Here is a 57671-nt window from a genome sequence, read left to right as displayed (position 1 = left end):
ATCTCGCGGCACTGGAAGCGGCGCTGAAAGGGTCGGGGATCGCGTCCGAGGCGTTGATCCTGCCTGCGGGCGAGGCCACCAAATCCTGGCCGCAGCTTACCCGCTGCGTCGAATGGCTGCTGGAACAGAAGATCGAGCGACGCGATGTCGTCATTGCGCTCGGCGGCGGGGTGATCGGCGATCTGGTCGGCTTTGCCGCCGCGATCCTGCGGCGCGGGGTGCGCTTTGTGCAGATGCCGACGACACTGCTGGCACAGGTGGACAGCAGTGTCGGGGGCAAGACCGGGATCAATTCCGGGCACGGCAAGAACCTGATCGGTGCTTTTCACCAGCCGGCGCTGGTTCTGGCCGATACGGCAGTGCTGGACACGCTGAGCCCGCGCGATTTCCGCGCCGGTTATGGCGAAGTGATGAAATACGGGCTGCTCGGCGATGCGGCGTTCTTTGCGTGGCTGGAGGATCACGCGACAACGTTGCAAGACGATATGGCGGCCCGCGATCATGCGGTCGCGCATTCCGTGGCCATGAAGGCCGGGATCGTCGCGCGTGACGAGACCGAACAGGGAGAGAGGGCGCTGCTGAATCTCGGCCACACATTCGGCCATGCTCTCGAGGCCGCGACCGGCTATTCGGACCGGCTGCTGCATGGCGAAGGGGTGGCGATCGGCTGCGCGCTCGCCTTCGAGCTGTCAGCGCGGCTGGGGCTGTGCAGCCAGGAGGAGCCGTCGCGCGTTGCAGCCCATCTTGCGGCAATGGGGATGCCGTCGGGCCTGGAGGATGTGCCGGGGGAGCTGCCCGATGACGACGCGCTGATCGCGCTGATGGGGCAGGACAAGAAGGTGGTGGATGGCAAGCTGCGGTTTATCCTCGCGCGCGGGATCGGCGAGGCCTTCGCGACCGACGAGGTGCAGCGCGACGATCTGCGCGAGGTTCTGGCCGCAACACGCTGAGATCCGGATATTTAGATCAGGATGAAGCCCGGTGCGGCGGGCGCGGGGCGGCCATGAAAAAGCCCGCGCGAAGCGGGCTCTTCGTGATCGTCCCGGGCAGGCTCAGAACGGGATTTCGTCGTCGAAATCGGACCGGCTGCCGCCACTGCCGCCCTGACCCCCGCCCGACGGCCCGTCATTATAGCCGCCGCCATCCCCGTATCCGCCGCCGCCATCCCCGTATCCGCCGCCGCCATAGCTGCCGCCGCCGGAACGGCCGCCAGCGCCGCCGCCTTCGCCGCGTCCGTCCAGCATGGTCAATTCGCTGCGATATGGGCGGAGCACCACCTCGGTGGTATAGCGGTCCTGACCGGACTGATCCTGCCATTTGCGGGTTTCGAGCTGGCCTTCGAGATAGACCTTGCTGCCCTTGCGCAGATATTGCTCGGCCACGCGGGCCAGCGGTTCGGCGAAGATCGCGACCGAGTGCCACTGCGTGCGCTCCTGCCGCTCGCCGGTGTTGCGGTCCTTCCACTGTTCGGACGTGGCGATGCGCAGGTTGACCACCTTGCCGCCGTTCTGGAACGTGCGGACTTCCGGGTCCTGACCCAGATTGCCGATCAGGATCACCTTGTTGACGCTGCCTGCCATCTTGCACCTTTCGCATATGTTCGAGCGACGGTCTAACGCGAGGGCGCCGGTGGCGGCAAGAGGATTACTGCCTTCGGGTGCAGGGCGGCAACGTGCTGCAGCGCGGCAAAAATGCCACAGCACGGCGTCGAAATGCGACATGAGCGAAATCACGCCGATGACCGGCCGGCGCGGAACCAGTTCACAAAGCGGCTGGTGACGCGGGCGAATTCGCGTATAGTCGAGGCATAAAAAATGGGCAACGAGTGTGGGACATGATCGGCAAAACTTTGAAAAGCCTTGGCTTCTTGATGAAGGTCGGCGTGATCGCCGCCTGTGCCATGACGATGACGGCCCCGGTGGCCTCGGCGGATGGGCTTAGCCTCAAGCGGGTGACCGAGCGTAACCGGCAGGCGCAGTTCGCACGGCAGAAGCAGCTGATGGATTCCCGGCTGGCCAGCCAGTACCAGCAGTCGAAGCGGCTGCGTCCCACCGGGCGGCAGGTGGTCAATGTGACGACGATCGAGCTGTCGCCGACTGTCTCGACCAAGGCCTATACCGGCAAGCGTTCGGCCTATATCCCTCATGCGCAGGCGCTCGCCCGGAAATATGGCATTCCCGAGGCGCTTTTCCTGCGTCTGGTGAACCAGGAGAGTCGCTGGAACCCCAACGCCCGTTCTCATAAGGGTGCGATGGGGCTGGCGCAGCTGATGCCGGGCACGGCCCGCTCGCTCGGGGTGAATCCCACCGACCCGATCCAGAATCTTGAGGGCGGGGCCCGCTATCTGCGGATGATGTATAACCAGTTCGGCGACTGGCGGCTGGCGCTTGCGGCTTATAATGCCGGGCCGGGCGCGGTGAAGAAATATGGCGGCATCCCGCCCTATCGCGAGACGCGCAATTATGTGCGGATCATCGCGGGCGGCTAGCGCACCGTAAGGATGCAGCCAATGGAAAAAGGGGCCGGGATCGGCCCCTTTTTTATGCAACACGCCCTGCGCCGGCGTTCAGCGCGTGGCGATGGCCGAGGGGATGATGCGTGTGTATTTCGTGCCTTCGATCGCGGCCCCGGCCATGACCCCGGTCTCGCCGAAGATCATCGCCACGACCGGATGGTTGCGAGTCACGGAGTCGGTGCCGAAGCTGACCCCTTCCTTGGGCAGCGCGTAATAGGCCCCGGCCCCTGCGACCCAGCCGGGCGCGTTGCGGAAATTCTCGAGCGCGCGGTCGGTCTGGAAGACGAGCACATGCGCGAATTGCCGCGCCCCCGCCTGTAGCCCCAGCGTTGCCTGCGCGGCGGAATAGTAATCCACCGTCTTGCCATCCACGCGCAAAGCGCCCTCGCCATAGGATCCGCCGACGCCAAGCGCGGCCTGGGTCATGACCGGCATGACCAGCACGCCGCGCGCATTCTCGACGATGGGGCGGGCATTCGGATAGGCGGTGAAAAGCTCGTTCAGCGTCGCGTTGACGCGGCCTTCAAGCGTCGTCGTGGCATTCGTCGCCAGCCCGTTATTGCAGGCCGCGAGCGCCAGCATGGCGCCCCCGGCAATGAAACCGCGCCGCGACCAGACCTTGTGGTGTCCCATGCTCTTACCCCCATCATTTTGAGGAATAATAGCCAGTTTCGCGCGCTCAGGCCAGAGCCTGAGCGGCTTCGGGTGCGAAATATGTGAGGATCCCGTCACAGCCGGCGCGACGGAAGGCGAGCAGGCTTTCCAGCATCACCTCGCGGCCGAGCCAGCCCTGACGGATCGCGCCCTCGATCATCGCGTATTCTCCGCTGACCTGATAGGCGAAGGTCGGTGCGCCGAAGCGGTCGCGGACCTCGCGGCAGATATCCAGATAGGCCATGCCGGGCTTGACCATGACCATATCGGCGCCTTCCGACAGGTCGCGGGCGACGCAGCGCAGCGCCTCTTCGCGATTGGCGGGGTTGACCTGATAGGTTTTCTTGTCGCCGACCAGCCGGCCCGATGCGCCGACCGCGTCGCGGAACGGGCCATAGAAGCCGCTGGCGAATTTCGCCGCGTAGGACATGATCGCGACATCGCTGTGACCATGGCGCTCGAGCGCCATGCGCAGCGCGCCGATCCGCCCGTCCATCATGTCCGAGGGGCCAAGAATATCCGCCCCTGCCTCGACCTGCGCCATGGCCATGCGAGTCAGGCAGTCGACGGTTTCGTCATTCACGATCACCCCGTCGCGGACGATGCCGTCATGCCCGTTCGCGTTATAGGGGTCGAGCGCGATATCGGTCATGACCATCAATTCGGGCACGGTTTCCTTGACGGCCCGGATGGCGCGGTTGCCGATATTCTCCGGGTCCCAGGCGCGCTCGCAGCCTTCGGTGCGCAGCTCTTCGGCCGAATGGGGGAAGATGCAGAGCGCCGGGATCCCCAGACGCGCGGCCCGTTCCGCCGCGGCCCTGACCCCGTCCAGCGTGACGCGCTGCACGCCGGGCATTGACGGGATCTCGATATCGGCGCCCTCGATCTCGGTGACGAAGACCGGCCAGATCAGATCCGCCGCGGTCAGCCGCGTTTCCGTGACCATCTCGCGCAGCGCCTCGCTGCGGCGCAGACGGCGCAGGCGGGTCAGCGGGAAGGGCGGCAGGATCGGAGAGGGGCTCATATCGGGTCCGGGCTTTCGGCTTTTCCTTGTTCGGCCCCTGTTCTAAGGTCGGCCCCGCCATACGACAAGCAGGCAAGTCTCCCGTGCAATTCTTCTCCGAGTTTCTTTCCCTTCTCGATTCGCGGTCCTTCTCGTCGCCGTGGTTCTGGCTGGTGCTGTTCGCCTGCTGGACGCTGGCCGGGCGGGGCGTGCTGGGTGTGCCCAATGATGTGCTCAGCCGGGCCGGGCGGGCGCTGCGCGAAAGCGAAGCCGGGCTGCCGGCCGAGGCGGCGCTGCTGATCGACTGGCTGGCGCTGCAACTGCCGCGCTGGCGGATCACGCGCAATGGCGGCGCGTTGCTGACCGCGCTCGTGACCTTTGGCGTGACCGCGCTTGCCGTGATGGGATTCGGCTATGATCTGGAGATGGCCCAGGCGCTGAGCTTGGTCGCGATCCCGCTGGCGCTTCTTCTGGCGCTGCGCCTGAGGCTGGCCCATCGGCTGCGCTGGGTGCTCGAGGCGGTATCGCTTGGCAAGCCGAGGCGCGAGGCGGCGTCCGAGGCGCTGCGGCTTATCAACCGCTATCGGGCGCTGCATATGATCCTGTCGGTTCTGGCGGTGATCGTGACGACGCTCTGGGCTTCGCTGTGGTTGCTGCTGCATCCGAACGGGCTGTGACCTTGACCCCGGCTGTGGGCCGGTTATCTGGACCGCATGGCAGATCAGATTACCCTCTCCGGCGCGCCTTCGGGCTATGACGCCGCGCTTCTCGCGCGTGAGGCCGAGCGCGGCCCCGTCATCCATATCGCCCGCGACGACCGCCGGGCCGAGGCGATGCGCGAGGGGCTGCGTTTCTTCGCACCCGATCTGACGGTCCTGGAGTTTCCCGCCTGGGACACCACGCCCTATGACCGCGTCTCGCCCGCCTCCGAGGTGATGGCGGCGCGGATGGCGACGCTGGCCATGCTGGCGCATCAGGCCGTGCCGGGGCGGTTCGTGGTGCTGGCCACGCTGAACGCCGCGCTGCAAAGGGTGCCGCCTCGTGACACGGTGGCAAGGGCCAGCTTCACCGCCCGTGTCGGCGACCGGATCGACGAGGGCGGCTTGCGCGGATGGCTGGCGCGGATGGGCTTTGCGCAGGCGCCGACGGTGACCGAGCCGGGGGATTACGCCATTCGCGGCGGCATCATCGACATCTACCCGCCCGGACCCTCGGGCCCGATCCGGCTGGACCTGTTCGGCGATGTGCTGGACAGCGCCCGCCGCTTCGATCCCGAAACGCAGCGCAGCGCCGGCAAGCTGGACCGGCTGGAACTGGTGCCGATGTCCGAGGTGATCCTCGACGAGGACGCCATCACCCGGTTCCGCACCACCTATCGCGCCGAATATGGCGGCGGGGCCAATGATCCGCTTTACGAAGCCGTCAGCGCGGGCCGCAAGCTGGCCGGGGTGGAACACTGGCTGCCCTGGTTCCATGAACGGTTGGACAGCATTTTCGACTATCTCCCCGAGGCGGCGGTCATGCTGGATGACCGTCTGGATCAGGTCCGCGAAGCGCGGTGGGAGATGATCCGCGAACAATATAATGCCCGGCGCGAGGCGGCGGGGCGGCGCGTGGGCGAGACCGTCTATCGCCCCGTCGCGCCCGAGGCTCTGTTTGCCGGTGACGAGGAATGGGCGGGCTGGCTGTCGGATCGCCGGGTGCTGCTTCTGTCGGTGAATGCCGCCCCGCCCGGTCCCGGCGTGCTGGATGCGGGCGGCAAGGTGGGCCGCAACTTCGCACCCGAACGGCAGGCCGAGCAGCTTGATCTGTTCGGAGCGCTTGCCGCGCATCTGCGCGACCTGCGCAAGACCCATCGCGTCGTCATCGCCAGCTTCTCGGACGGCGCGCGCGAAAGGCTGCGCGGCCTGATCGCGGATGAGGGCGTCGAAGGCGCCACGGATATCTCGCGGCTTTCGGACCTGCCCGATCGGCCCGGCGCGCTCGGGCTGACGGTCTGGCCGCTGGAGGAAGGCTTCACCGCCGATGGCAGCGCGGCAGGCAAGCTTGCCGTGATCTCGGAACAGGATGTGCTGGGCGACCGGCTGATCCGGGGCGCGCGGAAACGGCGGCGGGCCGAGAATTTCCTGAAGGACACCACCGCGCTGACGCCGGGCGATCTGGTCGTGCATGTCGAACATGGAATCGGTCGCTACAAGGGGCTGGAAACCATGACCGCCGGGGGTGTGCCGCATGATTGCGTGGCGCTTGAATATGCGGGCGGAGACCGGCTGTTCCTGCCGGTCGAGAATATCGAACTGCTCAGCCGTTACGGTCATGAGGAGGGTCTGCTGGACCGTCTGGGTGGCGGGGCGTGGCAGGCCCGCAAGGCACGGCTGAAGGAACGGATCCGCCTGATCGCCGACCGGCTGATGCGGGTCGCGGCGGAACGCCTGTTGCGCACCGCCCCGGTGCTGGAGCCGGAACATCACGACTGGGAAAGCTTCTCGGCGCGCTTCCCCTATACCGAAACCGACGACCAGATGGCCGCGATTGACGATGTGATGGCGGATCTGGCGACGGGGCGGCCGATGGACCGGCTGATCGTGGGCGATGTCGGCTTCGGCAAGACCGAGGTGGCGATGCGCGCCGCCTTCATCGCCGCAAGCCAGGGCAAGCAGGTCGCGGTGATCGCGCCGACCACATTGCTGGCCCGGCAACATGCCCGCAGCTTTGCCGACCGCTTCCGCGGCACGGCGCTGAACGTGCGCGCGCTGTCGCGGTTCGTGTCCGCCAAGGAGGCCGCGGCGACGCGGGCAGGGCTGGCCGATGGCAGCGTCGATATCGTCGTCGGCACCCATGCGGTGCTGGCCAAGGCGGTGAAATTCCGCAATCTCGGCCTGCTGGTGATCGACGAGGAACAGCATTTCGGCGTCTCGCACAAGGAGCGGCTGAAAGAGCTGCGCAGCGATGTGCATGTGCTGACCATGACCGCGACGCCGATCCCGCGCACGCTGCAATTGTCGCTGTCGGGCGTGCGCGACCTGTCGATCATCGGCACGCCTCCGGTGGACCGTCTGGCGATCCGCACCTATGTGTCCGAGTTCGACAGCGTTACGATCCGCGAGGCGCTGCTGCGCGAGAAATATCGCGGCGGGCAGAGCTTCTTTGTCGTCCCCCGCATCGCCGATCTGCCGGAAGTCGAGGACTGGCTGCGCGAGCATGTACCCGAGATCAGCTTTGTCGTCGCGCATGGCCAGATGGCTGCGGGCGATCTGGATCAGCGGATGAACGCCTTTTATGACGGGCAATATGACGTGCTGCTGGCGACGACCATCGTGGAAAGCGGGCTGGATATTCCGACCGCCAACACAATGGTGGTCTGGCGGGCGGATATTTACGGCCTCGCCCAGCTTTACCAGATCCGGGGCCGGGTCGGACGCTCGCGCACCCGCGCCTATTGCTACCTGACCACGAAACCCCGCGCGCCGCTGACCCCGCAGGCCGAGCGCCGGCTGAAATTTCTTGGCAATATCGACGGGTTGGGGGCAGGGTTTAACCTGGCCTCGCAGGATCTGGACCTTCGCGGTGCAGGGAATCTGCTGGGTGAGGAGCAATCCGGCCATATCAAGGAAGTCGGCTTCGAACTCTATCAGGCGATGCTGGAAGAGACCATCGCCAAGCTGAAATCCGGCGAGCTGGAGGGCACGCCCGAAGATGAATGGGCCCCGCAGCTGAATCTGGGCGTGCCGGTGACGATCCCGGAAAGCTACATCGCGGATCTGGATGTGCGGCTTGGCCTGTACCGGCGGCTCTCGGACATCACCACCAAGGTCGAGATGGAGGGCTTCGCGGCCGAGCTTCACGACCGTTTCGGGCCGGTCCCGCGCGAGGTGACCATGCTGATGAATGTCATCCGCATCAAGGCGATGGCCAAGCGCGCCAATATTGCGCGGCTCGATGCCGGGCCGAAAGGGGCGACGGTCCAGTTCCACAACGACAAGTTCCCGAACCCCGCCGGTCTGGTCGAGTTCCTAACCGATCAGCGCGATCTGGCCAAGGTCAGCGACAACAAGATCGTCATTCGCCGCGACTGGAAAAGCGACGGCGAGCGGATCAAGGGTGCCTATGCGATTGCGCGGGATCTCGCGGTGAAGGCCAAGGCGGCGAAGGACGCTCCGGCACGCAGCGCGTCCTGATTGTTCGCCTGCTGCCGTTGCGGCGTCATCGGTTCCCGCGTTCCCGTTCGGCTGGCCCGAACGCGGAGTTCGCCCGACCGGCTCTGGCAGAGGAACCCTGCCGGGCCCATTCTTGTTTTCAGTTAATTGAATCGACCGGGCCGCATCGGCCGGAAAGGATATAAGATGAGCAAACCCAGGATCGCCGTTATCATCAGCTCGACCCGCGAGGCGCGTTTTGCCGATAAACCGGCCGCTTGGCTGATGGATCAGGTCGGCAAGCGCGACGACATGGATTTCGAATTGCTGGATCTGCGCGATTTCGATCTGCCTTTCTTCGATGAGGCGGCTTCGAACCAGTGGGCGCCCTCGGAGGACTCCAAGGCGGTGAAATGGCAGGAAACGCTGGCCGGGTTTGACGGTTTCCTGTTTCTGGTCGCGGAATATAACCACTCGATCACCGGCGCGCTGAAGAACGCTCTGGATCAGGCCTATAAGGAATGGAACCGCAAGCCCGCCGCCGCGATGGGCTATGGCGGCGTCGGTGCCGCACGCGCCATCGAGCATCTGCGCAACATCGCCGTGGAGCTTCAGATGGTGCCGCTGCGCAACGCGGTTCATCTGGGTGGGGGTGAGTTCATGAAGGTCTCGCCGCTCGGGCAGGACGGCGAGATGTCGGAGGTCACCGAGGTCCTGAAGCCCTCGCTCGACGCCATGCTGGACGAATTGGTCTGGTGGGCCGATGCGACCATGGCCGCGCGCGCCAAATCCGCGTGAGCCTGACCGGGCGGCCCCGCGGGGCCGCCCGATTGCCTGGGGGGCATTCGGGACGCCTGACCGATCTATCATTACGGAGACCAAGATGACCGACCTGGAAATCACCCGCGAGGATGACGAGGGCAAGGGCCGCTATGTCGCCCGCCTGCCCGGTATCGCCGGGGAGGGAGAGATCACCTTCACGCGCCCCGAGGATCGCGTCATCAGCGCCAATCACACCGGCGTGCCCGAGAGCATGGAGGGCAAGGGCGTCGCCAAGGCGTTGCTGCATTTCATGCTTGAGGATGCGCGCAGCGAGGGGTTCCGCATCGTGCCGATCTGCCCCTTCATCTTCCGCCAATATGAAAAACACCCGGAATGGTCCGCGCTGTTCACCACCGAGCCCGGCGAAAAGCCGAAGATCAGGGCAAAAGGATAGCTAAGGTGTCGAGCCGAGGCAGGACACGATCCGTAGCGCCTGACGGATCATCCAAAACCGGCATCGGGCACTTCGCATCAGCTTCCCGGGATCACCCGAAAAGCCTGGGCTAGTGGCGCAGGGCAAGATCAGATGATCGCCCGCTGACATCCGCAACGGCCGTGAGGGAATGCAACTTCCCCCGGCGCAAAGGAGACATCATGGGACAACTCGTCGACGGCGTCTGGAAGGACGAATGGTATGATACGGACAGCACGGGCGGCCGCTTCAAGCGTACCACAACCGCCTGGCGCAACTGGGTGACGCCGGATGGCGCGCCGGGGCCTTCGGGCGAGGGCGGTTTTCCTGCCGAAAGCGGGCGCTATCATCTTTATGTCAGCCTCGCCTGTCCCTGGGCGCATCGGGCGCTGATCTTCCGTGCCATCAAGGGGCTGGAGGATCATATCTCGGTTTCGGTCGTTCATCCCGACATGCTGAAGGAAGGCTGGGAGTTCCGCACCGATTTCTCCGCCGCGACCGGCGATGACCTGTTCGGCGAGAAATATCTGCGTGACATCTATCTGCGCGCCGATCCGGATGCCTCGGGCCGGGTCACGGTGCCGGTGTTGTGGGACAAGAGCCGCAACACCATCGTCAGCAATGAAAGCGCCGAGATCATCCGCATGTTCAACAGCGCCTTCAACGGGCTGACCGGCAATGAGGATGATTATTACCCCAAGGAACTGCGCGACCGGATTCACGAGATCAATGACCGCGTCTATGACACGGTGAATAACGGCGTCTACAAATCCGGCTTCGCCACCTCGCAGGAGGCCTATGACGAGGCGGTGCATCCGCTTTTCGAAAGTCTCGACTGGCTGGAAGGGATCCTGGCCGGGAATCGTTATCTGACCGGCGACCGGCTGACCGAGGCGGATTGGCGGCTGTTTACCACCGCCGTGCGCTTCGATCCGGTCTATCACACGCATTTCAAATGCAACCGCGCCTGGCTGCGCGAATATCCCCATCTCTGGGGCTGGACGCGCGAGTTGTATCAGATGCCTGGCGTGGCCGGGACGGTGAATTTCGACCATATCGTGCGGCATTATCATTATAGCCACGACATGATCAATCCGAACCGGATCATCCCGATCAACCCGGAGATCGACTGGGACGAGCCTCACGGGCGGGGCTGATCCGTCACGATGAAAAGGAAAGGGCCGTCGGAAGCTCCGGCGGCCCTTTCTCGTGGACTGAAGGTAATGGCTGCGGCTCAGTCCACATTCATCGTCGGATCGCTGTCCGGCAGGGGCGGCGTTTTCAGCAGCCTGCGCAGGAAGATCGGCGCGACGAAGCCGACAATGGCGGCAATCCACAGGCCGATGGCGATGGGCGTGCTGAATAGGAAGGTCCAGTCGCCATTCGACAGCACCATCGCGCGCCGCAGATTATCCTCCATCGCGTTGCCCAGCAGGATGCCGAGGATCACCGGCACGGTCGGGATGTCGAGCTTGCGCATCACGTAGCCCAGCACGCCGAAGCCGACCATCATCAGCATGTCGAAGCTCGATCCGGTCAGGGAATAGATCCCGACAAAGGCCACCATGGTGACACCCGGCAGCAGCACCCATGCCGGCACCGAGAGGATATGCACGAAGATCTTCACCATCGGCACGTTCATCAGCAACAGCACGATATTGGCGATCAGCAGCGCCGCGATCAGCGACCAGACCACCTCGGGGCGCTCGGTAAACAGCAGCGGGCCCGGCGTGATGTTCAGCGTCAGCAGCAGCGCCAGCAGCACTGCGGTGGTCCCCGATCCCGGCACGCCAAGCGTCAGCATCGGCACGAGTGCACCGCCTGCCGCGGCGTTGTTGCCGGCCTCGGGCGCGGCCACGCCTTTCGGGTTGCCGGTGCCGAAGCTGTCCTTGTCGCGGGCCACGGATTTCTCGGCCATATAGGCCAGGAACGACCCGAGCGAGGCACCCGCGCCGGGCAGCACGCCCGAAACGAAGCCGATGCCGGTTCCGCGCGCCATCGCGCCCGAAGTCTTGCGCAGCATCTTCCACGGGATCATCAGCTTGCCCAGCTTGACACCGATGGCGCTGTCCTTGCCGTGGGTCTCGATGAAGAAGAACACCTCGGCCACGGCAAAGAGACCGACAATGGCGACGAGGAAATCCACCCCGTCCATCAGATGCAGCTCGCCATAGGTGAAGCGCGGCATGCCGGTGGTCTTGTCCAGCCCGATCATCGCGATGGCCAGACCGATCGTCGCCGACAGCGCCGCCTTGGCCTGGTTGTTCGACCCCATCCCGCCAAGCGTGCAGAAGGCCAGCATATACAGCGCGAAATACTCGGCCGGTCCGAATTTGAACGCCACCTGAGCCAGATAGGGCGCAAAGATCATCAGCCCGATCGTGGCGACGAAGGCACCGACGAAAGAGGCGACGCCGGACACCACAAGCGCCTCGCCGGCCATACCCTGCTTGGCCATCGGATATCCGTCCAGCGTGGTCATCATCGCCGGTTCGTCGCCGGGGATGTTCAGCAGGATCGAGGAAATCCGCCCGCCATACATGGCCCCGTAATAGACCGAGGTCAGCAGCACGAGCGCGGAAATCGCGTCCAGCCCCATCGAGAACGAAATCGGGATCAGCAGCGCCACGCCGTTCGACGGGCCGAGCCCCGGCAGTGCGCCGATGATGGTGCCGACGAAACAGCCGATCACCGCCAGCAGAAGCGTGTAGGGCGAAGCGGCGATCTCGAACCCCATTGCGAGGTTGCCAAGAATATCCATGTCAGATCCCCCAACCGGCGGGCAGGCCACGCAGGCCCAGGCCCAGCACGAGACGGAACAGAACCCACAGCCCGATGCCCAGCCCGATGCCGGTGATCGCGGCGCGCAGCGGGCGGCCTCCGATCTGCCAGCTCAGCACGCCAGAGGCGAATGCGGTGGGAATGATGAATCCCAGCGGGCCGATGGAATAGGCATAAGCGACCAGCACTGCGAGCGCGATGCCCAGTTGCAGAACCATCGGTCCGGCCGGCCATTCGGCGTCGGGGTCGGGGCGCAGGATCATCACCAGAGAGCAGATGATCATCACCCCCGCGATCATATAGGGGAATAGTCGCGGTCCGACCGGATCGGACATGAAGCTGGTCTGAATCGCGCGGGCGCTGAGGATATACCCCAACGCCACCACGATCATGACCGCTCCGAAGATTCGGTCGCCGCGTATCATTGCAGCAGCCCGATCTCTTTCGAGACATCCTGGATCTGCGCGATGTTCTCGGCGACGAATTCCTCGAAATCGGCTCCGAAGATGTCATAGGGAGCCAGGCCGTTTTCCGTCATCACGGTCTGCCACTGCTCGCTTTCCCCGACCTGGCGCAGCCAATCGACCCATTTGTCGTATTCCTCGTCGCTGATGCCCTTTGGGACATAGACGCCGCGCCAGTTCATCGCCACGCTGTCGATTCCCTGCTCCTTTGCGGTCGGCACATCCTCGAAGCCCGGCACACGCTCTTCCGAAAGCACCGCGATCGGGCGCACATCGCCCGAGGCGATGAAGCCGGTGATTTCCGACAGGTCGCCGGTCATCGCCTGCGCGAAGCCGCCCACGGTCTGGGTGATCGCGTCGGCGCCGCCGTCGAGGCCGATATACTTGACCGCGCGGGCATCCTCGAACCCGGCCGCGTCGAGCATCATCAGCACCTTGAGATGGTCGAACCCGCCCACGGCAGAGCCGCCGGCGAAGGCCACGGCAGAGGGATCTTCCTTCACCGCCTCGACGAGATCGTTCAGCGACTCGAACTCGCTGTCCTGCGCCACGACGATGACGCCGGGATCGCCGCCGATCGTGCCGACCCAGCGGACCTGATCGGCGGTCGCACCGGCAAAGGCGTTCTGCGCCAGCCGGGTGGTGGTGGCCGACGAGGCCGCGACGAAGACCTCCGGGTCCTCGTTCCGGTCGCCGACGACATGGGTATAGGCGACGCCGCCGCCGGCGCCCGCCATGTTGGTGACCTGCACCATGTTCGGGACCAGCTCCAGCTCGGTCATGATCCGGCCGATCTGACGGCAGGTGAAGTCCCAGCCGCCGCCGGGATTGGCCGGCGCAATGCATTCCTCGGCGAAGGCGGGCAGGGCGACGCTGCCGGTCAGCGCAACGATTGCGGCGCGGGTGATGGTTTTCATGGTATCCTCCCAATCATCATGTGCCGCGCGGAAGGGCGCGGCCTTGCGAGGGGCAAGATTTGCTGGAAAGCTGACACGAAGCTGTCATCAAACGAGAAAAAGTTAATCGAAATGAGATTTCTTCTGGTCGAGGACAGCGATGAGCTGGCTCAGGCAGTGGCGTCGGGGCTGGCGCTGGAGGGTCACGCCGTCGATCGGGCCGCCACGCTCGGCGAGGCGGATGATTATCTGGAATCTGCGCCCTATGATCTGATATTGCTTGATATTTCCCTTCCTGACGGGGACGGGCGGGACTTCCTGACCCGGCAGAGACGGGCCGGGGCCAGCACGCCGGTCATCATGATGACCGCCAGCGCCTCGGTCACCGATCGGGTGGCGACGCTGGATCAGGGTGCGGATGACTATATCACCAAACCTTTCGATTTTGCCGAGTTGCAGGCGCGCTGCCGTGCCGTGCTGCGCCGCCAGTCGGGCGTCGCCGACAGCCGCCGCCATTTCTCCGGCTTCACCTTCGATGCGCTGGGCGCGACGGTCACGGTGGGGGACGAGGTGCGCGAGCTGCGCGCCCGCGAGCTGCGTCTGCTGGAAATCCTGCTGTCCCGGCCCGGCCAGACCTATTCCAAGCCGCATCTCATCGACCGGCTGTTCTCCTTCGACGAAGAGGTCAGCGACAACGCGATCGAGGTCTATATCGGCCGTCTGCGCCGCAAGCTCGAAGGGTCCGGCGCGCGGCTCGAGACGCTGCGCGGTGTTGGCTACCGGCTGATTCCGGAATGAGCGCGCCCGAGAAGCTCGGGCGGGCGGGCGCATTTTCGCTGCGGCGCCGGCTGGCCTGGCAATTCGTGGCGCTGTCGGCTTTGCTGGTGCTGGCCCTGTTCTTCGCGGTGCGTTTCGCCGCCGAACGCGCGTCCCGCGCCAGTCAGGATGCCATGCTGGGCGCGGCGGTGATCTCGGTCGCGGACGGGGTGCGGGCCGCCGATGAAGGGCTGGTCTTCGATCTGCCCTATGCGACCTTCTCGATGCTGGGCGCGATGGGAGATGAGCGGATCTTCTACAGCCTGTCGCGAGGTGACCGGCTGGTGACGGGCTATAACGGGCTGCCTGCACCCGCCGATATGCCGGGCGATCTGTCCCCGGTCTTCTGGAGCGCGGATTACCGTGGCAACCGGCTGCGGCTGGCCTCGGTCGCGCGACGGGTTCTGCTGGAGGACCGTATCGAGGAAATCACCGTCGTGCTCGGCCAGACGCGCTATGGGCAGGCGGCGATTGCGCGCGACACCGCCCGCAGCGCGGTCTGGATCGGCATGACGCTGCTTTTGCTGGCCGGACCTGCCGCGCTGTTCGCGGCGCGCGCGGTGATCCGTCCGGTCGACCGGCTGGCCGAGGCGGTGACACGGCGCGGCCCGCATGATTTGCGCCCGGTGCGCCATCCCGCGCCGCATGAGCTCCTGCCGCTTCTGGCGGCGTTGAACGGTTTCATTGCGCGGCTGCGCGCGGCGCTTCTGATGGCCGAAACCTTCATCTTCGAGGCCGCGCATCGTATCCGCACGCCGTTGTCGCTGGTGCGCAGCGAGGCAGAGCTGGCACTAGCCGAGACCTCCGACGAAACGACGCGGCAGCGCCTGCGCCGCATGCTGCGCGCCATCGGCGAGAGCAGCCGTTCGGCGAGCCAGTTGCTGGATCACGCGATGGTGCTTTACCGCAGCGACCAGTTCGAGGCCGCGCCGATGGATTTCGCCGCGCTGATCCGCACCACTTTGCGCGGGATGCAACCCGTCGCCGAGCTGCGCGAGATCGAGATCAAGCGTGACGGGCTGGAGAACGGCTGCCAGATCGAGGGCGATGAGCGGATGATCGAGGTGGCGCTGCGCAATATCCTCGACAATGCGCTGAAATACTCTCAGCCCGAGGGGCAGGTCACAGTCCGGTTGGAACAAGAGGACGGCATGGCGGTGATCGTGATCCTCGATGAGGGGCGCGGACTGGTGGCAGGCGATGCCGATCTGAAGGGACGGTTTCAGCGCGGCTCCAATGTCGGTAATGTCGTCGGATCGGGCCTCGGCCTGACCATCGTCGCCGAGGTCGCCGCCGCGCATGGCGGCAGCTTCGAACTCACCCCCCGAGCGGAGATCGGCACATGCGCAAGGCTGTCGCTGCCCCTGTCCAGTTCCTGACTGTCTGCCTGCTGCTGATCTTCCCCCGGCCCGAACCTGTCGGAGCCTATGAGATCGAGCTGGAACAAAGCTTCGGCGCGGAAGACGCGCAGGAGGTGAGCGTCATCTCGACCACGGATCTGGCCTCGATCGGCGGGGTGATGGCGCAATTCGTCGCCGATCATCCGGGGCTGCGTGTGCGCTATGTGCAGGCATCGAGCACCGAGGTGTTCCGCGCGATCCATGAAGAAGAGGCGCCGTTCGATCTGGTCATGTCCTCGGCCATGGATCTTCAGATGAAACTGGCCAATGACGGTCGTGCCGCCTCGATCTCGCCCGCCGCCGCGGATCTGCCGGGATGGGCGCAATGGCGCGACCAGCTTTACGGCGTGGCGCTCGAGCCGGTGTTGACACTGGCTTCTCGGCAGGGGCTGGGCGATCTGCCGGTGCCGCGCAACCGTCGCGACCTGATCGCGATGCTGCGCGAAAATCCAGAACGCTTTGACGGGCGGATCGCCAGCTATGATCCGCAGATCTCCGGGGTCGGCTATTTCCTGATCTCGCAGGACAGCCAGCAATCGGACGGGTTCTGGCGGCTGGCCGAGGTGATGGGGCGGCTGAATGCGCGGCTGTTCTGCTGCTCGGGCGAGATGATCGACGAATTGCGCGAGGGGCGGGTTACCATCGCCTATAACGTGGTGGCGAGCTATGCGGCACGCTATGCGCCCGACGATCCCGATCTGGTCCGTGTGGCACTTGAGGACTACACCTTCGCGATCATCCGCTCGGCTCTGGTGCCGCGCAATGCCGCCAATCCCGAAGGGGGCACGGCGCTTCTGTCGCATCTGCTTTCGGATGCGGCACAGCGCGAGATTGCCGCCGCCTCGGGTGTCGCGCTGATCCCCGGCACCGGCGAGCCGCCATCGCTTTATCTGCGGCCGATCCGGCTGGATGCCGGTCTGCTGGTCTATGACGACCGCTTGCGCAAGGCCGGGCTGCTGACCGAATGGAACGCCGCGATGGTCCAGCCCTGAGAAGGGGCTTGAGCGTTATTCGGGAATTCGCCCGGCGGTCAAAGCGCGGCGATGGGTTTCGAGAATGCTCGCGCAACTTTATGATATAAAATTGTATTACGCAGTTCTTGCCCGTTGAAAGGCGTGCGTTTTCAATCGTTGACAGCTTTCGGACCGCTTATTAACCTACCAGTAGGTAATAGGGGAGGAACTTACCGATGTCTTTGGTCCGCATGGCGGCAGTCTCGTCCGCGCTGGTTCTGGCCGGCACCGCCGTTTCGGCGCAGGAATCCGAATATTCCTGGCAGCCGGACAAACCCATCAACATCATCGTGCCGTGGGCGGCCGGTGGCTCGACCGACCAGGTCACCCGCGTCGTTGCGCCGATCCTGGAGGAGGCTCTTGGCGTGGAAGTCGTGGTGGTCAACCAGCCCGGCGCCTCGGGCTCGATCGGCACGCAGGCGGCGCTCGACGCGCCTCGTGACGGGTATACCTGGACGGCCAACGCGATTGCGAACAACGCGACCTATGCCATCACCGGGCTTCTGGAAGACACCTCGATCGAGGATTACCACATCTATCTTCACGTCGCGAACGTGCCGGTGGTCAGCGTCAACGCCGATTCCGACATCGAAAGCTTCGATCAGATGCTGGAACAGATGCGCAGCGACGAGGTGACGGTCGGCACGGCAGGGGTGAACAGCTCGGGCGGTATGGCGCTTGCCTCGATCAAGGACGGGATGCAGGAGGAATTGCCGGGGGCGCGCATGATCACCTATGACGGCGGCAACCCGGCGGTGATCGCGGCGGCGAGCGGCGAGGTCGATGCCACGACCCAGCTCGCGGTCGAGCAGGCCGAGATGATCCGCGCCGGGCGGCTGCGCCCGCTTGTGGTGCTGTCGGACAGCGCTCTGGAACTGGGCGAAGGCGATCCGATCCCGCCGATCACCGACAGCGTGCCCGATTTCCATGTCGCGCAGGATTTCTTTGGGGTGTTCATCCCGACCGGCGCCCCGCAGGAAGTCTATGACACGGTCGACCAGGTCTGGGAGGATCACGTCATGAACAGCGAAGCGCTGAAGACCTATGCCAATGAGAACGGCGCCGTCTTTGCGCCGAGCTATGGCGAGGACGCGCTTGCCGCCGCAATGCCGGTGGTCGAAGCCGAAGCCTGCGCCCGCGTGACCCGCGGCGAGGCCGTCGTCGATCCGTCGGAATTCGGCATCGACTGCCCGGAGAGCTGATCCGGGCGGCGGCGGGGCAGGCTGCACCCGCCGCCACTTCTGACCTGACCATGATCGACGAGGGAGCTGCCATGAAAATGGCAAAGGCCGACCGGCTGACCGCATATGTGTTCTTCGCGCTCGGCATCGCCATGCTGGCGGGCGGATGGAACATGGACCGGCTGGAGATCCGGCAGATTCATCCGCTTTCCATTCCGGGACTGATGCCGATGCTGCTTGGCGCGGCGCTGTCGTTTTGCGCGGTCCTGCTGTGGATTCAGGCCGATGAGGACAGTGAGGCTGGGGCAGAGAGGCTGAACAAGGGCGGATCGATGCGCCGGCTCTGGCTGACCGTGGCGCTGTGCTGCGCTTATGCGCTCGTGCTGGTCGGCTGGCTGCCCTTCTTCTGGGCGACGGCGATCTTTATCGCCTGTTTCACCACGCTGTTTTCCTTGTCGGGTGCAGAGCGTCGCGCCGATGCGGCGAAGCTTCTGGCGATGGCCTCGGCCTATGGGCTGATCGCCGCCTTCGGGGTGACGATGCTGTTCGAGGAAGCCTTCCTCGTGAGGCTGCCATGAGCGGGCTTGCCGATCTGGGCGCCGCGCTGTGGAGCCTGATGACTCCGACCATGCTGATGCATGTCGCGTGGTCGATGCTGCTCGGCATATTGGTTGGCGCGCTGCCCGGCCTGACCGCGACGATGGGCGTGGCGCTGATGACGACGCTGACCTATTCGATGGATACCACCGCCGCGGTGCTGGTGCTGATCTGCATGTATATGGGCGCCATCTATGGCGGCTCGCGCAGCGCCATTCTGCTGAATATTCCCGGCACGCCGGCCAGTGCCGCGACCTCGCTGGACGGGTATCCGCTGGCGCGCGCGGGGAAAGCCGGGCAGGCGATGGGGATCGCCACGGCGGGCTCGGTTCTGGGCACTTTGGTGGGGATCCTCATCCTTGTGCTGATCGCACCCCCGCTGGCCGAGCTGGCGCTGAAATTCGGCAGTTACGAGATGTTCTGGCTGGCGCTGTTCGGGGTGCTGATCTCGGGGCAGCTCACCGTCGATTCGCCGCCGATCAAGGGCTATATCGCCGGGATATTGGGTCTGATGGTGGCGATGATCGGGTCAGAGGGGCTGCACGCCTTCGTGCGGTTCTCGCCGACCCAGCAGATGAATGGCGGCATCCAGCTGATCCCGGCGATGGTCGGTGTCTTCGGGCTGGCCGAGATCATGACCGCGATGTGGAACCGTCAGGGCAAGCTGGCGGCGACGCGCGACAAATCCGACCGGGTGATGCCCTCGCTGCCGGATCTCTGGCGCTATCGCGTCACGGTTCTGCGCTCGGGCGTGATCGGCACGCTGGTCGGCGTGATCCCCGGTGTGGGCGAGGATATCGGCGCCTGGTCCAGCTATGCCGCCGCCAAGCGCATCAGCAAGGAGCCGGAAAAATACGGACATGGCAGCACCGAGGGGCTGACCGCCGCCGAGACCGGCAACAGCGCTGTTGTGCCCGGCTCGCTCATTCCGGCGCTGACGCTGGCCGTGCCGGGATCGGCCAGCGCCGCCGTGCTGATCGCGGCGCTGTTCATCCACGGCATAAGGCCCGGCCCGATGATCATGATCGAACAGCCGCAATTCATCAGCCTGATGGGCGCGATGCTGATCCTCGCGACGGTGGCGATGGGGATCTACGGGCTCAGCATGACGCGGCTTTTCGTGCAGGTGCTGCGCGTGCCCTATGCCTATCTGATGCCTCTGGTCTTCACGCTTTGCGTGATCGGCCCCTATGCGCTGTCGCAGCGCATGTTCGACGTCTATGTGATGGTCGCCTTCGGGCTGCTCGGCTTCGTGCTGCGGCTCATGAAATATCCGATGGCGCCGCTGGTGCTTGGCATCATCCTGGGCACCATGCTGGACACCAATCTTCGGCGCAGCCTGACGCTGAGCGATGGCGATCTGACGCCATTCTTCACGCGCCCGATCTCGGCCTTTCTCGTGGCGGTGATCGTGATCGCCATCCTGTCGAATTTCGGCTTCCTGCGCCGCCGGGTCGCGGCACTGAAATCGCGGCTTTCGAGGAATGGCAATGCTTGAACTCTCGCTCTGCAACGAATTGCTCGCCGCCGAGGGGCTGTCGCTTGCCGCGCAATGCGGTGTTGCGCGCGATCTGGGCTATGTCGGGCTTGAGCTGGCGCCCTCGACGCTCGGTCCGGCGCCGCATCTTCTGCCGGCCAGCAAGCGTGCCGCGATCCGCGGCGTGATCGAGGGGCAGGGGCTGCGCGTGACCGGGCTGCACTGGCTGCTTAGCGGCTATCCCGATCTGTCGATCACCGATCCCGCCATGCGCGCCGAGACGACCGAGGTGCTGATCGGTCTGGTCGGGCTTTGCGCCGATCTCGGCGGGCGGGTCGCGGTGCACGGCTCGCCGCAGCAGCGCATCCGCCCCGAGGGGATGACGGATCAGGCGCTGATCGCCGATCTGGCGGAGTTTTTCACGCCCATCGCCGCCGAGGCGGAACAGCGCGGCGTGACCTATTGCATCGAGCCGCTGTCGCGTCACGAGACCGCCACCATCAACACGGTCGCGGAGGGCGCGGGGCTTGTCGCGGCGGTCGATAACGCGGCCTTCCGCACCATGATCGACATCAGTGCTGCGGGCCGGACCGAACCGCCGGTTGCCGAGCTGATCCGGCACTGGGCGCCCACGGGGCTGATCGCGCATATACACGCCAATGACAGCAATCGCGGCGCGCCGGGCGCGGGCGACGATCCGTTCGGAGAGATTGTCTCGGCGATTGTCGAGAGCGGCTGGCCGCATCCGATCGGGGTCGAGCCTTTCCGCACGATCATCGACGCGCGCGTGACCGCGGCCATCGGGGCCGCCACGATGCGCGCCTGCGAAAGGGGGATGCCATGACCGACGCTGCCCGGATGCGCATCCTCTCGGTCACGCTGGCCGAACGTCCCGTCGCCATGCGTCTGCCCTTCCAGTTCGGCAGCACCGAGGTCCGCCACACCGCCGAGATCTATTGCGAGATCCTGGTCGAGACCGGCGGCGTTCGGGTCGCGGGTTGCTCGGCGCAGCTGATGGTGCCGCGCTGGTTCGACAAGCGCCCGGAATTGTCGAATGCCGACACGGTTGACGGGCTGCGGCAGAGCAGTGCCGTCGCCGCACGGCTGGCCCCGGAACTGCGCGGCAGCGTCGCGGCTGTTTCGGCCGATCTGCGGGCGGGGGTTCTTGGCGATCTTGGCGACGGCATGCCCGCTCTCGCGGCGGGGTTCGGCCCGGCACTGATCGAGATGGCATTGATCGACGCGGTTTGCCGCGCCGAGAGGCTGCCGTTCTGGCGCGCGGCGCGAGAGGATCTTTTCGGCCTGTCCGCACATCTGCCGGCGGATCTCTCTGCTGCGGATTTCGTCGCCGCGCTGCGTGGTATCTCGGCCCCGGATCGGCTTGTGCTGCGGCATACGGTCGGCTTCGACGCGCCGCTGCGCCAGCGACCCGAAGACGCGCCGCAGGACGATCTGCCGGTGACGCTGAGCGAGGTCGCCGCGCGAACCGGGATCGAAGCGTGGAAGATCAAGCTCAAAGGCGATCCGGGCGCCGACGCCGCCAGGCTGCGCGACATACAGGGACTGTTGCGCGGTCGCATGTCGGGCGGGGTGACGCTGGATGCGAATGAACAATACGTGCCGGACGCGTTTCGCGAGCTGCTCGACCGGGTGGCCGCGCCCGATCTGGCCGAGCTGGCCGGGCATATCCGTTTCTACGAACAGCCCTTCGACCGCGACATAGCGCTGCGGACCCGGAATGATTTCGGCGCGAAGCTGGTGATCGACGAAAGCGATGACGGCGAGGACAGCTTTGCCCGCGCGCTTGATCTCGGCTGGTCGGGCACCTCGATCAAAAGCTGCAAGGGCGTGCTGCGCGCGCTGCTGAACATGGCGCGCGCCCGCACCACGGACGCTCTGCTGAGCGGTGAGGATCTGACCTGCCAGCCCGGCCTCTGCTGGACGCAGGACAGCGCCATGATGGCGGCCTGCGGGGTGCGCGATGTCGAGCGCAACGGGCATCATTTCGCGGGCGGTCTGCAAGGCGCGCCAGCAGGAGAGGCCGCGCGGCTGCGCCAGCGGCATCCGGACATATTCGACGGCTCGGGCGACGGCATCCGGCTGCGCATCCGGGACGGCGCTGTCGGCATCGCGTCGCTGGATCAGCCCGGCTTCGGCGCCTCGGAGGCGGTCGTGACAGGAACCGGGACGGACGCAGATGGCTGAGCTGCGTCTTCATCCGGCCAATCGGTAAACAACGAAATCCAAAGATGGAATCAGAGGGGAAGGACACCAAGGTGAGCATTCAGAAAATCGGCATCATCATGCATGGCGTCACCGGCCGCATGGGGATGAACCAGCATCTCATCCGCTCGGTGCTCGCGATCCGCGACGAGGGCGGGCTGCGCCTGAAGAATGGCGACCGGCTTATGCCCGACCCGATCATCGTGGGCCGGAGCGAGGCCAGGATCGAGGCTTTGGCCAAGGCGCATGGCGTCGAGCGCTGGACCACTGATCTGGACGCGGCCCTCGCGAATGAAGACGATACGATCTTCTTCGACGCCGCCTCTACCCAGATGAGGCCGGGCCTGCTGCGCAAGGCAATCGATGCGGGCAAGCATGTCTATTCAGAGAAGCCCGTCTCTGAAAGCCTCTCCGAAGCGGTCGAGATTGCCAGGCACGCCAGGGCGAAAGGCGTCAAGAACGGCATTGTACATGACAAGCTGGACCTGCCGGGTCTCATCAAGCTGAAGCGGCTGCGCGATAGCGGGTTCTTCGGGCGGATGCTCTCGGTCAAGGGTGAGTTCGGCTATTGGGTCTTTGAGGGCGACTGGATGCCCGCGCAGCGGCCAAGCTGGAATTACCGTGCCGAGGATGGCGGCGGGATGATCTCGGACATGCTGTGCCACTGGCGCTATGTGCTGGATAATGTCATCGCCCCGGTGAAATCGGTGAGCTGTCTGGGCTTCACCCATATCCCCGAACGGGTCGGTGAGGATGGCGAGCGCTACAAGGCCACCGCCGATGACGCGGCCTATGCGACCTTCCTGCTGGACGGGCCGGAGGGCGAGATCGTGGCCCATATCAATTCCAGCTGGTGCACACGGGTCCGCCGCGACGATCTGGTGACGTTCCAGATCGACGGCACCCATGGCTCTGCCGTGGCCGGGCTGCATAAATGCGTCAGCCAGCATCGCGTCAACACGCCCAAACCGGTCTGGAATCCCGACATGCCGCAGACGCTCGATTTCTTCGAGGATTGGGAAGAGGTCCCCGACAACACCGATTTCGACAATGGCTTCAAGGTGCAGTGGGAACAGTTCCTGCGCCATGTCGTCGAGGATGGCCCGTGGTCCTACACACTGGCCGAGGGTGCAAAGGGGGTTCAGCTGGCCGAGGCGGGATATCAGAGCTCAAAGGAGCGGCGCTGGGTCGATCTGGAGGATCTCGGACTATGAGCGGCCCGGTTCTGAACCTTCCGGGCGGTGCTGTCACGCTGAAGGCCGGGCCGGCGCCCGAGGCGACCGGCGACTGGACCCGCACCGCCTTTGCTGCGGCCCATGTCGTCGCCGATCCGCTGGCCGAAGCCGATCCGTGGCTGGATGCGGCGGTGGATTGGGACCGGACGCTGGCCTTTCGCGAATATCTCTGGGGGCTGGGCTTCGGCGTGGCCGAGGCGATGGACACCGCGCAGCGCGGCATGGGGCTCGACTGGCCGACCTCGCTCGAACTGATCCGCCGCTCGATGGAGATCGCCGGTCCGGCGGGGCATCTGATTGCCTCGGGCGCGGGGACGGATCACCTCCCCCCAGGGCCGGAGGTCGGCATAGACGATGTGATCCGCGCCTATGAAGAGCAATGCGAGGCGGTCGAGGCGACTGGCAGTCAGGTGATCCTCATGGCCAGCCGCGCACTGGCCAAGGCGGCGCAAGGGCCTGATGACTATATGCGCGTCTATTCGCGCGTGCTTGGCGGCTTGCAGAAACCGGCCATCCTGCATTGGCTGGGCGAGATGTTCGACCCCGCGCTTGAAGCCTATTGGGGCAGCGCCGATCACATGGCGGCGATGGATACGGCGCTATCGGTGATCCAGGAAAACGCCGACAAGGTGGACGGCATCAAGATCAGCCTGCTCAGCGCGGAAAAAGAGATCGCGATGCGCCGCCGCCTGCCGGAAGGCGTGCGTATGTATACCGGCGATGATTTCAACTATCCCGATCTGATCGCAGGCGACGAGCACGGTCATTCCCACGCCCTTCTGGGCATTTTCGATCCCATCGCCGGGGCGGCGGCGCGGGCGCTGTCGCAGCTCGCCGGGGGGCGTGTCGAGGATTACCACGCCACCTTTGCCCCGACCGTGCCGCTGTCGCGCCATATCTTCCGGGCGCCGACACGGTTCTACAAGACCGGGGTGGTGTTCATGGCTTATCTCAACGGGCATCAGGATCACTTCACCATGATCGGCGGGCAGGAAAGCACCCGCTCGACTCAGCATCTGGCCGAGATCGTCCGCCTGGCCAATGCGGCAGGGTTGTTCACCGATCCCGAACAGGCCGCCGCTCGCGCGCATCCGGTCTTTGCCGCTCGGGGGGTGGAGCCATGAGCGGGCTGACACCGGACAGGCTGTCGCTGAACACGGCGACGCTCCGCGAGCAGTGGAACCTGGCGCAGTGCATCGAAGGCTGCGCGCGGCATGGCTTCGGAGGCATCGCGCCCTGGCGGGACAAGCTGCAAGAGATGGGAGTGTCCCAGGCCGCCCGCGCCATCCGCGATGCCGGGCTGCGTGTCTCGGGCCTGTGCCGCGGCGGATGGTTTACCGCCAGCGGTGCCGTCGATCAGGCCGTGATCGACGACAATCGACGCGCCGTGGACGAAGCGCTGGAGATCGGGGCCGAATGTCTGGTCATGGTGGTGGGCGGCCTGCCCACGGCAAGCCGCGACCTGCCGGCGGCCTGGAAACTCGTCGAGGAGGGGCTGGCCCGCACGCTGGATTACGGCCGCGAGACCGGCATGAAGATCGCCATCGAACCTCTGCACCCGATGTATGCGGGCGACCGCGCCTGCGTGAACACGATGCGCCAGGCTTTGGACATCTGCGACCGGCTGGGTCCGGGGATCGGCTGCGCGGTGGATGTCTATCACGTCTGGTGGGATCACGAGCTTGCGGGACAGATCGCTCGCGCCGGCAAGGACCGGGTCATGGCTTTCCATATCTGCGACTGGTTGGTGCCGACCCGCGATCTGCTGACCGACCGGGGCATGATGGGCGACGGGGTGATCGACATTCCGTATCTGCGCGGGCTGGTCGAGGCCGAGGGATTTGACGGGCTCAACGAGGTCGAGATCTTTTCGGCGCTCGATTGGTGGACGCGCGACCCCGATGAGGTGATGCAAACCATCATCGAGCGCGCCCGCACGGTGTGCTGAGCGGGCGGGCGTGGCACGCGCCCGCCGGTCGCGGCGGCACCTGTTTGCCGCGCAGGGGGCGCTCGGCTATATCAGCCCGATTGTGAGGACAAATTATCGCCGATGAAGACCGCAAGCCCGAAATCCCGAGAGGCGCGCCGCCCGCGCGATGCCGAACAAAGCCGCAATCTGATCCTTCAGGCGGCTCTGGAGGAATTTTCGACCTATGGGCATTCCGGCGCGCGGGTGGATCGGATCGCAGGCTCTGCCGGGGTCAGCAAGCCGTTGATCTATGACCATTTCGGCGACAAGGACGGGCTTTACGCGGCGGCGCTGAAGCAGGCCTATGTCCAGATCCGAGAGGGCGAGCGCGAACTCAAGCTGGACGATCTCGGTCCCGAAGACGCGATTCGCTCGCTGGTCCGGTTCACCATGGACCATTTCCGTGAAAAGCCCTGGTTCATCCGTATGCTGAACACGGAAAACCTGCTCGGCGGCGAGACGATCCGGCGGATGGAGGATGCGAAGGACGTCCAGTCGATCCTGGTCGAGCGGCTTCAGACGGTGCTGAAGCGCGGCGCGGCTTCGGGGGTGTTCCGCGACGATGTGGACCCGGTCGAATTCTACGTCTTCATCGCCTCGCTCTGCTATTTTCCGGTGTCGAATATCCACACGCTGCGGGTCGTCTTTGGACTGCCGATGGATGCCGATTGGCTGAACCGCCGCGCCGACGAGGCGGCGGAGATGGTTCTCGGCTATCTGCGCCCGCAAGACGGACGAAAGACGCGATGACGAAATGGGCCGCCGGTTCAGTCCCGGCGGCCCGTTCGTATCTGGCCTAGTCGAGCGGTTTCAGCCCGGCCTCGATCTGCGCACGGCGCGGCTCGAGGAAGGGGGGCAGGGACAGGCTTTCGCCCATCGTCTCGAAGGGTTCATCGACATCGAAGCCCGGCCCGTCCGTCGCGATCTCGAACAGATTGCCGCCCGGCTCGCGGAAATAGAGCGAGCGGAAATAATAGCGTTCAACCTCGCCCGAAGAGGGGATGCGGAACTGGTTCAGCCGCTCGGCCCATTGGTGGATCGTCCCGACATCCGGGGTGCGGAAGGCGACGTGATGCACCGCGCCCGCACCCTGCCGTGCCACCGGAAGCTCGGGCTGCACGGCGACATGCAGCTCTGCCGCGGGGCCGCCATCGCCCATCGCGTAGACATGCACCTGGCCAGCTCCGTCGGGGCTCGGATAATCCCGGATTTTCTGCATGTTCATCACGCGGGTCAGCACCGCCTCGGTCATCTCGAGATCCGGCACCGAAATGGTGATCGGGCCGAGTCCGCGGATCTGATGCTCGGCCGGGACCGGGCTGCGCTCCCACGGGTGGGCTTCGCCGGGCAGGTCAGCGGTCAGGCGGAAACGCTGCCCTTCAGGATCCTCGAAATCGAGACTCGCGCGGGTGTCGAGCGTGACGATCTTGCCCGTTGTCAATCCTTCGCCGCGCAGCCGCTCGGCCCAGTAATCGAGGCTGTCCTCATGCACGCGCAACCCGGTGCGGCTGATCGAGTTGGTGCCGCGCCGCTCCGGCCCGACGGGCCAGTCGAAAAAGGTCAGATCGGTGCCGGGGCTGCCTGCGCCATCGGCGAAGAACAGGTGATAGGCGGATGTGTCGTCCTGGTTGACGGTCTTCTTGACGCGCCGCAGCCCGAGCGTCTCGGTATAGAAGCGGTTATTCGCCGGGGCGTCGGCGGTGATTGCCGTCAGGTGGTGAATGCCGGTGAGATCCATGGTCGGCCTCCTTTCGTTGACATTGATATCGGGCGGCGCAGCCGGTCTCGCCAGTCGAAAGGATCCGAAAGCCGCGTTCGGCAATTGCGAACGCGCGCGGCGCTGATATGGTTGCGCCATGCGCTATTCCCTGGATGAGATCGACACATTTCTGACCGTGCTGGAACTGGGCACCGTGACCGCCGCGGCAGCCCGGCTGAACCTGTCGAAATCCGTGGTCAGCAAGCGTGTTTCCGATTTCGAGGCGACCATCGGCGCGGCGCTGTTCAGGCGCAATGCAGGGCGCATCACCCCGACCGAGGCGGCCCTGCGTCTTGCCGAACGGCTGCGCCCCGCCCTGACCGAGCTGGTCGCTGCCGCGGAAAGCGCCGCCTGGGACATGGACGGCGCCGCGCCGCTGCGCGGGACCCTGTCCATCGCCGCGCCGATGAGTTTCGGGACGATGTATCTGTCTCCGATCCTGGCCCGCTTCGCTGCCGCGCAGCCGGGGCTGGAATTGCGCATCGATTATGACGACCGCGCCCGCGATCTCTCGCGCGAGGGGTTCGACATGGGTCTGCGCATCGGCGAGGCGCGCGATGGCGCATTGATGGCGCGGAAACTTTGCGAGGACCGGCAGATCGTGGTGGCGAGCCCGGATTATCTCGACCGCAGGGGCCGCCCGGCAAGCCTCGCCGATCTTCGCGATCACGAGGTGCTCAGCTATACCCATCTGTCGGATGCGGCGATGTGGCAGTTCCGGCAGGGCGGGCGGATCGTCTCGCCCGAGGTTTCCAGCCGGATCACCGCCAATAACGGCGAAGCGATGCGCGACATGGCCGAGGCGGGGCTTGGCATCGCGATGCTGCCGGGGTTCATTCTGGCCGATGCCTTGCGGGCGGGCAGGCTGGTCCCGGTGCTGCCAGATCTTGAGACGCGCACCCTGCCGATCATGGCGGTCTGGCCGCCGGTCACGCCCATGCCGGCCAAGCTGCGGGCCATGATCGACCATCTGGCCGCTGAACTGGCCGGCGGCGCGCCGTGGCAGGTGGATCGGGGCCGTTAAGGCGTCTTGCAGCATGGCGCGTTGCGCCGACCGGGCGGTGCCGGCCCGGCTCAGATCCGCCGCATTGCCGCCTGCGCGACCACCGGCCCCGTCGCGACCCCGCCCGGTGCGCCGCCGGCGGGCTCGTCGGTGATCGCCATGGTGGCGTTGGCAACGAGGGTGCGCAGCTCTTCCGGAACCGGCATCGCCGCCTGACCGCCACGCGGCATCACCCCCAGCGAGATCGGCGCACGGTCGCCCTGGATGAGCCACAGCTCATAGTCGCGGCCCTCACCCGGGGCACGCCCGTCCATCGAGACGCGCATCTCGCCATTTTCGTCGTTATAAAGCGCGGTCAGCCGCACTTCGCTATCTTCCGAAACCATGTCCGAGACCCACATCTCGCCCGCGCCGTCGGGCTGGCGCGGCATCCCCAGCCAGAGCACCGAGGCGAGCGCCAGCGTCGCACCGACCGCGCCGATGGCGATCCACCGCCACAGCGCCGCGCCCGCGCGCGCGGGCAACGCGACGGCCTTGCCGAACAGCCGGGTTTCCACGCCCTGCCAGATCTGCTCACGCGGGGCCATGGGGCGGACCTCGTCGGCGAGCGGATCGAGATGCGATTCCCACCGCGCGACCTCTTCGGCGAGGGTCGGCTCGTCAAGAAGCCGCAGCCGGAACGCCTCGCGCTCGGCCAGGGGCAGCGTGCCGAGCACATACTCCCCTGCCGTGGCGATGTCGCGCGGATCGAGTTTCGGGTTGCCGTCGATCATTTGGTCAGACACTCCCTCAACTTGATCAGACTGCGGCGCAGCCAGCTTCGCATGGTGTTCAGCGGCACGTCATAACGTTCCGCCAGCTCGATGTAACTCTCCCCTTCTATATAGGCACGGCGCACCGCGTCGGCCCGGTCTGGTTCCAGCTTGGCCAGACAGGCCTCGATGCGCCGCCCTTCCGAACGGATCTCTGCGCTCTGCTCGGGGGTTGGCCCCTCGTCGGCGAGCGTCTCGGCCACGTCCAGATCGCCGCCGCCGGGTTTGCGCGCGCGCAGCTTGTCGATGGCATGGTTGCGCGCAACGGTGTTCATCCATGCCTGCGGGCTGGCGATTTGCGGCTGGTAGCGGTCGGCGCTATGCCAGATCTTTACAAACACATCCTGCAAAGCATCCTCGGCCTCTTCGCGGTTCTTGAGGATACGGAGGCAGATCGCGAAAAGTTTCGGCGCGGTCAGACGATACAGTTCAGCAAAGGCGGCACGATCGCGAAGCACGACACGACCCAGCAGATCCTTCAGCTCTGCATGGGGTGGCGTCATCGTCGGATCTCCGGCTTGTTCGGGGCAGGATGCACCGGGCGGGGGCAGGGTGCAACCCGCCCGATCGGCGCCCGGCGGGGCTGCGGACGGCACCCGTTTCAGGTCACGAAACCGTGAGCGTCGCAACAAAGCGTCGTCATCAAACGTCTAACTGAGACCATCAAAGGAGGTTATCATGAATTTCTTCAAGATCGGACTTACTGCTGCTTTCGCCATGACCGGCGTTGCAGCCATCGCCCAGACCAGCGACTCGACGGATGCGGAAATGCCCGCAACCGTCGCCGACATCGTCATGGAGTCGGAAGACCACACCACGCTCGAAACCGCGGTGACCACCGCCGAAATGGGCGAGGCACTGATGGGCGAAGGCCCGTTCACCGTCTTCGCGCCGACCGATGACGCTTTCGCCGCGCTGCCCGAGGGCACGCTGGACGAGGTGCTGATGGAAGAGAATCGCGACCAGCTTGTTCAGATCCTGGGTTGTCACGTTGTCGAAACCAAGGCGCTTGCCGCCGATGTCGCCCAGATGATCGAGGATGATGACGGTAGCCATGACGTCACCACGATGGGCAATTGCAGCCTGACGCTGACCCTGGATGGCGACATGGTCAAGATCAACGACGCCGTCACCGTGACCGCCGCCGACCTGGAAGCGGGCAATGGTGTCGTCCATGTCGTGGACGGCGTTCTGCTCCCCGCGAGCTGATCTCTGTCGATAGGATGACGGGCCGGGCGGGGGGTTCCTCCGCCCGGCCTGATTGCGCCGGTGCCGATGGCTTCGGCATTGGAATTTTCAGGCGCGGGAGTGCGGCGTGACCCAGAGCGGCAGAGACCGGATCGCGATCATCGGCAGCGGGATTTCGGGACTGGGCGCGGCCTGGCTGCTTGATCCCCATCACGATGTGACCTTGTTCGAGGCCGAGAACCGGCCCGGCGGACATGCCCGCACCGTGCGCGCCGAGGGGGTGGCTGTCGATACCGGCTTCATCGTCTGCAACCGGCGCACCTATCCGCTGTTCATTCCGATGCTGGAAAGACTGGGCGTCGCGCTCGAAATCAGCGACATGTCCTTCTCGGCCAGTTTCGGGGGCGGTCGTTACGAATATGGCACCCGCTCGACGCGCGCGCTGTTCGCGCAGCCCATGTGCCTGATGAGCGCCGGTCACTGGCGGCTGCTGCGCGATATCCTGCGCTTCTACCGTCACGCGCCCGCGCATCGCGCGTATCAGGGCAGCATCGGCGATCTGCTGAGCGGCTTGCGACTGGGCAACGAATTCCGCGACCGCTTCCTGTTGCCGATCTCGGGCGCGATCTGGTCCACCCCGACCGCCGATATGATGAATTTCCCGGCCGGGGCTTTCGTGCGTTTCTTCGACAATCACGGGCTTCTCTCGGTCAGCGGCCAGCCTCAGTGGCTGACCGTGACCGGAGGATCTCGCCGCTATGTGCAGGCGGTTCTGGACAGTCTGGGCCACACCGAGCTGCGCCTTTCGAGCCCGGTCCGCGCGGTGCGTCGCGACGGGCAGGGGGGCGTGATCATCGCCAGCCCGCGCGGCGAAGAGCGCTTTGACCGGGTGATCTTTGCCACCCACGCGCCGCAGGCGCTCTCGGCGCTTGCCGATCCCGATGCGGATGAGACAGCGATCCTCGGCGCGCTTCGCACTCAGCCGAACCGGATGGTGCTGCATTCCGACCCGCGGCTGATGCCGCGGCGGCGGCAGGCCTGGGCGTCGTGGAACTATGTGACCGGCGGGGATCTGCCCGCCACGGACCGCCCGATCAGCCTGTCCTATTGGATGAACCGGCTTCAGAACCTGAGAACGCCGCGTCCGCTCATTGTGACGCTGAACCCCGAGATCGAGCCGAAGCGGATCCATGACGAGACGATCTTCGCGCATCCGCAATTCGACAGCGCCGCCATTGCCGCCCAGGCGCGTCTGCCCGAGATCCAGGGCCGGGGTGGCGTCTATTACGCCGGGGCCTGGACACGTTACGGGTTTCACGAGGACGGGCTGCTTTCGGCGCTGCGCGTCGCGCAGGCGATGGGAATCGACTGGCCGCTCGGACCCGATCCCTGGGCGTTGCCGGGGCAGGGGGAGGTTGCCGGAGACCTCATCTCCGCGCCCGTGCAGGCGAGCGCGGCATGAGCACCGATCTCTGGGACGGGGCGCTGATCGACGTGACGATCTGGCATGCCCGCGCGGGCGATGTCTCGCGCCAGTTCCGCTATGGGGCCTGCTATGCAGCGCTGCCGCTCGGCCCGCTCGAGGCGGATCGTCTGCCGCTGCGCCCGGAGCGGGGCGGCATCTGGCGGATCAGGCGGCGCGATTACGGGCATCGCGACGGCGGCAGCTTCACGGCCTTCATGGATGAGCAACTCGTTCCGGTCGGGCTTGGCCATTGCAAGACCACGCTGGTGACCATGCCGCGCAGCCCGTTTCACGGCTTCAATCCGGTCAGCTTCTGGCTCGCGCGCGACGAGGACGGTCTGCGGGCCGTGCTGGCCGAAGTCTCGAACACCTTCGGCGAGCGGCATGTCTATCTGTGCCGCAATCCCGACAACGCGCCGATCACCCGCTCTCACAGGCTTTCGGGCGAGAAGCTGTTCCATGTCTCGCCCTTTCTGCCGCGCGACGGCCGTTATGTGTTTCGCTTCGATCCGGGACCGGGGCGCTTCGGGGCCTGGGTGGACTGGTTCGGGGCAGGCGGCGAGCTGCGGCTTCAGACCTCGATGACCGGCCCGGCCCGGACGCTCAGCCGCGCCAGCCTGCGCCGCAGCGCCTGGCGTCATGTCTTTCAGGCGCAGAAGGTCACCGGGCTGATCCATTGGCAGGCAGCGAAACTGTTTTCGCGCGGCATTCGTTACAGATCGAAACCGCCGCAACTCGACCGCACGCGGTCGGAGGCCACGCAGACAGAGGGGAAGAATGTTTGAACAGAAGATCCGTTCGGAGTTTTTACGCACATTGGACGGAATCCGCTGCGGACGTCTGACCCTCACCACGCCGGGTGGCGACGAAAAGATCTTCGAAGGCCCCGAGCCAGGGCCGGATGCGGCGCTGTTGATCCATGACTGGCGCACCGTGCCTGCCGTGGCGACCAGGGCGGATATCGGGCTGACCGAAGCCTATCGCGACGGATGGTGCGATACGCCCGACCTGACGGCGCTGCTGACGCTTGCGCTGATGAATGAAGAGGTGATGGACCGCTATATCTACGGCAAGCCGGTCCATGCCATGGCGATGCGGCTGCTTTACCTGTTCAACCGCAACACCCGAGCGGGCTCGCGGCGCAATATCTCGGCGCATTACGATCTGGGCAATGATTTCTACGGACTATGGCTGGACAAGACGATGACCTATTCCTCGGCGCTGTTCGCCGAGGGCGACGATCTGGAGACAGCGCAGCGGCGCAAATACGACCGGATCATCGACGGTCTGGGCGGTGGCTCGGGCCGGTTGCTGGAAATCGGCTGCGGCTGGGGCGGCTTCGCGGAACGCGCGCTGGAACGGGGCGATTTTGCGCCGAAGGGGCTGACGCTGTCGACCGAGCAGGCTGATTACGCGCGCGACCGGCTGGGACCGGGGGCAGAGATCGCCTTGCAGGATTATCGCGACGAAAAAGGGAAATACGATCATATCGTCTCGATCGAGATGTTCGAGGCGGTCGGCGAGAAATTCTGGCCGGTCTATTTCGGCAAGCTGGGCGACACGCTGTCCCGACAGGGCCGCGCGATGATCCAGACCATCACCGTTGCCGATCGCTATTTCGAGCGCTACCGGAAGAGCGGCGACATGATCCGCAGCTTCATCTTTCCCGGAGGCATGCTGCCCTCTCCCGGACGGTTCCGGGCAGAGGCAGAGCGCGCCGGATTGCGGGTCGAGGACAGTTTCGGCTTCGGTCGCGACTATGCCCGCACGCTGAGCGCGTGGCTGGAGCGCTTCGATGCGTGCCGGTCCGAGATCCTGCAAATGGGCTTTGACGAGTCGTTCATCCGGGTCTGGCGCTTCTATCTTGCCGCCTGCGTGGCCTCGTTCGAGGTCGGGCGCACCGACGTTCTGCAATACCGGCTGGCCCATGCCTGACGGCCCCGCCGCGCCCGACAGCCCAAGGGTTGCGGCGGGGAGGTTCGGTTCCGACGATCCGGGCCGACGCGACCTGGCGGCCTATGCCGTGTTGGCCCTGCCGCTCGCCTTCGGAGGTCTTCCTCTCTACATTCACGCGCCCGATTTTTTCGCTGCGGAGCGCGGCGTGCCGCTGACAGCACTCGGGCTTGCGCTGTTCTGGCTGCGGCTGCTGGATGCGGCGCTCGATCCGCTGGCGGGCTGGGCGGGGGATCGCTGGCCGCAGGCGCGGGGCGCGCTGATCGGGGTCGGGGCGGTTCTGCTGGGCGCGGGGGTCGCGGCGCTGTTTGCGCCCGCGCCGGTGCCTGTGCTGGCATGGTTCACCGTGACGCTGGCCGTGGCGAGCCTCGGGCATAGCCTGATCTCGGTCAACCTGCTGACCATTGGCGGGCTCTGGCGGCGCGATCCGGCGCAGAAATCCCGGATCAGCGCCGCGCGCGAGGGGTTCGGGCTGGCCGGGCTGATCCTGGCCGTAGTGCTGCCCTCGGCGCTTGCCCCGGTGATCGGGCGGCAGGCGGCGTTGCTGGTGCTGGCCGGGGTGCTGATCGTGACGCTTCTGGCCACGCTGCCGCTGTTCCGCCGCTGGCTGGAGACGGCGCGGCTCGAGGTTACGACGCCGCCCGATGCCCGCCCCGACTGGCGCGCGCTGCTGCCCTTCTATGCCATCGCTGCGATCGTGCTTCTGTCGGCGGCGTTCCCGGCGGCGCTGATCCTGATGCTGGTCCGTGATCTGCTGGGTGCCGAGGCGCTTGCCGGGCTGTTCCTGCTGGCCTATTTCGCCGCCGCCCTGCCGGGGGCCGCGATTGCGGGGCGGCTGGCCGGGCGTTTCGGTGCGGTGCCGGTCTGGACCGGGGCGCTGATCCTGTCGGTTGCGGGCTTCGCCTTCGCCCTGACGCTCGGCCCCGGCGACAACGCCGCTTTCTTCGCGATCTGCGTCGCCACCGGCTTCTGTTTCGGCGCCGATCTGGTGCTGCCGCCCGCGATCCTTTCGGACCGGATCGAGGCCACCCAGACCGGCGCTGCTGCCACCCGCGCCTATGCGGCGCTCGGCTTTCTCACCAAAGCGGCCCTCGCACTGGCGGGCGCGGTGGCGCTGCCGCTGCTGGAACTGGCCGGGTTCCGGCCGGCCGAGCCCAATGACACCGCTGCCCTGCGCGCGCTGCTGCTGCTTTACGCGGGGCTGCCGCTGCTGCTGCGGGGCGTTGCCGTCATTCTTCTCCTCTTCATTCACAAGCGAGGCGCGATATGAACGAACGCATCTGGATCATGGGCGCCTCGGAAGGCATCGGCGCGGCACTCGCGCAGGCCTGGGCGCAGCGCGGCGCGAAGCTGATCCTCTCGGCGCGGTCCGAGGACAAGCTGGCCGATCTGGCCACAACGCTGGGCGGGGCGGAAATCGTGCCCTGCGACGTCGCCGACCGCGACAGCCTGGGCCGCGCCGCCGAGACGATCCGCGCGGGCGGCCCGCTCGACCGGGCGGTGACGCTCGCCGCGCTCTATGATCCGGGCAAGGTGATGGAGATCGACGCCGATCGCGCGGCGCAGATCGTCACCGTCAACCTGACCGGCAGCTTCAACTTCGCCCGCAGCGCCGTGCCGCTGCTGAAAACCGGCGGGCAGCTTGCCCTGACCGGCTCGGTTGCGGGCTATATCGGCCTGCCGCAGGGCCAGATCTATTCCGCGACCAAGGCGGGGGTGACCAATCTGGCCGAGACGATGCGGGCCGAGCTGGCGCCGGATGTCGATATCCGCCTGATCAGCCCCGGTTTCGTCGATACGCGGCTGACCCAGAAGAATGATTTCGACATGCCCGCGATCATCCAGCCCGAAGAAGCCGCCCGGGCCATCGTCTCGGGGCTGGACCGGGGCGGGTTCGAGGTGCATTTCCCGCGCCGCCTGACCCTGTCGCTGAAGCTGATGCAGATGCTGCCCTATGCGCTTTCGCTGCGGCTGACCAGACGCCTCGTACGATGACACGGCGGCTGATCCTGATTCTCGGCGACCAGCTTTCGCGGCAGATCTCGTCGCTGAAAGGGGCCGAAAAGGCGCAGGACGTGATCCTCATGGCCGAGGTCGCCGCCGAGGCGGGCTATGCGGACCACCACAAGCAAAAGCTGGCACTCGTCTTTGCCGCGATGCGCCACCATGCAGGCGAACTTCGCGATGCGGGCTGGCGCGTCGATTACCGCGAGCTGCGCGAGGACGTTCCCGACCTGCGAACCGCCGTGGCCGAGGCGATCAGGGCGCATGACCCCGAAACCCTCGTCGTGACCGAGCCGGGAGAATACCGGCTGTGGGACGAGATGCAGGGCTGGGAAGAGGCGCTGAACCTGCCGGTGATGATCCGGGAGGATGAGCGGTTTCTCTGCGCGCATCAGGATTTCGCCGACTGGGCCGACGGCCGCAAGATCCTGCTGATGGAGCATTTCTACCGCGAGATGCGCAAGCGCACCGGGCTGCTGATGGACGGGGACAAGCCGGAGGGTGGCAAGTGGAATTACGATGCCGAGAACCGCAAGCCGGCCAGGGACGATCTGTTCCTGCCCGCACCGCCTGAAGGCGCGGATGACGATATCACCCGTGAGGTGCTGGCGATGGTCGAGGACCGTTTCCCCGATCATTTCGGCCGGTTGCGCCCCTTCCGCTGGCAGGTCACGCGCAAGGGGGCCGAGGCCGCGCGGGATCGCTTCATGACCGACGCGCTGCCGGATTTCGGGCGCTATCAGGACGCGATGCTGACCGATAAACCGTGGATGTATCATTCGGTGCTTGCGGCCTATCTGAATATCGGGCTGCTCGAACCGCTGGATCTCTGCGCGCGTGCCGAGGCAGAGTATCAGGCCGGGCGTGCACCGCTGAACGCCGTCGAGGGCTTCATCCGCCAGATCATCGGCTGGCGCGAGTATATTCGCGGCATCTACTGGCTGAAAATGCCGGATTACGCCGAGGTCAACGAACTCGGCGCTGATCGCCCGCTGCCGGATTTCTACTGGACCGGCGAGACCGAGATGCACTGCCTGGCGCAGGCCATCGGCCAGACCATCGAAACGGCCTATGCCCACCATATCCAGCGGCTGATGATTACCGGCACCTATGCCATGCTGATCGGTGCCGACCCGCAGCAGCTGCATCGCTGGTATCTGGGCGTCTATGCCGATGCCTATGAATGGGTCGAGCTGCCCAACACGATCGGCATGTCACAACATGCGGATGGCGGTCTGCTGGCGACGAAACCCTATGCGGCGAGCGCCAGCTATATCGACCGCATGTCGGATTACTGCGGCGATTGCGTCTATGATCCGAAGGCGAGGACGGGCGAGGGCGCCTGCCCGTGGAATGCGCTCTACTGGGATTTCATCGCCCGCCACGAGAAACGTTTCGGCGAAAACCATCGAATGCGGATGATGGTAGCGAGCTGGCACAGGAAATCCGCCAAGGACCAGCAGGCGCTGCGAAAGGCGGCGGCGGCGCATGTGAAGAGCCTGACGCCGTATCGCGGTTGATATGCGCGTGCGGCGTGGTAGATCTCGTGATCCGCGCTGATTGACGAGCCCGGCCTTCATGAAGCGGGCCTCGATCAGCCTGATCGGTCTGACCTGGTTCAGGGGCTGAGGGGACGGTGGGGCCGGAAAGACTGCGCAGGCGATGTCTGCGGTACATGCCTGCGCCCATCTCGGTTCTCATCAGCATGAAGAATAACCGAAAAATCCGGCCGCAGCCGCTTCGGGAGAACGCTTTTGTGGGGGCAAGTGGCGGAGCGAAAGGAGCGCCTGAAAACTCTGCTGGAAGTAGCGACCGGGATCTATTCTGAAATCGGCGAATCCAAGGAGGTTCTGTTCAACACCCGTGCTTGCGCGCATTTGCGCTGGCTCCAACCTTCACATGGAACTCCACGTCACCCACTCGAATTTCTTGCTTTTTTCCTGCCAAGGGGACTCGGCCATTACAGAAGCTTGAACCCGCTTAAAATGGTATCTCGTCATCTTCCTCAACTTTGCGGATGAAACTATTATTCCTTTTCAGCCAAGCCAATTGGTCGGGCGTCAAACCAGGCAGATCTTCATCTATGTACATCTCCTCCATCTCCCCAAGGTTTACAATTGAACTGGGGAGCTTGAGGTTGGGATTCGCCGAGAAATCAATGCGCTTCAAGTTTTTCAAGGTTCCAATTTTTTCCGACACATATTCAAGGTCGTTCATCCACGCGGTAAGCATTCGAAGGGAGGTGGCATTTTCAATACCATCTGGGATGATCTTGATATCATTGCCGCCTACCTTTAGCTCCTCCAGCCATGGCGTAAAAATGTGGCGCGGCAACTCGGTCAGCCCACAGTACTGCAAGTGCAGAAACTTAAGGTTTTTGGCACGTTGGATGCTCTCCGGTATCCTTTCCAGCTCAACCGAAAAGTTTTCGGGGTAGCCGCCCTTTCCAAAATAGAGGCATTCTAGCTTCGGCAGTAAGAACACCTCGTCAGGGATGTAAGTGATCGGGTTGGCCCGTCCGAAGAAGCCGACCTCTGCACTCAAGAGCCTGAGATCTTGAATCGCCTCAATATCTTCTTCAGAGATTGAAAGCGGATCACCCTTGGTAAAGCTGTTTGCGTAGCGATCAAACTGGGGAAGCCCGTGGCTGACGCCCCAATTAATGACCGAATAGACAATGAACGATGCCTCCTTTCTCCGCCAGACTTCGTACATGCAGTCGGCAATCATGTCATTCCGCGGACGCCCCTGGTCGCGCCCTGTTTTTGTGATATTTGAAAGCCGCTCCTTTACTAGCGCCATGGCCTTTGGATCGTACTCGACAGAATGAATGTCACTCACATCCATTCCTCGCGCCTTGCAGAGGGAGTATATTTCCCTACCATCCGACGAGTTTTTTTCGCTCGTGCTTTTCGCCCGTCCCATTGCAAAAAAGAACCTTACCACGAAGAAGAGGACGATTGCTCCAATAATTATTTCCATAGATCTTTCCGCATGGTTGATATGACCCCTCTCCAGAGGTCAATGACCTCTCCGTAGCCCGTGACCGGAGCCAAGAGGAGAGCTATCGTGGCTTTCGGCCCTGACTACTTTGCGATAAGCTGCTTCTTGGCATCACTCTGACGCGGCCGGCGAAAGCTGTCTCTACAGTGTTTCGGCAGCACGCTTGAAGTAGGCCAAGCTATCGTCAAAGTGATCCACCAGTTCGTTGTCACACATGGCAACAGCGATCACCCATCGTGACACGAGTGAATATCCAATATGCTCGATAGATTCGTCTCCGTCCTTGAGGCGAAGCTCTTCTTGTCGGCTGCAAGGACGTCGAGGAAAACCTTACGCTCCGGGAAAGATAGATCCTGGAAGTCCTTTTTCGTATATTCTCGATCAAAGAACGACAGCGCGTCATTTACACCTTTGCCGACCCGCGCCTGCTTTGAAAGCGGGGCAACTCTCGCTACGGCGACTGTTTCATCAAACTCGCGCCGAATTGCAGTCTTCACCCGATCCTTGTCACTGTCTTTCTTTTTAAAGAGCCCGAACATGCTCAACCTGTCCCATTAAGATTTCTGATTGATTGCACCACGACGGTTAGCCGGTGTGCGTGTGACTTACTAGTCTCACATGACGTTGGCCGTGCCAACTGCGCCAGATCGTCTAGGTGCGTCACTCAGTAGGCGTCCAGATCGTCATCCCCAACGGCCCGCGCTTGGGCTCCAAAGTGATCGAGGTTGCGGGGAGACGCCGGACGGTAGGCCCGATCGAGCGCGTCGGTGGTGATGGCGGCGAACCCGCTCGGGACCCACCAGGCTGGCTAGAGTTTTCGCCGACCGCACAGACCCGCGTGGCTGCGTTTCGTCGGGGCGTGTCGAAGGCCGGGCAACTTCGGCACGCCCACCCCCGCCAATTCTTCTCGCTACTACTCGGTTGCGGCTGAACAGAACACGATCAAAGCAAATACAAAGCAGGAGCAAAGTGTCCGACCGAGACTTTCAAACGCATGATTCTAAAGGGAATCGTAGCCATCGGTTATTGCTGTGAATCCTATCGTAGTCCCGCGAAGTCGGAGGGAAAGCGATACGCAAAAACTCCGCTCAGTGGGCAGGGTCGAATGCCGGCCACCTGCCACGTTCCTCTGGGAATAGCGTCCGATACGCTTGCTTTCTCTCGCTCTCGCTGGGTGCGTTGACGGCACTGCGCGGCCGCGGCGCCTTTGCGCACAGCGCCTCAAGACACTGACTTGCCTCTCTTTTTCTTTCACGCCTTCGTCCTTCTGCAACCGCTGTGAGTTGTGAAGAAGGAGACGATGATGAAACCAACTTGCTTGAACCAGAAAGAACTGGCGGAGCGCTGGACCATTTCGCACCGCACCCTGGAGCGGTGGCGGTGGGCCGGCGAAGGACCTGTGTGCATGAAGATCGGAGGGCGCGTCGTCTACCGCATCGCCGATGTCGAGGCCTTCGAGCGCGACGTAATGAACGCGACGTCCGATCAGAGCGTCCCTGCCTACTGACCCCGGCCTCGTCCCCCGGACCTGGCGCACCGCTCCAAAGCTCTGATTTGCGACGCATTTCGATTGCGCCACATCCCCGGCTCGGCTAGCCTCGGCTTAGGCCCAGAAAATGGGCGCGCATAGTTAGGGTGCGCACTGCCCGAGCCGGGGAGCGTAATGGAAAACGACAGGTCGGAACTTCGCTGGGGCGTCGAGCAACGCCTTGAGTTCATCGAGTTCCGCCTGTTCTGGGAGGGACATTTGAACCGCAGCGATCTGATGGACCAGTTCGGGGTCTCGGTGAACCAGGCGTCTACCGACCTGAACCGCTACATTGGCTTCGCACCGGAGAACATGGTCTACGACAAGAGCGCGCGGACTTATGTCCGCGGCTCGGACTTCAAGGCGCAGTTCCTCGAGCCCGACGCGAGCCGCTACCTCGCGCAGCTACGCTCACTCTCTGACGGGATCCTCGACCGGGAGGACTCCTGGATAGCCAATCTTCCGCCCTACGCGTCCGCCCCGACGCCGGTGCGTGGCGTCGATCCGGTGACGCTTCGTTCCGTCGTCGGCGCCATCCGCCGGTCCGAGGCGATCGAGGTCAAGTACCAGTCCCTGTCCAGCCCCGAGCCGCGCTGGCGCTGGATCGCGCCCCATGCCATCGCGTTCGACGGCTTCCGCTGGCACACGCGAGCGTTCTGTCTGAACGACGAGTGCTTCAAGGACCTCCTGCTTTCTCGAATGCTCAGGATCCGAGGATCACGGGAGAACGACACGTCGGCAGACGACGACAACGAGTGGCATTCCGAGGTCACGCTCGAGGTCGCCCCTCACCCCGACCTCTCGGATGCGCAGGCAAAGGCCATAGCGCTCGATTACGGCATGCGAGGCGGCAAAGCGAGGATCAAGGTGCGACGCGCGCTCCTCTACTACGCGCTGAAGCGGTTGGGGCTCGATACGGATCCGGCGGCGCGGCGACCACAGGATCAGCAGGTCGTGCTTCTGAACCGCAAAGCCATCTTTGCCCAAGGCGGAGCAGCAAGTAGCTTCAAGGATCTGCCATGAAGGCCTTTGAATTTGACCATCATCTAATCGGATCCTATGAGCGTTTTTCGCGTTCTTTCAGCGCCATCCGTGCCGAAGATCTTCGTACAGAAATCGACGCGCAGTATGATGCTGGGCGATTTTGGCCGGACGCGCTCCTGTCGTTGAACCCGCGGTACCTCTCAGGCCCCACGGTGGACGATCTCGTCATGTCCGGCGACTTGGACGAAGGAACCGGCAGAGTGTTCCGCTTTGGCGAAAAACCTCTGCGGTTTCACAGACACCAGGCGGAGTCGATTGCTAAGGCGAAGTCGGGAAAAAGTTATGTTGTCACCACAGGCACGGGCTCTGGCAAATCGCTGTGCTTCTTCGTGCCGGTGGTTGATTCCATCATTCGGGCTCTGCGCGCCGGTAAGCCTCGAACAACCCGCGCGATCATCGTCTATCCAATGAATGCTCTGGCGAACAGCCAGATGAAGGAAATCGACAAGTTCATCGGACAGTCAGGGCTTCCGGACGCCCTGAAGCCAGTTGTCAAACGCTACACGGGGCAAGAAAGCCAAGAGGAACGTCAACGGATCGCGGCCAATCCGCCAGATATCCTGCTCACGAACTACATGATGGCGGAGCTCCTGCTGACCCGCCAAGACGACCTGGACGCTCAGGTGGTCAAGAACGCGACCGGTCTTGAATTCATCATCCTCGACGAACTCCATACCTATAGAGGGCGCCAAGGCGCGGATGTGGCGGTGCTCGTTCGGCGGCTGCGCGACCGCTGCTCCCCTGACAAGGCTCCGATCTGCATAGGCACATCGGCGACGATGGCGTCAGAAGGCACCGAAGAAAGCCGAGCGGTCGCCGTGGCCAAAGTTGCGACCAGACTTTTCGGCTCAGAGATCGGCCCAGATGCCGTAATTGACGAGTCCCTGCAACGGGCCACCGACGACAACATCACTCTCGCGCAAGCGACCGCCGCACTCGCTGACGCGGTGCGACAGCCTCTCCCGGCGAGCTTGGACGACGAGCAGCTCAGAAAACACCCGCTCGCGGTATGGGCGGAGCTTGCGCTCGGACTCGATGACGGCTTGGAGCTGAAACGAAAGAAGCCCATCCCCTTCGAGGACGCCGTCAGACGATTGGCCGACGACAGTGGGGTCGACGCGGAGCGTTGTCGGACACAGCTAGAAGGCTTCCTGACGCTGGTAAGCCTTCCCGCAGATCAGCGCGGTGGGACGGGGGACGGAGCGTTCCTGGCATTCAAATTGCACAGATTCATCTCCGGCGCTGGTGAGATCTTCACAACGCTTACGGACAAGCCGCGCACCGTTCTGTTCGAGGGCCAGCTCGAAGATCCCAATGCTCGGGGTAACCGGCTTTACCCAACACGCTTCTGCAGGAACTGCGGACACGAATACCACATCGTCACCGAGAGCGAGGATGACGGGCACATCAGGTTTCTTCCCCGCAATATCGACGATACGCCGCTGGAAACCGAAGACGACGATGATGTGGCGGGATATCTTTGCCCGGCTCCAGACAATGATCCTGATTTCGCCTTCGATGGCGACTTGAACGGCTACCCGGAGAGCTGGCTCGAAGAGCGCAACGGCATCGAGCGGCTGCGGTCCTATCGCAAGAAGCGCGTACCCATCTCCTATGTCGTGACGCCAGACGGTCGCCATGGCGCCGGCGGGAGAGAGTTCTGGTTCATCCCTGGAAAGTTTGCATTCTGCCTCTGCTGCAAGGACGAGCCTAACCAGGGGATGCGTGAGCGCAGTAAGCTGGCGGGCCTCTCTGGCGAAGGGAGGAGCTCCGCGACGACCCTTCTCGTGTCCAGTGCTCTCGAGTGGATGAACAAGCCGACGAGCGGTGTTCCAAAGACAAAGCGCAAGCTGCTAGGGTTTACGGACAATCGACAAGACGCGGCGCTTCAGTCCGGCCACTTCAACGATTTTCTGTTCGTGAGCCTTCTGCGTGGGGCCATTCTGCGGGCGATAATGGCAGCAGGCCCCGATGGGCTGACCGAGGATGAGTTCGGTCTCAGCGTCGTCAAGGCGCTCGGCTTCACGTCTGCAAACAAGGACGCGCGTGCTCATTGGATGCTCGACCCATCGGCTGGCGCTGTCATTCGGGAAGATGCCCAGCGCGCACTCGCAAAGGTTCTGGCTCACCGAGTGTGGACTGACCTCCGCAGGGGTTGGCGCTACACCAACCCCAGCCTCTCCGTTCTGAAGCTTCTCGATGTTGAGTTCGTCGGCGTCGCCGACATGGCATCAGACCGGGAAAGGCTGATGACAGTCCTGCCCGAGCTCGGCGATCAAGCAGAAGAGCAGAGAGCCCTGCTGCTTGCGAGCGTGCTGGGCGCAATGCTCGAAGGGCTGGCCGTCAGTACGGAAGCCCTGGATCTGACTGTTCTGGACGGTGTCGCGCAGAAATCACGTTCGCTGTTGCGCGCTCCGTGGGCGATAGATGCCAAGGAGAAACCGCGCGGACGGTCGTCGCTGCTTCTGCGTGCACCCGGAAAGAACGCCGTGGGTCTTCGTGAGGAACAGACCCTTCTTCGCGCCGGCCATAACTCGCGCATTGCGCGGCTAATCAACAAGAAGAGCGTGCTGGGCGCGAAGCTCGGGCGGGATCACTACATTGAGTTCTTCTCGCGCCTACTTGAGCTGCTCGCAGATGAGGGCTTGATCGTCCCGGTTGAGCTCGACGCTGATCTCGTAGGTTGGCGGCTGACGCCCTCCGCCGTCCGCCTTGTACCCGGGCCCGCGCTTTCCGACGAGAGCCAGCGGGGAAACAGATACTTCCACGATCTGTACGCATCGATTGCGGACGATCTGGCATCGGGTCACAGCGCCTATTGGGGGTTGGAGGGGCGCGAGCATACCGCGCAGGTTTCCCAAAGGCAGCGTGAATGGCGTGAGTGGCGGTTCAGGTACGAAGACGACGACCTCGAAAACCTCAGCACCTCCGAGTATCGGACCGAAATCAAGACCACCGGTGAATCCGACCAGTTCCTTCCAGCGCTGTTCTGCTCGCCGACCATGGAGCTTGGGGTCGACATCTCGGCGCTCAATGCAGTTTATCTCAGGAACGTCCCCCCGACGCCCGCCAACTACGCACAGCGTGCTGGCCGCTCGGGCCGGTCTGGCCAGGCAGCGGTTGTGGTGACGTACTGCGCATCGGGCTCTCCACACGACCAGTACTTCTTCGAGCGTCGCAATGACATGGTGGCGGGTGTCGTGCGGCCGCCTGCGCTGGACATCACGAACGAGGAACTGGTGCGTTCGCACCTGCATGCGGTCTGGCTTGCTGAGAGCCGTCTCGCTCTTAAACCGGATATCCCGGATATCCTCGACCTTGGTGGTGACCGATATCCGCTCAAGGAAGAGATCCTTACCACCATTTCCAAGTCCGATCTTGTCTCCCGCGCGCGCGCTCCGATGCATAGAGTACTCGAACAGATCCTGGCTGCCGACCAAGGGGCGCTACCTGTTTGGATGGAGGACCCGGAAGAGTTTGTACTTCATGTAGCAATGAACGCTCCGAAGGAATTCGACCGCGCGTTCGATCGCTGGCGTGAGCTCTACAATTCAGCGCGCACGCAGCTGGCCGAAGCCAACGCCCGTTCGGAAATCACAGGTCTCTCGGCCGGCGACCGCCGCAAGATCAAGGCGGCCCAGATGCAGGCCAGCGACCAGATTGCGATCCTCGAGCAAGGAAAGGCATCGAACGGATCAGACTTCTACTCGTATCGCTACCTCGCGACGGAGGGCTTCCTGCCCGGCTATAATTTCCCACGCCTGCCGCTCTACGCCTTCGTGCCGGGCGAGGGAAAGACCGGCTCGTTCCTCTCTCGCGCGCGCTTTCTTGCGATATCGGAATTTGGACCGCGAAGCCTGATCTACCACGAAGGTCGCGCCTACCGGGTAATGAAGGCAAAGCTACCTCCCGAGGTTCGCGAGGGCGACGGATCGGAGCTCGCGACCAAGGACATCTACATTTGCGCCAACTGCGGAGCCTGCCACGAAGGAGAGGTAGAGCGCTGCCATGGCTGCGACACACATATGGCCGGAGAGGTGCCCATCAAGCGCACGCTCCGCATCGACAATGTGGAAGCCGCACCTACTGAGCGCATCACCGCGAACGATGAAGAGCGCGTCCGGCAGGGCTTCGATATCCAGACCGTATTTTCGTGGCCGAAGAAGGACGATCAATTACAGGTCACGAACGCGGAATTCAAATGCGGCGAGACTTCTCTGCTCGCACTGCAGTACGCCAACAGCGCCGAGATTCGTCGTCTGAACAAGGGTCTGAAGCGCCGAAAGGACCAGACGGTCTTCGGCTTCAATATCGATCCCCGCACAGGCTACTGGGCAAAATCTGAGGACGAGGATGCGGAGACCGACGCTCCGCCCGATGTAGTCAAGCCAGTGCGGATCGTGCCGATCGTCAGGGACCGCAAGAACGCGCTTCTGTTCCGCTTCAAGAAACCGGAAGACTTCGACCCAAGCACGATCACCACCGTTCAGCATGCGCTCTTGCGGGGGATCGAGGTCGTCTACCAGCTTGAAGAAGGCGAGATCCTAAGCGAGCCGCTTCCAGCTCGCGACAACCGCCGCGCCATCCTTGCCTACGAAGCCACGGAGGGAGGGGCCGGTGTTCTTACGCGCCTGATGGATAAGCCAGAAGCGATCAGCGAGGTCGCGCGGACAACACTCGGGCTCATGCACTTCGAGAACATCGACGCGGCGGTCGCAAGCGGAGACGCTAGCCTGCTGACCGAGAAGGCCGACGATGCCTGCGTCAGAGGGTGCTACCGCTGCCTGTTGTCGTACTTCAACCAGCCGGACCATGAGCAGATCGACCGCGGCAGCGAGGAGGTTACCCAGCTGTTGGTTGACCTTGCGCGCGGCCGAACGGTCCTTGAGCGGCGGGCCGCGCCAGACGGCGCGTCGTCGCCGTGGCTGAAGGCATTTGAGGCTGCTGGTCTCCCGCAGGTCGACACCATCGGCCTCAGCTTCGCCGGCGCGGAAGCCGAATTCGTATGGCGCGGGCACTTTGTCGCCGCAACGAGCGAGGCGGTTTCCGCAGACATGGCCAATGAAGCCACCAACAAAGGCTGGGAACTCGTCGCTTTGCCATCATCAACCGAGGCCGGCGTCCCTGAGCAGCTAATTGATCTATTGAAAGGGTGAATATCGTGCTGAGTTTCTCACCTGGCGATTTGGTTCGGGCTCGCGGCCGAGAATGGGTGGCCCTCCCTGCGCCACGCGCGGGGGTTCTTGCGCTTCGGCCGCTGTCGGGAAACGAAAACGACATTGTTGTCCTGGATCCTACACTGGAAATCGCTTCGGTCGAAGCGGCGCGGTTCGACCTCCCCGAGGGCGCGCGCACTACTGTCCAAGCCAAGGCTGCGCTCTTGGCGGACGCACTGCGGCTCACACTTCGCCGCGGCGCCGGCCCGTTCCGATCTGCCGCGCAGCTCGCATTCGAACCTCGCACATATCAGCTTGTGCCACTGCTTATGGCACTCAGGCTCCAAGTGCCTCGGCTGCTGATCGCTGACGATGTCGGTATCGGCAAGACCATCGAAGCGGGCTTGATCCTGCGGGAGTTCATGGACCGCGGCGAAGTCGATGCATTCTCGGTTCTCTGCCCGCCCCACCTTGTGGATCAATGGATCATCGAGCTCAAGGATCGGTTCGGAATCGACGCTGTCGCGGTGACTTCCGGTACCGCGGCACGCCTCGAGAGAAATCTGCCGCTCGCGCAGACCCTCTTTGACGCTTATCCCTACACGGTTGTCAGCCTTGATTACATCAAGGCCGAGAAGCGCCGTGAGGGATTCGCCCGAGCCTGTCCCGACTTCGTGATCGTTGATGAAGCCCACGCTTGTGTCGGCACCCACAAAGGAAAGCAGCAGCGTTTCGAGTTGCTACAAGGGCTCGCGAAGGACGCGGAGCGCCGGTTCATCATGCTCACGGCCACACCGCATTCGGGCGACGAGGAAGCATTTGCGCGACTGCTCTCACTGATTGACCAGGATTTCGCCACGCTGGACTTCGAAAGCGCGAGATACCGAGAGCGCCTTGCAAGGCACTTTGTCCAGCGGCGTCGTGTGGACCTCGTCGAGGGCGATTGGCACGAGGACCGATCATTCCCGAAACACGAAACCACAGAGCATGCCTACCGGCTCTCGCCCGAGCACTTGGCGTTCCAGGAAGCCGTTCTGGACTATTGCCTCGAGGTGGTCTCGAAAGCGGGAGAGCAAAAGAGGGATCAGCGCCTCGCGTTCTGGGGCACCCTAGCTCTCATGCGCTGCGTCGGTTCCTCGCCCGCCGCGGCGTTGAGCGCGCTGAGAAATCGTGCTTCCAACGAAGCAGACCGTCTCGAACCGCAGATCTATGACGAAGACGGCGACGACGAAGATGCAGTGGACATCGAACCGAGCACGGCATTCTCGGATGATACCGCACTCCGTGCGCTCATTGATCAGGCTGGCGATCTCGTTGAAGCGAAAGATCCGAAGCTCGATGCCCTCGTCGGTGCGCTCAAGCCGCTGATCAAGAGCGGTGCCAACCCGGTCGTCTTCTGCCGGTACTTGGCCAGCGCCGAACACGTGAAGTCAGGCCTGCGGAGAGCTTTCCCAAAGCTGATCATCGAGTCAGTAACTGGTGAGCTGACCCCGGACGAACGCCGCGATCGTGTTGCCGAGATGGCGCTGGAAGGTGCGGAAGAAGGTGCGCAGAGAATCCTGGTGGCGACCGACTGCCTCTCGGAAGGCATCAACCTGCAGCAGCTTTTCGACACGGTCGTACATTACGATCTCTCGTGGAATCCGACCCGACACCAGCAGCGTGAAGGACGGGTGGACCGCTTCGGCCAGCCGGCCGAGCTGGTTCGCTCGATCATGATGTTCTCGCCGGACAGCGCCATCGATGGTGCCGTCCTCGATGTGATCCTGCGGAAAGCCGAGGAAATCAGGAAGGCAACCGGGGTGACGGTTCCGCTGCCCGACGAACGCGGGCCGGTCACAGACGCCCTGATGTCCGCAATGATGCTCCGCCGTGGTGGGCACAAGCAGCTGACTCTCGACCTTCGTCTCGAGGATGGCACGAAGGTCATGGAAGCGCGTTGGCGCGATGCCAGCGAGAACGAGAAGAAATCGCGTGCCAGGTTTGCCCAGAACGCGATGAAGCCCGATGAGGTTGCGCCGGAGTGGGACAAGGTCAGAAGCCTGCTCGGCTCGCCGGATGATACGAAGCTTTTCGTCGAGCGCGCGATGTCGCGGTTCGGTGTCCCGCTCGAGAAGAAACGGAACATCTACATCGCTCACGTTCACGCGCTACAGCAGACCCTGAAGGAGAAGCTTGAACAGCGCGGTCTCGAGAAATCCGTGAGGCTCGCAACCGCGGAGCCTGCTCCCTCTGGCACGTCGCTCTTGACGAGAACGCATCCGCTGACGGCCTCGCTCGCCGAGAGCCTTGTCGAGGCGTCACTGGATCAGGAGGCGCTTCCGGACCTCGGCATCGGCCGTGTCGGTGCGTGGCCGACAACAGCGGTCTCGGCGATGACGCGAGTTGCTCTGCTACGTGTCCGGTACAAGCTCACGATCCACGCCAGAAAGGAGCGGCTTCTTCTGGCCGAAGAAGCAGCGCTGGTTGCCCTCCAGGGCAAAGCCGTCGTGGCGGCCGGCGAAGACGTCCGAAATATGCTCAGCACGCCGGCCACTGCCGATCTCGCGACGATCGCACGAGATCGGATGATCAATGCTGCTAAGGCGGACCTGCCGGACCTGCTCGCTGGACCTTTGGCGGACTTCGTCAATCAGCGGGCAGCGGAACTCGTCGAAGATCATGCTCGCCTGCGTGCCGCAGCCGGCTCCATCTCCCGCGTCAGCGTCGAAGCGGTCCTTCCGCCCGACGTGATTGGCTTGTTCGGCCTCATGCCGGGCAAGGTGTGACAATGGCGCGCAAACCGATCTCCGACATGTCGGCATGGCCCTCGCTCAGCCTCGAGGGCAACCTGATCGCGCCGGCGATGATCGCCAAGATCGACCAGCGGGACGCACCGGAACAGTCGCGGGAGGACTATGCTGTCCGCAAGGGCCTCACGATCCGAGAGGAAATCTCGACGGCGTTCCGTGTCGGCCAATCCCACTTCGATGCCTTCGCGAAGCTCGACACGCCATCTCAAGACGCCACCCGCCGTTTCGTTGCCGGCTTCTTCAAGGAGACCTTCGGTTTTGACGACCTAACACCGGCCGATGCGCCGCTCGCCATGATCGCCAGCGGCAGGGTTCCGCTGGTCGTCGTGCCGCCGAGCGAGACGTTGGACCGCCGCAGCCCGACCCTGTCCATCGACCGTTCCCGCTCGCCGGCCTTCGCGATTCAGGACTACCTCAACGACACCGAGGAAGCGCTCTGGGGGATCGTCACCAACGGCACCCATCTTCGTCTCATGCGGGACAACGCGTCCCTGACGCGCCCCGCCTACATCGAAGCCGACCTCGCCCAGATCTTCTCGACCGAAGACATCGCGTCGTTTGCCGCGCTCTGGCTCATCATCCACCGGTCACGCTTCGGCGCCGCTGACACCCCGGCCACCGACTGCCCGCTCGAGCGATGGCGCGAGGCTGGCTCGCGCGAGGGCGAGGCCGCGCGCGACCGCCTGGCTGACCAGGTCCAGATCGCGCTCAAGGTGCTGGGCTCGGGCTTCCTCGAAGCCAACCCCGAACTCGCGGCCAAACTGAAATCCGGCGAGGTGAACCTCACCACCTGGTTCAACGAGCTCCTCCGCCTCGTCTACCGGCTGATCTTCCTGATGGTCGCCGAGGACCGGAACCTCCTCCACCCGACGAAGTCGAAAGCCGAGGCCCGCGCGCTCTACGCCGAGGGCTACAGCCTCGCCGCCCTGCGCAAGCAGTGCTACCGCGCCGCCACGTGGGACAAGCACCACGACCGCTACGAAGGCATCAAGATCGTCTTCCGCGCGCTCGCCCACGGGCAGGAGGCACTCGCCCTCCCGGCGCTCGGCGGTCTCTTTGCCGACGACCGTCTGCCCCACCTGGAAACCGCCCGCCTGCGCAACAAGGCCTTCATGGAGGCGCTCTATCGCCTCTCCTGGCTGTCGGACAAAACCGGCATGGTCCCCGTCAACTGGCGCGCGATGGAGACCGAAGAACTGGGCTCCGTCTACGAATCCCTCCTCGAACTCCAGCCGCAGCTGGGCGACGACGGCAAAACACTGCTCTTCGCCTCCGAGGCGGCCGAGCAAAAGGGAAACCAGCGCAAGACCACCGGCTCATACTACACTCCCGACAGCCTCGTTCAGGCGCTGCTCAACACCGCGCTCGACCCCGTGCTCGACAAGACCGAGGCTGAAGCGGACGATCCCGCCAAGGCGCTGCTGAAGCTTTCGGTCATCGACCCTGCCTGCGGCTCGGGCCACTTCCTGCTGGCCGCCGCCCGCCGCATCGCCACGCGGCTCGCGCGCATCCGGGCCGAGGGCACGCCCTCGCTCGCCGATTTCCGCCACGCGCTGCGCGATGTCGCGCGCTGCTGCATCCATGGGGTGGACCGCAACCCGATGGCGGTGGAGCTGACCAAGGTCGCGCTCTGGATCGAGACCGTGGACCCCGGCCTTCCCCTCGGCTTCTTCGATGCGCAGATCCGCTGCGGCGATGCGCTGCTGGGGGTGTTCGACCTGCAGGTGCTGCAGGACGGCATTCCCGATGCCGCCTACAAGCCGCTGACCGGCGACGACAAGGAAACCGCGAAATACTACCTCAAGGCCAATCGCGATGTGAAGGCGGGGCAAGGCGGGTTCGACTTCGGCACTGGTCAGGCAGCCATGCCGGCGATGAAGCCGCTGGCGTTGGATTTCTCGGGCTTCCGTGACCTGCCCGAGGATACGGTCGAGCAGATCGGCGCCAAGGCCAGGCGGTTCAAGGAACTGCGCAAGGGGCAGACCTTTGTCCGCGCCAAGGCGGCGGCGGACCTCTATGTGGCGGCCTTCCTGCTGCCCAAGGTTGGCGGCGCACCAGCGGGGGCTTCGGCCCGCACCGTGCCGACGACCGAGGAACTGTGGATGGCCCTCAATCAGGGGAAGATGCGCCAGGCGATGGTCGAAGCGCCCAAGGCCGCACGCAACGCCCGCGCCCTGCATTGGCCGCTTGAGTTCCCCGATCTGATGCAGCGCGGCGGCTTCGACGTGGTGCTGGGCAATCCGCCGTGGGACGTGGTGCAACTTTCAGAAGAGGAGTATTTCTCCACACGCATACCGGAGATTGGTGCACTTTCGGGTGCTGCACGAAAACACGCGATTTCTGAACTTCAGGCGACCAATTCCATCGCGTACGCCGAATACATCGCGGACAAACGCAACTTTGACGCGTCAAATGAATTTGCTCGGGAGAGTGGTAGATTCGAACTCTCCGCGCGAGGAAAGATTAATACCTATTCCTTGTTCGCTGAGCTGTTCGCAGGGCTCGCAAGGCGCCGAGCTGGAGTGATCGTTCCTACAGGCATAGCAACGGATGCAACTACTGCTCCCTTCTTTGCTTCGCTTGTCGAGGATCGTCGCCTTTCAAAGCTTGTCGATTTCGAGAACAAAAACGGCATCTTCACGTCAGTTCACCGCAGCTACAAATTTTGCCTGCTCACTATTGGCGCTGAGGAAGATGAGGCAGCCTTCTCGTTCTTCCTCTCTGACCCAAGTCAAATTAATGATATCGAAAGAAACTTTACTCTCTCGCCTGAGCAGATCAGCGCCATCAACCCAATAACCAAGAACGCCCCAATTTTTCGGGCTCGTGCAGACGCCGAGCTAGCAGCGAAGATGTTTGGCTTGGTCGCGAAGATTCCGCGCACCGAGGATTGGCTTATCCTAAATCAGAATGTGTTTACTTCGTCAAATTCAGACGACTTGGAACAGTTTCAGAATACCCCGGCATCCGCTGACACGATTGCAGTATTCCGTGGGACCTTTTTCAATCAATACTCCATAGACCCAATCCTCGGCATGCACTCGAATGAGGACATTCAGAGCGGAAATGTGGACGCATCAGACAAGTATGTTGATCGGAAATACTATGAGCAGAGAATAGCCAAGAAGTTTTTGAATCCAAAGTATCATCTCTCGATAAGGCGGATTGCGCGTGCAACTGACTCTAGAACGATGATTGCGGCGATCCTGCCCATGGTTGCAACAGACGACACGGCGTCGGTATTGAGCGTCCAAGGCAAAAAGGAAATTACCTCGGCAGTTCTAGCCAACCTTAATTCGATCTGCCTTGACTATACTTGTGGGTTCAAGATTGGCGGCACGGACATTCGAAAGCACAACTTTTCGCAGTTGCCGTTTCTTCCCCCAGCCTTCTACACCGAACCCCGCCTCGCCTTCATCACCCCGAAGGTGCTGGAACTCACCTACGCCTCGCACAGCCTCGCCCCCTTCGCCCGCGATCTGGGCTACGACGGCCCGCCCTTCGCCTGGGACGAGAACCGCCGCGCCCACCTGCGCGCCGATCTCGACGCCTTCTTTGCGCGCGCCTACGGCCTGACCCGCGATGAGCTGCGCTACATCCTCGACCCCGCCGACGTGAAGGGTCCCGACTACCCCTCAGAAACCTTCCGCGTCCTCAAGGAGAATGAAATCCGCCAACACGGCGAATACCGCACCCGCCGCCTCGTCCTCGCCGCGTGGGACCGCCTTGACGCCAACGGTGAATTCACGGCGATGGGGATGTGACCGATGCCGGCCATCGATCCCGTCGTCTACGGTCGAGTGGCCGATTTTATCCGCGGCGCGGTCCAATCGATCTTCGACTCGCGCTTCGACTGGACGCCGGACGCCGAGTCCATCCTCGTCCTGATGCGCGAGGGTGGCATGAAGCCCGAGCAGGAGCGACGCTTCCGCCCTTATTTCGACCTGTTCGTCGAGCAGGCCCGGCGAGGCGAGATCAGCGGTTTTACTCCGGGGGTCGAAGATGAGACCTTCGTCGATTACCCGCCGAAGTTCGATCTCGATGCACTGCTGACACCGCCTGCGTCGCCCGAAGCGCAGAACGACCTGTTCGACGGAGCCGGCACGAAAACTGAGGCCGAGCGCGCCCTGATCGACCAGTTGATCGCGGCGACAAAGCTCTATGACAGCAGCGAAGCGATCCACGAACTTTTCACCTTCACCATTCGCCTGCGCGAATTCGCCCCTTTCAACGCGATGCTGCTGCACATTCAGAAACCGGGCCTGACGCATGCCGCGACAGCGCATGACTGGTGGCAACGGTTCGGCCGCGTGCCGAAAAAGGGCGCACGGCCGCTCCTGGTGTTGCGCATGAAGGGGCCAGTCGACTTCGTGTTCGACGTGCAGGATACCGAGGGCAAGGACCTGCCGGTCGATGCGTTCTCCTTCCCGACCTTCGGCAATTTAAGCGACAACCGCTTCGCCGAGTTTATGCGGGCTATCAGCAAGGAGAAGATCGACCTCGTCCAGCTCGACGCAGGAGACGGCCAGGCGGGTTGGATCCGGCTGCTCGCCCGCGCGAAGAACGACAAGGGCAAGAACGTCTACCAGCTGGCCTACAACCGGAACCATGCCGCCCCGACGCGTTTCGTGACCGTCGCCCATGAGCTTGCGCACCTGTACCTCGGCCACCTCGGAGCCGACAACGGACGCCGCGTACCGGATCGGCGCGACACGCCTCACGAGCTAATGGAAGTGGAAGCCGAGATGGCAGCCTACCTGGTGGCGATGCGCAACGGGCTAGAGCCAAGGAGCGAGAGCTACCTGTCGAACTACAAGGGCGCCTTCGAGGATCTGAACCTCTACGCGGTGACCCGCACCGCGAACGCCGTGGAGACCGCGATGGGTCTTTCCGCCCAAAAACTCTGGAACGAGAAGGCGTAGGGCAATGATCGAGGCCCCCCAGTCCTTCATCACCCGCCAGGAATGCGACAAGCTCGCCTTCCAGAACGGCTTTCGCCGCACCAATGGCGAAGACGCGGGCTGGCGCCGCTATGGCTCCACCACCGCGCAAGGTGCGATCTGGCTGGCGCGGGGGGATGAGGGCTGGCTCCTGGCGCTGGACCACGCCGGCGTGATCGCCGAGATCGAGCTCGCGCCAACCGAGTTGCCCGGCCCCGGCCTTGCCCGCTATGCCTTTGCCGATCTCGGCGCGCTTTATGCGGTGATGCCGCGCCTCTACCAGCTGGCCGCGAGCCTGCCCGATGCGCCGCTCGAGATCTTCCGCGAAAAGGTGAAAACCCTGCCGCAAGCCACCGAGGCCGAGCGGCTGGTGGTGCGGCGGGTGGGCCAGGACATCTTTCGCGCCTCGCTAATGGACTACTGGCAAGGCCGCTGCCCTCTGTCCGGCATCGCCGACGCACCTCTTCTACGCGCCAGCCACATCATCCCGTGGAGGCTGTGTGACAGCGATGCCGAGCGGCTAAACGTGCATAACGGGCTGCTTCTGTCGGCGCTGTGGGACGCAGCCTTTGACAAGGGGCTGGTCAGTTTCGACGACGAGGGGCGGCCGATGTTCTCGCCCGGCCTCAGCGAAGGTGCCCGCGAGGCGCTGCGCTGGCAGGCCCCGATACCGCTCGGCTCCGAGCACCGCAAGCGGCTCACCTGGCACCGCGAGACGCTTTTTCAGCAAGATCAACAATAGGAAAGACCCTTGGCCACCCAACGCTATTCCGTCACCCCGCATCCGATCGAAACCCTGCTGACCTGGGTCAAATCCGGCGAGATCGCCATCCCCGAGATCCAACGCCCTTTCGTGTGGGACGCGACAAAGGTGCGGAACCTGCTGGATTCGCTCTATAATGGCTATCCGGTCGGCTACCTGATCGCTTGGCGAAACCCCACGGTGCGGCTGAAGGATGGAACGACCTCGTCGGGCAAGCGGATTCTGATCGACGGGCAGCAGCGGGTAACGGCCTTGATGGCGGCGCTGCTTGGTCAGGAAGTCATTGACAAGGATTACCGCACGCGGAGGATCCGGATCGCCTTCAACCCGCTTGAGCAGAAGTTCGAGGTGACGAACCCCGCGATCCAGAAGGATGCCACATGGATTGCCGATATTGCCGAGGTGTTTTCGCCCGAGGTCGGGTTGATCGGCGTGATGGACGATTATCTTGCCCGCAACCCCGAGGCAGACCGCAAAGAGATTTCGGGCATCCTGCAGCGCCTATGGCAGATCACGAACAACCATGTCGGGGTCATCGAACTGGCCGAACATCTGGATATCGAGACGGTGACCGAGATCTTCATCCGGGTAAACTCTACCGGCGCGCAGCTGAGCCAGGCGGATTTCGTCATGTCGAAAATCGCTGCAGACGAACGAAATGGTGGCAATCAGCTGCGCAAGGCGATTGACTATTTCTGCCATCTGGCCGTTTCCCCCGAAGCGATGCCGCGGATCGAGAAGAACGATACGGAATTCGTGAAATCCGAATATTTCCAAAAGATGCGTTGGCTGAGCAACGTCAACGACGATCTCTACGATCCGTCCTACACCGATATGCTGAGGGTTGCCTTCACCTCGGAGTTCGGACGCGGGAAACTGCAGGATCTGGTAGCGCTGTTATCCGGTCGCAACTTCGAGACCCGGGACTATGAAGAGGAGATCGCGGAGGCGTCGTTCGAACGTCTGAAAAAAGGAGTCTTCAACTTCATGAGCAAGACCCATTTCGACCGGTTGACGATGATCCTTCGCTCGGCAGGGTTCGTAACTTCAAATCTGATCCGTTCAAAAAACGCGGTCAATTCTGCGTACATCATCTACCTGCGCGGCCGGGCCGAAAAGATGGATGCTGCGGAACTTGAACGCCTTGTTCGGCGCTGGTACGTCATGTCTGTTCTTCGCGGGCGCTACTCAGGGAATGCTGAAAGTTCTTTCGACTACGACATTCGGCAAATCGAGATGCACGGGCTGGCAAAATATGCCAACGCCGTTATTCAATCTGAACTATCGGATGACTACTGGTCAGCCCTTCTGCCTCAGCAATTCAATTCCTCTGCATCCACAACGCCGTCCTTTGTGGCTTTCAAGGCGGCGCAAGCGAAGCTGGGGGATCTCGGTTTCTTGTCTAGGGATATAACAGTGCGAGACCTGCTATTGAACCGCAGCGATGTCCACCATGTTTTTCCCAAGAACTACCTGAAGGGGCGTGGATTTACGGCTGCTCGGTACAATCAGGTCGCAAATTTCGTAATTGCGCAAAGCGAGATCAATATTTCAATTGGCGACAAGTCGCCCGACGTCTATTTCTCTGAACTAGCCGATCAATGTTCCGGAGGATCGCAGCGGTATGGCGGTATTGCGGATATAGACGAGATGCGAGCCAACCTTGAAACCAATTGTGTTCCTGCCTCAGTGCTGAACGGTTCAATTCCGGATTACGATGACTTTCTGGAAGAGCGCCGGACGATGATGGCGGAAAAAATACACCTCTATTTCAAGTCCCTGTAATGGGGGCGCATTCGGAATTCTCAGACCTCCGCTACGTTTGGATTAGCAGCAGCTAAACCACCGCATGGCTGTTTGAAGTAGCTCCTCGTTTGTTCCGCTGGTCGCTTCCTTCAAGAAAGTATCGATTTCGTTCTGCGACAAGCCGCCATCCCGAGCTGCCTTAAGGCAAACGCCGATGACCATGAAAGCATTACCGTTTTGGTTGGACAGCTGAACATGTACGTCGGGATATTTGGGATTCATGGCCCCAGTGACGCTTAATTCTCATTTACTATCAAGTAGATAAACACCGCTTACGATTATGCCCTCGGTCACCCCACCTTCGTTCCCCAAAAAGATGTCTGGTCAGCGGCGAAGTAGCCGTCCGCGACACGGAAATACCCCTGCAACTCGATGGTATCGCCTGCGGTTAGCGGAACCATGGTCTGCAACCAGAGCGCTGTCGCCTCGGAGACATGCACCCCGCTGATCTCGCCCCGCGAGCCGCGGATCTCGATCGTGCCGTTCAGCACGAGCCGGCCGCTCATCCGCGCCGACGTGCTGGCGTTCATCTTGTAGAGCAGCGTGGCGCCGAAGAGGTAGGTGCCATCCGTGGGCGCCACGAAGCGATTGTTCGCGGCGTCGAAGGCCCCCTGGTCGTTGTAGTCGGTGTTGTTCAGGCCGATCTTCGTCCAGGCCCCGACGCCGACATAGTTGTCGTAGTTCGTGTAGGCCTTGAAGCGCGGGAGCCGTGGCTGGTCGACGATGCCGGTGGCGTTGTCGACGCTGAGCCCGTCGAAGAAGGTGCTGCCGTCGGCCGAGACCGCGAGGCGGAAGCGGTCCGAGCCGAAGAGCCCAACCAGCGCCTTGGTCACGAAGTTGGTCTGCAGGGTCAGACCGAGG

48 protein-coding genes (2 of these 48 running past the window's edge) are annotated in these 57671 nt (G+C 63.7%); 35 read left to right on the top strand and 13 right to left on the bottom strand.

Annotated features, from left to right (window positions below; genetic code table 11):
- Positions 1–950 carry the 3' portion of a 3-dehydroquinate synthase gene (gene aroB / locus PAF18_RS06625; protein ID WP_271117812.1) on the top strand. Its footprint begins 151 nt before the window's first position, so the window shows 950 of its 1101 coding nt (coding positions 152–1101); its start codon lies off the left edge, out of view; it ends in the stop codon at positions 948–950.
- Positions 951–1052: 102 nt separating this feature from the next.
- On the opposite strand, the gene ssb is transcribed toward aroB, so the two are convergent.
- Positions 1053–1580, bottom strand: coding sequence for a single-stranded DNA-binding protein (ssb, locus tag PAF18_RS06620; RefSeq protein ID WP_271117811.1), 528 nt, complete (start codon positions 1578–1580; stop codon positions 1053–1055).
- Between the two features lie 254 nt (positions 1581–1834).
- On the opposite strand from ssb, the gene PAF18_RS06615 reads away from it, so the two are divergent.
- Positions 1835–2488 carry a lytic transglycosylase domain-containing protein gene (locus PAF18_RS06615; RefSeq protein ID WP_434802244.1) on the top strand — a complete coding sequence of 218 codons (654 nt, stop codon included), beginning with the start codon at positions 1835–1837 and terminating at the stop codon, positions 2486–2488.
- A gap of 78 nt (positions 2489–2566) precedes the next feature.
- Here the strand turns inward: PAF18_RS06615 and PAF18_RS06610 are convergent, their stop codons facing one another.
- Together PAF18_RS06610 and hemB are read right to left on the bottom strand one after the other, a co-directional pair.
- The gene (locus tag PAF18_RS06610; RefSeq protein WP_271117810.1) at positions 2567–3148 is read right to left on the bottom strand and encodes a lipid-binding SYLF domain-containing protein; all 582 of its coding nucleotides are present in this window, start codon (positions 3146–3148) and stop codon (positions 2567–2569) included.
- Positions 3149–3194: 46 nt separating this feature from the next.
- Positions 3195–4193 (bottom strand): porphobilinogen synthase, encoded by a 999-nt coding sequence (gene hemB / locus PAF18_RS06605; RefSeq protein WP_271117809.1) that lies wholly within the window; start codon positions 4191–4193, stop codon positions 3195–3197.
- Between the two features lie 83 nt (positions 4194–4276).
- Between hemB and PAF18_RS06600 the strand changes: the two genes are divergently transcribed.
- The 5 genes from PAF18_RS06600 to PAF18_RS06580 all read left to right on the top strand — a co-directional run bounded on the left by PAF18_RS06600 (position 4277) and on the right by PAF18_RS06580 (position 10699).
- Positions 4277–4849, top strand: coding sequence for a hypothetical protein (locus tag PAF18_RS06600; protein WP_271117808.1), 573 nt, complete (start codon positions 4277–4279; stop codon positions 4847–4849).
- A gap of 36 nt (positions 4850–4885) precedes the next feature.
- On the top strand, positions 4886–8350 hold the full coding sequence (gene mfd / locus PAF18_RS06595; protein ID WP_271117807.1) for a transcription-repair coupling factor: 3465 nt from the start codon (positions 4886–4888) through the stop codon (positions 8348–8350).
- A 165-nt stretch (positions 8351–8515) separates the two neighbouring features.
- Positions 8516–9106 carry an NADPH-dependent FMN reductase gene (locus tag PAF18_RS06590; protein WP_271117806.1) on the top strand — a complete coding sequence of 197 codons (591 nt, stop codon included), beginning with the start codon at positions 8516–8518 and terminating at the stop codon, positions 9104–9106.
- An 85-nt stretch (positions 9107–9191) separates the two neighbouring features.
- A complete protein-coding gene (locus tag PAF18_RS06585; RefSeq protein ID WP_271117805.1) occupies positions 9192–9524 on the top strand; it encodes a GNAT family N-acetyltransferase in 333 nt (110 codons plus the stop codon).
- A gap of 200 nt (positions 9525–9724) precedes the next feature.
- Complete coding sequence (locus tag PAF18_RS06580; protein WP_271117804.1) at positions 9725–10699, top strand: glutathione S-transferase family protein; 975 nt, start codon at positions 9725–9727, stop codon at positions 10697–10699.
- A gap of 77 nt (positions 10700–10776) precedes the next feature.
- Here the strand turns inward: PAF18_RS06580 and PAF18_RS06575 are convergent, their stop codons facing one another.
- Genes PAF18_RS06575 through PAF18_RS06565 form a run of 3 tightly spaced genes read right to left on the bottom strand, consistent with a single transcriptional unit; the run spans position 10777 to position 13704 of the window.
- Complete coding sequence (locus PAF18_RS06575) at positions 10777–12303, bottom strand: tripartite tricarboxylate transporter permease (protein ID WP_271117803.1); 1527 nt, start codon at positions 12301–12303, stop codon at positions 10777–10779.
- Between the two features lies 1 nt (position 12304).
- Positions 12305–12748 (bottom strand): tripartite tricarboxylate transporter TctB family protein, encoded by a 444-nt coding sequence (locus tag PAF18_RS06570; protein ID WP_271117802.1) that lies wholly within the window; start codon positions 12746–12748, stop codon positions 12305–12307.
- A complete protein-coding gene (locus tag PAF18_RS06565; RefSeq protein ID WP_271117801.1) occupies positions 12745–13704 on the bottom strand; it encodes a Bug family tripartite tricarboxylate transporter substrate binding protein in 960 nt (319 codons plus the stop codon). Before PAF18_RS06565 ends, PAF18_RS06570 begins: the two co-directional genes overlap by 4 nt.
- Before the next feature lie 111 nt (positions 13705–13815).
- Here PAF18_RS06565 and PAF18_RS06560 point away from each other — a divergent pair, with 111 nt between their 5' ends.
- From PAF18_RS06560 to PAF18_RS06505, 12 genes are all read left to right on the top strand, one after another.
- A complete protein-coding gene (locus PAF18_RS06560) occupies positions 13816–14481 on the top strand; it encodes a response regulator (protein ID WP_271117800.1) in 666 nt (221 codons plus the stop codon).
- Positions 14478–15878: a sensor histidine kinase gene (locus PAF18_RS06555; RefSeq protein ID WP_271117799.1), complete on the top strand. Its 1401-nt coding sequence runs from the start codon at positions 14478–14480 to the stop codon at positions 15876–15878. Before PAF18_RS06560 ends, PAF18_RS06555 begins: the two co-directional genes overlap by 4 nt.
- The gene (locus tag PAF18_RS06550; RefSeq protein WP_271117798.1) at positions 15842–16891 is read left to right on the top strand and encodes an ABC transporter substrate-binding protein; all 1050 of its coding nucleotides are present in this window, start codon (positions 15842–15844) and stop codon (positions 16889–16891) included. Before PAF18_RS06555 ends, PAF18_RS06550 begins: the two co-directional genes overlap by 37 nt.
- Positions 16892–17088: 197 nt before the next feature.
- Positions 17089–18114 carry a Bug family tripartite tricarboxylate transporter substrate binding protein gene (locus PAF18_RS06545; RefSeq protein ID WP_271117797.1) on the top strand — a complete coding sequence of 342 codons (1026 nt, stop codon included), beginning with the start codon at positions 17089–17091 and terminating at the stop codon, positions 18112–18114.
- 71 nt (positions 18115–18185) lie between these two features.
- Positions 18186–18671: a tripartite tricarboxylate transporter TctB family protein gene (locus PAF18_RS06540; protein WP_271117796.1), complete on the top strand. Its 486-nt coding sequence runs from the start codon at positions 18186–18188 to the stop codon at positions 18669–18671.
- Positions 18668–20188, top strand: coding sequence for a tripartite tricarboxylate transporter permease (locus PAF18_RS06535; RefSeq protein ID WP_271117795.1), 1521 nt, complete (start codon positions 18668–18670; stop codon positions 20186–20188). The genes PAF18_RS06540 and PAF18_RS06535 overlap by 4 nt, the downstream gene beginning before the upstream one ends.
- Positions 20181–21011: a sugar phosphate isomerase/epimerase family protein gene (locus PAF18_RS06530; protein WP_271117794.1), complete on the top strand. Its 831-nt coding sequence runs from the start codon at positions 20181–20183 to the stop codon at positions 21009–21011. Before PAF18_RS06535 ends, PAF18_RS06530 begins: the two co-directional genes overlap by 8 nt.
- Positions 21008–22372: an enolase-like domain-containing protein gene (locus PAF18_RS06525; protein WP_271117793.1), complete on the top strand. Its 1365-nt coding sequence runs from the start codon at positions 21008–21010 to the stop codon at positions 22370–22372. Before PAF18_RS06530 ends, PAF18_RS06525 begins: the two co-directional genes overlap by 4 nt.
- Before the next feature lie 71 nt (positions 22373–22443).
- Positions 22444–23604: a Gfo/Idh/MocA family protein gene (locus PAF18_RS06520; RefSeq protein ID WP_271117792.1), complete on the top strand. Its 1161-nt coding sequence runs from the start codon at positions 22444–22446 to the stop codon at positions 23602–23604.
- Entirely contained in the window at positions 23601–24749 is a 1149-nt protein-coding gene (locus PAF18_RS06515) for a dihydrodipicolinate synthase family protein (RefSeq protein WP_271117791.1), read from the top strand. Before PAF18_RS06520 ends, PAF18_RS06515 begins: the two co-directional genes overlap by 4 nt.
- Complete coding sequence (locus PAF18_RS06510) at positions 24746–25573, top strand: sugar phosphate isomerase/epimerase family protein (protein WP_271117790.1); 828 nt, start codon at positions 24746–24748, stop codon at positions 25571–25573. The genes PAF18_RS06515 and PAF18_RS06510 overlap by 4 nt, the downstream gene beginning before the upstream one ends.
- A 102-nt stretch (positions 25574–25675) precedes the next feature.
- Complete coding sequence (locus PAF18_RS06505) at positions 25676–26344, top strand: TetR/AcrR family transcriptional regulator (RefSeq protein WP_271117789.1); 669 nt, start codon at positions 25676–25678, stop codon at positions 26342–26344.
- A 46-nt stretch (positions 26345–26390) separates the two neighbouring features.
- Here the strand turns inward: PAF18_RS06505 and PAF18_RS06500 are convergent, their stop codons facing one another.
- Complete coding sequence (locus PAF18_RS06500) at positions 26391–27332, bottom strand: ring-cleaving dioxygenase (RefSeq protein ID WP_271117788.1); 942 nt, start codon at positions 27330–27332, stop codon at positions 26391–26393.
- Between the two features lie 118 nt (positions 27333–27450).
- On the opposite strand from PAF18_RS06500, the gene PAF18_RS06495 reads away from it, so the two are divergent.
- On the top strand, positions 27451–28377 hold the full coding sequence (locus PAF18_RS06495) for a LysR family transcriptional regulator (protein ID WP_271117787.1): 927 nt from the start codon (positions 27451–27453) through the stop codon (positions 28375–28377).
- Positions 28378–28427: 50 nt separating this feature from the next.
- Here the strand turns inward: PAF18_RS06495 and PAF18_RS06490 are convergent, their stop codons facing one another.
- Both PAF18_RS06490 and PAF18_RS06485 read right to left on the bottom strand, forming a co-directional pair.
- Positions 28428–29129 (bottom strand): anti-sigma factor, encoded by a 702-nt coding sequence (locus tag PAF18_RS06490; protein WP_271117786.1) that lies wholly within the window; start codon positions 29127–29129, stop codon positions 28428–28430.
- Entirely contained in the window at positions 29126–29671 is a 546-nt protein-coding gene (locus tag PAF18_RS06485) for a sigma-70 family RNA polymerase sigma factor (protein ID WP_271117785.1), read from the bottom strand. Before PAF18_RS06485 ends, PAF18_RS06490 begins: the two co-directional genes overlap by 4 nt.
- 175 nt (positions 29672–29846) lie before the next feature.
- Between PAF18_RS06485 and PAF18_RS06480 the strand changes: the two genes are divergently transcribed.
- From PAF18_RS06480 to PAF18_RS06450, 7 genes are all read left to right on the top strand, one after another.
- The gene (locus tag PAF18_RS06480) at positions 29847–30377 is read left to right on the top strand and encodes a fasciclin domain-containing protein (protein WP_271117784.1); all 531 of its coding nucleotides are present in this window, start codon (positions 29847–29849) and stop codon (positions 30375–30377) included.
- A 106-nt stretch (positions 30378–30483) separates the two neighbouring features.
- The gene (locus PAF18_RS06475) at positions 30484–31818 is read left to right on the top strand and encodes an NAD(P)/FAD-dependent oxidoreductase (RefSeq protein WP_271117783.1); all 1335 of its coding nucleotides are present in this window, start codon (positions 30484–30486) and stop codon (positions 31816–31818) included.
- Positions 31815–32606, top strand: a complete 792-nt coding sequence (locus PAF18_RS06470; RefSeq protein ID WP_271117782.1) for a DUF1365 domain-containing protein — start codon at positions 31815–31817, stop codon at positions 32604–32606. Before PAF18_RS06475 ends, PAF18_RS06470 begins: the two co-directional genes overlap by 4 nt.
- Positions 32599–33756, top strand: coding sequence for an SAM-dependent methyltransferase (locus PAF18_RS06465; protein ID WP_271117781.1), 1158 nt, complete (start codon positions 32599–32601; stop codon positions 33754–33756). The genes PAF18_RS06470 and PAF18_RS06465 overlap by 8 nt, the downstream gene beginning before the upstream one ends.
- Positions 33749–35044, top strand: a complete 1296-nt coding sequence (locus PAF18_RS06460; RefSeq protein ID WP_271117780.1) for an MFS transporter — start codon at positions 33749–33751, stop codon at positions 35042–35044. The genes PAF18_RS06465 and PAF18_RS06460 overlap by 8 nt, the downstream gene beginning before the upstream one ends.
- Entirely contained in the window at positions 35041–35769 is a 729-nt protein-coding gene (locus PAF18_RS06455; RefSeq protein ID WP_271117779.1) for an SDR family NAD(P)-dependent oxidoreductase, read from the top strand. The genes PAF18_RS06460 and PAF18_RS06455 overlap by 4 nt, the downstream gene beginning before the upstream one ends.
- Positions 35766–37298, top strand: a complete 1533-nt coding sequence (locus PAF18_RS06450; RefSeq protein WP_271117778.1) for a cryptochrome/photolyase family protein — start codon at positions 35766–35768, stop codon at positions 37296–37298. The genes PAF18_RS06455 and PAF18_RS06450 overlap by 4 nt, the downstream gene beginning before the upstream one ends.
- A 460-nt stretch (positions 37299–37758) precedes the next feature.
- On the opposite strand, the gene PAF18_RS06445 is transcribed toward PAF18_RS06450, so the two are convergent.
- Both PAF18_RS06445 and PAF18_RS06440 read right to left on the bottom strand, forming a co-directional pair.
- Complete coding sequence (locus PAF18_RS06445) at positions 37759–38760, bottom strand: leucine-rich repeat domain-containing protein (RefSeq protein WP_271117777.1); 1002 nt, start codon at positions 38758–38760, stop codon at positions 37759–37761.
- A gap of 248 nt (positions 38761–39008) precedes the next feature.
- Positions 39009–39320 (bottom strand): hypothetical protein, encoded by a 312-nt coding sequence (locus tag PAF18_RS06440; protein ID WP_271117776.1) that lies wholly within the window; start codon positions 39318–39320, stop codon positions 39009–39011.
- A gap of 779 nt (positions 39321–40099) precedes the next feature.
- Here PAF18_RS06440 and PAF18_RS06435 point away from each other — a divergent pair.
- The 8 genes from PAF18_RS06435 to PAF18_RS06400 all read left to right on the top strand — a co-directional run bounded on the left by PAF18_RS06435 (position 40100) and on the right by PAF18_RS06400 (position 56789).
- Positions 40100–40288, top strand: coding sequence for a helix-turn-helix transcriptional regulator (locus PAF18_RS06435; RefSeq protein WP_289624980.1), 189 nt, complete (start codon positions 40100–40102; stop codon positions 40286–40288).
- Positions 40289–40444: 156 nt separating this feature from the next.
- Complete coding sequence (locus tag PAF18_RS06430; protein WP_271117774.1) at positions 40445–41332, top strand: BrxR family helix-turn-helix transcriptional regulator; 888 nt, start codon at positions 40445–40447, stop codon at positions 41330–41332.
- Positions 41329–46509: a DEAD/DEAH box helicase gene (locus PAF18_RS06425; RefSeq protein WP_271117773.1), complete on the top strand. Its 5181-nt coding sequence runs from the start codon at positions 41329–41331 to the stop codon at positions 46507–46509. The genes PAF18_RS06430 and PAF18_RS06425 overlap by 4 nt, the downstream gene beginning before the upstream one ends.
- Complete coding sequence (locus PAF18_RS06420; RefSeq protein ID WP_271117772.1) at positions 46506–49277, top strand: DEAD/DEAH box helicase; 2772 nt, start codon at positions 46506–46508, stop codon at positions 49275–49277. The genes PAF18_RS06425 and PAF18_RS06420 overlap by 4 nt, the downstream gene beginning before the upstream one ends.
- A 2-nt stretch (positions 49278–49279) precedes the next feature.
- The gene (locus tag PAF18_RS06415) at positions 49280–53065 is read left to right on the top strand and encodes an Eco57I restriction-modification methylase domain-containing protein (protein WP_271117771.1); all 3786 of its coding nucleotides are present in this window, start codon (positions 49280–49282) and stop codon (positions 53063–53065) included.
- Between the two features lie 3 nt (positions 53066–53068).
- Positions 53069–54223: an ImmA/IrrE family metallo-endopeptidase gene (locus PAF18_RS06410; RefSeq protein ID WP_271117770.1), complete on the top strand. Its 1155-nt coding sequence runs from the start codon at positions 53069–53071 to the stop codon at positions 54221–54223.
- Between the two features lie 4 nt (positions 54224–54227).
- Entirely contained in the window at positions 54228–54983 is a 756-nt protein-coding gene (locus PAF18_RS06405; protein WP_271117769.1) for an HNH endonuclease, read from the top strand.
- Positions 54984–54992: 9 nt separating this feature from the next.
- Positions 54993–56789, top strand: coding sequence for a GmrSD restriction endonuclease domain-containing protein (locus PAF18_RS06400; RefSeq protein ID WP_271117768.1), 1797 nt, complete (start codon positions 54993–54995; stop codon positions 56787–56789).
- A gap of 42 nt (positions 56790–56831) precedes the next feature.
- Here PAF18_RS06400 and PAF18_RS06395 read toward each other — a convergent pair whose 3' ends face one another.
- Complete coding sequence (locus tag PAF18_RS06395; protein ID WP_271117767.1) at positions 56832–57032, bottom strand: hypothetical protein; 201 nt, start codon at positions 57030–57032, stop codon at positions 56832–56834.
- Positions 57033–57100: 68 nt separating this feature from the next.
- A protein-coding gene (locus tag PAF18_RS06390; protein ID WP_271117766.1) for a DUF2793 domain-containing protein crosses the window boundary here: on the bottom strand, positions 57101–57671 show its 3' portion. The gene runs 506 nt beyond the window's last position; the window shows 571 of its 1077 coding nt (coding positions 507–1077); its start codon lies beyond the right edge, outside the window — the gene reads right to left on this strand; the stop codon is at positions 57101–57103.

This window comes from Paracoccus sediminicola, from assembly GCF_027912835.1.
Lineage (GTDB): Bacteria > Pseudomonadota > Alphaproteobacteria > Rhodobacterales > Rhodobacteraceae > Paracoccus > Paracoccus sediminicola.
This window is presented reverse-complemented; position numbering and strand designations above follow the sequence as displayed.

Bases quoted from the DNA above. Each gene is read 5' to 3' on its own strand.
- PAF18_RS06585 (WP_271117805.1), top strand. From the start codon at position 9,192: ATGACCGACCTGGAAATCACCCGCGAGGATGACGAGGGCAAGGGCCGC.
- PAF18_RS06410 (WP_271117770.1), top strand. From the start codon at position 53,069: ATGCCGGCCATCGATCCCGTCGTCTACGGTCGAGTGGCCGATTTTATC.
- PAF18_RS06495 (WP_271117787.1), top strand. From the start codon at position 27,451: ATGCGCTATTCCCTGGATGAGATCGACACATTTCTGACCGTGCTGGAA.
- hemB (WP_271117809.1), bottom strand. From the start codon at position 4,193: ATGAGCCCCTCTCCGATCCTGCCGCCCTTCCCGCTGACCCGCCTGCGC.
- PAF18_RS06575 (WP_271117803.1), bottom strand. From the start codon at position 12,303: ATGGATATTCTTGGCAACCTCGCAATGGGGTTCGAGATCGCCGCTTCG.
- PAF18_RS06445 (WP_271117777.1), bottom strand. From the start codon at position 38,760: ATGGAAATAATTATTGGAGCAATCGTCCTCTTCTTCGTGGTAAGGTTC.
- PAF18_RS06505 (WP_271117789.1), top strand. From the start codon at position 25,676: ATGAAGACCGCAAGCCCGAAATCCCGAGAGGCGCGCCGCCCGCGCGAT.
- PAF18_RS06455 (WP_271117779.1), top strand. From the start codon at position 35,041: ATGAACGAACGCATCTGGATCATGGGCGCCTCGGAAGGCATCGGCGCG.
- PAF18_RS06425 (WP_271117773.1), top strand. From the start codon at position 41,329: ATGAAGGCCTTTGAATTTGACCATCATCTAATCGGATCCTATGAGCGT.
- PAF18_RS06470 (WP_271117782.1), top strand. From the start codon at position 31,815: ATGAGCACCGATCTCTGGGACGGGGCGCTGATCGACGTGACGATCTGG.
- PAF18_RS06440 (WP_271117776.1), bottom strand. From the start codon at position 39,320: ATGTTCGGGCTCTTTAAAAAGAAAGACAGTGACAAGGATCGGGTGAAG.
- PAF18_RS06465 (WP_271117781.1), top strand. From the start codon at position 32,599: ATGTTTGAACAGAAGATCCGTTCGGAGTTTTTACGCACATTGGACGGA.
- PAF18_RS06550 (WP_271117798.1), top strand. From the start codon at position 15,842: ATGCGCAAGGCTGTCGCTGCCCCTGTCCAGTTCCTGACTGTCTGCCTG.
- PAF18_RS06555 (WP_271117799.1), top strand. From the start codon at position 14,478: ATGAGCGCGCCCGAGAAGCTCGGGCGGGCGGGCGCATTTTCGCTGCGG.
- PAF18_RS06395 (WP_271117767.1), bottom strand. From the start codon at position 57,032: ATGAATCCCAAATATCCCGACGTACATGTTCAGCTGTCCAACCAAAAC.
- PAF18_RS06560 (WP_271117800.1), top strand. From the start codon at position 13,816: ATGAGATTTCTTCTGGTCGAGGACAGCGATGAGCTGGCTCAGGCAGTG.
- mfd (WP_271117807.1), top strand. From the start codon at position 4,886: ATGGCAGATCAGATTACCCTCTCCGGCGCGCCTTCGGGCTATGACGCC.
- ssb (WP_271117811.1), bottom strand. From the start codon at position 1,580: ATGGCAGGCAGCGTCAACAAGGTGATCCTGATCGGCAATCTGGGTCAG.
- PAF18_RS06490 (WP_271117786.1), bottom strand. From the start codon at position 29,129: ATGATCGACGGCAACCCGAAACTCGATCCGCGCGACATCGCCACGGCA.
- PAF18_RS06540 (WP_271117796.1), top strand. From the start codon at position 18,186: ATGAAAATGGCAAAGGCCGACCGGCTGACCGCATATGTGTTCTTCGCG.
- PAF18_RS06570 (WP_271117802.1), bottom strand. From the start codon at position 12,748: ATGATACGCGGCGACCGAATCTTCGGAGCGGTCATGATCGTGGTGGCG.
- PAF18_RS06590 (WP_271117806.1), top strand. From the start codon at position 8,516: ATGAGCAAACCCAGGATCGCCGTTATCATCAGCTCGACCCGCGAGGCG.
- PAF18_RS06525 (WP_271117793.1), top strand. From the start codon at position 21,008: ATGACCGACGCTGCCCGGATGCGCATCCTCTCGGTCACGCTGGCCGAA.
- PAF18_RS06615 (WP_434802244.1), top strand. From the start codon at position 1,835: ATGATCGGCAAAACTTTGAAAAGCCTTGGCTTCTTGATGAAGGTCGGC.
- PAF18_RS06500 (WP_271117788.1), bottom strand. From the start codon at position 27,332: ATGGATCTCACCGGCATTCACCACCTGACGGCAATCACCGCCGACGCC.
- PAF18_RS06415 (WP_271117771.1), top strand. From the start codon at position 49,280: ATGGCGCGCAAACCGATCTCCGACATGTCGGCATGGCCCTCGCTCAGC.
- PAF18_RS06610 (WP_271117810.1), bottom strand. From the start codon at position 3,148: ATGGGACACCACAAGGTCTGGTCGCGGCGCGGTTTCATTGCCGGGGGC.
- PAF18_RS06580 (WP_271117804.1), top strand. From the start codon at position 9,725: ATGGGACAACTCGTCGACGGCGTCTGGAAGGACGAATGGTATGATACG.
- PAF18_RS06515 (WP_271117791.1), top strand. From the start codon at position 23,601: ATGAGCGGCCCGGTTCTGAACCTTCCGGGCGGTGCTGTCACGCTGAAG.
- PAF18_RS06430 (WP_271117774.1), top strand. From the start codon at position 40,445: ATGGAAAACGACAGGTCGGAACTTCGCTGGGGCGTCGAGCAACGCCTT.
- PAF18_RS06545 (WP_271117797.1), top strand. From the start codon at position 17,089: ATGTCTTTGGTCCGCATGGCGGCAGTCTCGTCCGCGCTGGTTCTGGCC.
- PAF18_RS06535 (WP_271117795.1), top strand. From the start codon at position 18,668: ATGAGCGGGCTTGCCGATCTGGGCGCCGCGCTGTGGAGCCTGATGACT.
- PAF18_RS06460 (WP_271117780.1), top strand. From the start codon at position 33,749: ATGCCTGACGGCCCCGCCGCGCCCGACAGCCCAAGGGTTGCGGCGGGG.
- PAF18_RS06405 (WP_271117769.1), top strand. From the start codon at position 54,228: ATGATCGAGGCCCCCCAGTCCTTCATCACCCGCCAGGAATGCGACAAG.
- PAF18_RS06450 (WP_271117778.1), top strand. From the start codon at position 35,766: ATGACACGGCGGCTGATCCTGATTCTCGGCGACCAGCTTTCGCGGCAG.
- PAF18_RS06510 (WP_271117790.1), top strand. From the start codon at position 24,746: ATGAGCGGGCTGACACCGGACAGGCTGTCGCTGAACACGGCGACGCTC.
- PAF18_RS06480 (WP_271117784.1), top strand. From the start codon at position 29,847: ATGAATTTCTTCAAGATCGGACTTACTGCTGCTTTCGCCATGACCGGC.
- PAF18_RS06565 (WP_271117801.1), bottom strand. From the start codon at position 13,704: ATGAAAACCATCACCCGCGCCGCAATCGTTGCGCTGACCGGCAGCGTC.
- PAF18_RS06530 (WP_271117794.1), top strand. From the start codon at position 20,181: ATGCTTGAACTCTCGCTCTGCAACGAATTGCTCGCCGCCGAGGGGCTG.
- PAF18_RS06485 (WP_271117785.1), bottom strand. From the start codon at position 29,671: ATGACGCCACCCCATGCAGAGCTGAAGGATCTGCTGGGTCGTGTCGTG.